This window comes from Amphibacillus cookii, assembly GCF_016908375.1.
GTDB lineage: Bacteria > Bacillota > Bacilli > Bacillales > Amphibacillaceae > Amphibacillus_C > Amphibacillus_C cookii.
The window spans coordinates 57672-115342 of record NZ_JAFBDS010000008.1 but is presented as its reverse complement, the minus strand read 5'-3'; the positions used below and the strand labels follow the sequence as shown (position 1 = coordinate 115342).

56 protein-coding genes, 1 pseudogene and 2 riboswitches (2 of these 59 cut by a window edge) are annotated in these 57671 nt (G+C 36.6%); of the genes and pseudogenes, 43 read left to right on the top strand and 14 right to left on the bottom strand.

The features are described from left to right. Together JOE23_RS18195 and JOE23_RS12505 are read left to right on the top strand one after the other, a co-directional pair. Positions 1-11: the final stretch of an FtsX-like permease family protein gene (locus JOE23_RS18195; protein WP_204438850.1), read on the top strand. 1402 nt of this gene lie to the left of the window's left edge; only the last 11 of its 1413 coding nucleotides appear in the window; its start codon lies off the left edge, out of view; its stop codon occupies positions 9-11. A 12-nt stretch (positions 12-23) separates the two neighbouring features. Beyond that, the gene (locus tag JOE23_RS12505; protein ID WP_204438849.1) at positions 24-701 is read left to right on the top strand and encodes an ABC transporter ATP-binding protein; all 678 of its coding nucleotides are present in this window, start codon (positions 24-26) and stop codon (positions 699-701) included. Positions 702-1166: 465 nt separating this feature from the next. Here JOE23_RS12505 and JOE23_RS12500 read toward each other — a convergent pair whose 3' ends face one another. After that, positions 1167-2225, bottom strand: coding sequence for a saccharopine dehydrogenase family protein (locus JOE23_RS12500; RefSeq protein WP_204438848.1), 1059 nt, complete (start codon positions 2223-2225; stop codon positions 1167-1169). Then, positions 2222-2893, bottom strand: coding sequence for a class I SAM-dependent methyltransferase (locus JOE23_RS12495; protein ID WP_204438845.1), 672 nt, complete (start codon positions 2891-2893; stop codon positions 2222-2224). The genes JOE23_RS12500 and JOE23_RS12495 overlap by 4 nt, the downstream gene beginning before the upstream one ends. Positions 2894-3311: 418 nt before the next feature. Between JOE23_RS12495 and JOE23_RS12490 the strand changes: the two genes are divergently transcribed. Continuing rightward, positions 3312-4367, top strand: coding sequence for a helix-turn-helix transcriptional regulator (locus tag JOE23_RS12490; protein WP_338021918.1), 1056 nt, complete (start codon positions 3312-3314; stop codon positions 4365-4367). Positions 4368-4605: 238 nt separating this feature from the next. On the opposite strand, the gene JOE23_RS12485 is transcribed toward JOE23_RS12490, so the two are convergent. Then, complete coding sequence (locus tag JOE23_RS12485; RefSeq protein ID WP_204438841.1) at positions 4606-5592, bottom strand: zinc-binding dehydrogenase; 987 nt, start codon at positions 5590-5592, stop codon at positions 4606-4608. Positions 5593-5771: 179 nt separating this feature from the next. Between JOE23_RS12485 and JOE23_RS12480 the strand changes: the two genes are divergently transcribed. The 8 genes from JOE23_RS12480 (at position 5772) to JOE23_RS12445 (ending at position 12447) form a co-directional block, all read left to right on the top strand. Continuing rightward, positions 5772-6611: a LysR family transcriptional regulator gene (locus tag JOE23_RS12480; protein ID WP_204438839.1), complete on the top strand. Its 840-nt coding sequence runs from the start codon at positions 5772-5774 to the stop codon at positions 6609-6611. 608 nt (positions 6612-7219) lie between these two features. Beyond that, entirely contained in the window at positions 7220-7423 is a 204-nt protein-coding gene (locus JOE23_RS12475; RefSeq protein WP_017473187.1) for a hypothetical protein, read from the top strand. 136 nt (positions 7424-7559) lie between these two features. Continuing rightward, positions 7560-8111 (top strand): hypothetical protein, encoded by a 552-nt coding sequence (locus JOE23_RS12470; protein ID WP_204438838.1) that lies wholly within the window; start codon positions 7560-7562, stop codon positions 8109-8111. A gap of 131 nt (positions 8112-8242) precedes the next feature. Beyond that, positions 8243-9601, top strand: coding sequence for a hypothetical protein (locus tag JOE23_RS12465; RefSeq protein WP_204438837.1), 1359 nt, complete (start codon positions 8243-8245; stop codon positions 9599-9601). Continuing rightward, positions 9585-10256: an ATP-binding cassette domain-containing protein gene (locus JOE23_RS12460; protein WP_204438835.1), complete on the top strand. Its 672-nt coding sequence runs from the start codon at positions 9585-9587 to the stop codon at positions 10254-10256. Before JOE23_RS12465 ends, JOE23_RS12460 begins: the two co-directional genes overlap by 17 nt. Further along, positions 10256-10768: a stage II sporulation protein M gene (locus tag JOE23_RS12455; protein WP_204438834.1), complete on the top strand. Its 513-nt coding sequence runs from the start codon at positions 10256-10258 to the stop codon at positions 10766-10768. Before JOE23_RS12460 ends, JOE23_RS12455 begins: the two co-directional genes overlap by 1 nt. 13 nt (positions 10769-10781) lie before the next feature. After that, positions 10782-11504 (top strand): ABC transporter ATP-binding protein, encoded by a 723-nt coding sequence (locus JOE23_RS12450; RefSeq protein WP_204438833.1) that lies wholly within the window; start codon positions 10782-10784, stop codon positions 11502-11504. Then, complete coding sequence (locus tag JOE23_RS12445; protein ID WP_204438832.1) at positions 11497-12447, top strand: ABC transporter permease subunit; 951 nt, start codon at positions 11497-11499, stop codon at positions 12445-12447. Before JOE23_RS12450 ends, JOE23_RS12445 begins: the two co-directional genes overlap by 8 nt. 126 nt (positions 12448-12573) lie before the next feature. On the opposite strand, the pseudogene JOE23_RS18300 reads toward JOE23_RS12445, so the two are convergent. Both JOE23_RS18300 and JOE23_RS18295 read right to left on the bottom strand, forming a co-directional pair. Next, a pseudogene (locus JOE23_RS18300) lies at positions 12574-12771 on the bottom strand (IS3 family transposase); the annotation flags it as partial. 38 nt (positions 12772-12809) lie between these two features. Next, positions 12810-13046: a DDE-type integrase/transposase/recombinase gene (locus JOE23_RS18295; protein WP_204438830.1), complete on the bottom strand. Its 237-nt coding sequence runs from the start codon at positions 13044-13046 to the stop codon at positions 12810-12812. A 306-nt stretch (positions 13047-13352) separates the two neighbouring features. Here JOE23_RS18295 and JOE23_RS12430 point away from each other — a divergent pair, with 306 nt between their 5' ends. Next, on the top strand, positions 13353-13586 hold the full coding sequence (locus tag JOE23_RS12430; RefSeq protein ID WP_204438829.1) for a hypothetical protein: 234 nt from the start codon (positions 13353-13355) through the stop codon (positions 13584-13586). A gap of 732 nt (positions 13587-14318) precedes the next feature. On the opposite strand, the gene JOE23_RS12425 is transcribed toward JOE23_RS12430, so the two are convergent. Then, entirely contained in the window at positions 14319-14864 is a 546-nt protein-coding gene (locus JOE23_RS12425) for a GNAT family N-acetyltransferase (protein ID WP_204438828.1), read from the bottom strand. A gap of 298 nt (positions 14865-15162) precedes the next feature. Between JOE23_RS12425 and JOE23_RS12420 the strand changes: the two genes are divergently transcribed. The 12 genes from JOE23_RS12420 (at position 15163) to JOE23_RS12365 (ending at position 26776) form a co-directional block, all read left to right on the top strand. After that, the gene (locus JOE23_RS12420) at positions 15163-15648 is read left to right on the top strand and encodes an Rrf2 family transcriptional regulator (RefSeq protein ID WP_204438827.1); all 486 of its coding nucleotides are present in this window, start codon (positions 15163-15165) and stop codon (positions 15646-15648) included. Between the two features lie 57 nt (positions 15649-15705). Further along, positions 15706-16623 carry an NAD(P)/FAD-dependent oxidoreductase gene (locus JOE23_RS12415; protein WP_204438825.1) on the top strand — a complete coding sequence of 306 codons (918 nt, stop codon included), beginning with the start codon at positions 15706-15708 and terminating at the stop codon, positions 16621-16623. Positions 16624-16662: 39 nt separating this feature from the next. Continuing rightward, entirely contained in the window at positions 16663-17247 is a 585-nt protein-coding gene (locus JOE23_RS12410) for a class I SAM-dependent methyltransferase (protein WP_204438824.1), read from the top strand. Positions 17248-18230: 983 nt separating this feature from the next. Next, complete coding sequence (locus tag JOE23_RS12405; RefSeq protein WP_204438823.1) at positions 18231-18929, top strand: helix-hairpin-helix domain-containing protein; 699 nt, start codon at positions 18231-18233, stop codon at positions 18927-18929. 194 nt (positions 18930-19123) lie between these two features. Next, positions 19124-19519: a hypothetical protein gene (locus JOE23_RS12400; protein WP_204438822.1), complete on the top strand. Its 396-nt coding sequence runs from the start codon at positions 19124-19126 to the stop codon at positions 19517-19519. A 4-nt stretch (positions 19520-19523) separates the two neighbouring features. After that, the gene (locus tag JOE23_RS12395) at positions 19524-19982 is read left to right on the top strand and encodes a MarR family winged helix-turn-helix transcriptional regulator (protein WP_204438821.1); all 459 of its coding nucleotides are present in this window, start codon (positions 19524-19526) and stop codon (positions 19980-19982) included. Next, complete coding sequence (locus tag JOE23_RS12390; protein WP_204438820.1) at positions 19963-21108, top strand: hypothetical protein; 1146 nt, start codon at positions 19963-19965, stop codon at positions 21106-21108. The genes JOE23_RS12395 and JOE23_RS12390 overlap by 20 nt, the downstream gene beginning before the upstream one ends. A 144-nt stretch (positions 21109-21252) precedes the next feature. Further along, the gene (locus JOE23_RS12385) at positions 21253-22098 is read left to right on the top strand and encodes a DUF6544 family protein (RefSeq protein ID WP_204438819.1); all 846 of its coding nucleotides are present in this window, start codon (positions 21253-21255) and stop codon (positions 22096-22098) included. Between the two features lie 444 nt (positions 22099-22542). Beyond that, complete coding sequence (locus JOE23_RS12380) at positions 22543-23589, top strand: alpha/beta hydrolase family protein (protein WP_204438818.1); 1047 nt, start codon at positions 22543-22545, stop codon at positions 23587-23589. A 361-nt stretch (positions 23590-23950) separates the two neighbouring features. After that, a complete protein-coding gene (locus JOE23_RS12375) occupies positions 23951-24670 on the top strand; it encodes an ABC transporter ATP-binding protein (protein WP_204438817.1) in 720 nt (239 codons plus the stop codon). Then, complete coding sequence (locus JOE23_RS12370) at positions 24663-26261, top strand: hypothetical protein (RefSeq protein WP_204438815.1); 1599 nt, start codon at positions 24663-24665, stop codon at positions 26259-26261. The genes JOE23_RS12375 and JOE23_RS12370 overlap by 8 nt, the downstream gene beginning before the upstream one ends. A gap of 62 nt (positions 26262-26323) precedes the next feature. Then, entirely contained in the window at positions 26324-26776 is a 453-nt protein-coding gene (locus tag JOE23_RS12365; protein WP_204438813.1) for a hypothetical protein, read from the top strand. A 684-nt stretch (positions 26777-27460) separates the two neighbouring features. Here the strand turns inward: JOE23_RS12365 and JOE23_RS12360 are convergent. The 8 genes from JOE23_RS12360 to JOE23_RS12325 form a co-directional block, all read right to left on the bottom strand. After that, positions 27461-28300 (bottom strand): polysaccharide deacetylase family protein, encoded by an 840-nt coding sequence (locus tag JOE23_RS12360; protein ID WP_204438811.1) that lies wholly within the window; start codon positions 28298-28300, stop codon positions 27461-27463. Beyond that, positions 28287-28970 carry an N-acetylmuramoyl-L-alanine amidase family protein gene (locus JOE23_RS12355; protein ID WP_204438809.1) on the bottom strand — a complete coding sequence of 228 codons (684 nt, stop codon included), beginning with the start codon at positions 28968-28970 and terminating at the stop codon, positions 28287-28289. The genes JOE23_RS12360 and JOE23_RS12355 overlap by 14 nt, the downstream gene beginning before the upstream one ends. A gap of 113 nt (positions 28971-29083) precedes the next feature. Next, positions 29084-30907 (bottom strand): sensor histidine kinase, encoded by a 1824-nt coding sequence (locus JOE23_RS12350; protein ID WP_204438807.1) that lies wholly within the window; start codon positions 30905-30907, stop codon positions 29084-29086. Beyond that, entirely contained in the window at positions 30904-31578 is a 675-nt protein-coding gene (locus JOE23_RS12345; RefSeq protein WP_204438806.1) for a response regulator transcription factor, read from the bottom strand. Before JOE23_RS12345 ends, JOE23_RS12350 begins: the two co-directional genes overlap by 4 nt. A 71-nt stretch (positions 31579-31649) precedes the next feature. After that, complete coding sequence (locus tag JOE23_RS12340; protein ID WP_204438805.1) at positions 31650-31811, bottom strand: PhnA domain-containing protein; 162 nt, start codon at positions 31809-31811, stop codon at positions 31650-31652. Positions 31812-32151: 340 nt separating this feature from the next. Continuing rightward, the gene (locus JOE23_RS12335; protein ID WP_204438804.1) at positions 32152-34836 is read right to left on the bottom strand and encodes an ABC transporter permease; all 2685 of its coding nucleotides are present in this window, start codon (positions 34834-34836) and stop codon (positions 32152-32154) included. Next, positions 34833-35525, bottom strand: a complete 693-nt coding sequence (locus JOE23_RS12330; protein WP_204438803.1) for an ABC transporter ATP-binding protein — start codon at positions 35523-35525, stop codon at positions 34833-34835. The genes JOE23_RS12335 and JOE23_RS12330 overlap by 4 nt, the downstream gene beginning before the upstream one ends. A 302-nt stretch (positions 35526-35827) precedes the next feature. Further along, complete coding sequence (locus JOE23_RS12325; RefSeq protein ID WP_204438802.1) at positions 35828-36190, bottom strand: hypothetical protein; 363 nt, start codon at positions 36188-36190, stop codon at positions 35828-35830. A gap of 416 nt (positions 36191-36606) precedes the next feature. Here JOE23_RS12325 and JOE23_RS12320 point away from each other — a divergent pair, with 416 nt between their 5' ends. The 19 genes from JOE23_RS12320 to JOE23_RS12230 all read left to right on the top strand — a co-directional run. Beyond that, on the top strand, positions 36607-37113 hold the full coding sequence (locus JOE23_RS12320; protein ID WP_204438800.1) for a GNAT family N-acetyltransferase: 507 nt from the start codon (positions 36607-36609) through the stop codon (positions 37111-37113). A 244-nt stretch (positions 37114-37357) separates the two neighbouring features. Further along, positions 37358-37463, top strand: a riboswitch (SAM riboswitch). 414 nt (positions 37464-37877) lie between these two features. After that, positions 37878-38798, top strand: coding sequence for a LysR family transcriptional regulator (locus JOE23_RS12315; protein ID WP_204438798.1), 921 nt, complete (start codon positions 37878-37880; stop codon positions 38796-38798). 101 nt (positions 38799-38899) lie between these two features. After that, a complete protein-coding gene (locus JOE23_RS12310) occupies positions 38900-39955 on the top strand; it encodes a homocysteine S-methyltransferase family protein (protein ID WP_204438795.1) in 1056 nt (351 codons plus the stop codon). A 339-nt stretch (positions 39956-40294) separates the two neighbouring features. Then, complete coding sequence (locus JOE23_RS12305) at positions 40295-41092, top strand: SDR family oxidoreductase (RefSeq protein ID WP_204438793.1); 798 nt, start codon at positions 40295-40297, stop codon at positions 41090-41092. 32 nt (positions 41093-41124) lie between these two features. After that, positions 41125-43041: a BglG family transcription antiterminator gene (locus JOE23_RS12300; RefSeq protein WP_204438790.1), complete on the top strand. Its 1917-nt coding sequence runs from the start codon at positions 41125-41127 to the stop codon at positions 43039-43041. A 27-nt stretch (positions 43042-43068) separates the two neighbouring features. Beyond that, positions 43069-43500 carry a transcriptional regulator GutM gene (locus tag JOE23_RS12295; RefSeq protein ID WP_204438788.1) on the top strand — a complete coding sequence of 144 codons (432 nt, stop codon included), beginning with the start codon at positions 43069-43071 and terminating at the stop codon, positions 43498-43500. A 13-nt stretch (positions 43501-43513) separates the two neighbouring features. Continuing rightward, a complete protein-coding gene (gene srlA / locus JOE23_RS12290; RefSeq protein WP_017470370.1) occupies positions 43514-44062 on the top strand; it encodes a PTS glucitol/sorbitol transporter subunit IIC in 549 nt (182 codons plus the stop codon). A 19-nt stretch (positions 44063-44081) separates the two neighbouring features. Continuing rightward, complete coding sequence (gene srlE / locus JOE23_RS12285; RefSeq protein ID WP_204438786.1) at positions 44082-45086, top strand: PTS glucitol/sorbitol transporter subunit IIB; 1005 nt, start codon at positions 44082-44084, stop codon at positions 45084-45086. 88 nt (positions 45087-45174) lie between these two features. After that, positions 45175-45540, top strand: coding sequence for a PTS glucitol/sorbitol transporter subunit IIA (locus JOE23_RS12280; protein ID WP_204438785.1), 366 nt, complete (start codon positions 45175-45177; stop codon positions 45538-45540). A gap of 53 nt (positions 45541-45593) precedes the next feature. Further along, complete coding sequence (locus JOE23_RS12275) at positions 45594-46277, top strand: fructose-6-phosphate aldolase (RefSeq protein ID WP_204438784.1); 684 nt, start codon at positions 45594-45596, stop codon at positions 46275-46277. A gap of 135 nt (positions 46278-46412) precedes the next feature. After that, a riboswitch (SAM riboswitch) is annotated at positions 46413-46518 on the top strand. A gap of 707 nt (positions 46519-47225) precedes the next feature. Then, the gene (locus JOE23_RS12270; RefSeq protein WP_204438783.1) at positions 47226-47960 is read left to right on the top strand and encodes a FadR/GntR family transcriptional regulator; all 735 of its coding nucleotides are present in this window, start codon (positions 47226-47228) and stop codon (positions 47958-47960) included. A 34-nt stretch (positions 47961-47994) separates the two neighbouring features. Further along, on the top strand, positions 47995-49230 hold the full coding sequence (locus JOE23_RS12265; RefSeq protein ID WP_204438782.1) for a M20 metallopeptidase family protein: 1236 nt from the start codon (positions 47995-47997) through the stop codon (positions 49228-49230). Further along, on the top strand, positions 49211-50776 hold the full coding sequence (locus JOE23_RS12260; RefSeq protein ID WP_420827541.1) for an ABC transporter substrate-binding protein: 1566 nt from the start codon (positions 49211-49213) through the stop codon (positions 50774-50776). The genes JOE23_RS12265 and JOE23_RS12260 overlap by 20 nt, the downstream gene beginning before the upstream one ends. A 74-nt stretch (positions 50777-50850) precedes the next feature. Further along, positions 50851-51768 carry an ABC transporter permease gene (locus tag JOE23_RS12255; RefSeq protein ID WP_204438779.1) on the top strand — a complete coding sequence of 306 codons (918 nt, stop codon included), beginning with the start codon at positions 50851-50853 and terminating at the stop codon, positions 51766-51768. A gap of 16 nt (positions 51769-51784) precedes the next feature. Next, the gene (locus JOE23_RS12250; RefSeq protein WP_204438776.1) at positions 51785-52708 is read left to right on the top strand and encodes an ABC transporter permease subunit; all 924 of its coding nucleotides are present in this window, start codon (positions 51785-51787) and stop codon (positions 52706-52708) included. Between the two features lie 34 nt (positions 52709-52742). Further along, the gene (locus JOE23_RS12245; RefSeq protein ID WP_204438774.1) at positions 52743-53717 is read left to right on the top strand and encodes an ABC transporter ATP-binding protein; all 975 of its coding nucleotides are present in this window, start codon (positions 52743-52745) and stop codon (positions 53715-53717) included. Further along, on the top strand, positions 53717-54751 hold the full coding sequence (locus JOE23_RS12240; RefSeq protein WP_204438772.1) for an oligopeptide/dipeptide ABC transporter ATP-binding protein: 1035 nt from the start codon (positions 53717-53719) through the stop codon (positions 54749-54751). Before JOE23_RS12245 ends, JOE23_RS12240 begins: the two co-directional genes overlap by 1 nt. A gap of 35 nt (positions 54752-54786) precedes the next feature. Beyond that, the gene (locus tag JOE23_RS12235; RefSeq protein WP_204438771.1) at positions 54787-56010 is read left to right on the top strand and encodes a trans-sulfuration enzyme family protein; all 1224 of its coding nucleotides are present in this window, start codon (positions 54787-54789) and stop codon (positions 56008-56010) included. Beyond that, on the top strand, positions 55982-57671 hold the 5' portion of the coding sequence (locus tag JOE23_RS12230; RefSeq protein ID WP_204438770.1) for a S9 family peptidase. The gene runs 269 nt beyond the window's last position; the window shows 1690 of its 1959 coding nt (coding positions 1-1690); its start codon is at positions 55982-55984; its stop codon lies off the right edge, out of view. The genes JOE23_RS12235 and JOE23_RS12230 overlap by 29 nt, the downstream gene beginning before the upstream one ends.

The following is a 57671-nucleotide window of genomic DNA, read 5'->3' as shown; positions in this document are numbered from 1 at the left end:
ATCGGAATTAAGGAGGATGTTTCATGAGTATATTAACATTGACTAATGTGTCCTATAAATATGAGGGGACAAAAAAGAATGTGCTGGCAGGAATCAGCGCGCAATTTGAACCCGGAAAGGCATATGCCATTGTCGGAAAATCAGGTTCCGGTAAATCTACACTGCTCTCTTTGATTGCAGGACTTGATGTGTGCGAAAAAGGCGAAATTCTACTAGGCGGTAGCGACTTGAAAAAAATAGACCGTGATGCTTATAGGGCGAAAAGTATTGGTGTTATATTTCAGAGCTTTAACCTTATTACCACCGCTACGGCAATTGAAAACATCGTTCTCTCCATGAATATCAGCGATGTAAAGGATAAAAACAAAAAGGCGATTGCGTACACACTTTTGGAAAAAGTGGGCATTGACGACGAAAAAGCAGACCGCAAGGTTTTGAAACTGTCTGGCGGCGAACAACAGCGCGTCGGTATCGCTCGAGCTTTAGCCCATAATCCAGATATCATCATTGCGGACGAACCTACGGGCAATCTTGATACAGATACAGAGAACGCTATTCTAGACATTCTTATTAAACTGGCACAGGAGGAGGACAAGTGTGTGATTATTGTAACACATTCAAAAAAAGTGTCCTCTGCGGCTGATGAAGTTTGGGGTATTCAAAAAGGAAAAATGCACTTTGTCGGTAATGGTGACAAGTAATATAGTAAGTTAAAATATCAAACGGCGGTTTTGAAAATAAAAAAATTCGAAGCCACCGTTTTCCCTAAAAAATAGGCGTTTTAATATTATGATGATAAAGTGGTACAAATCATATTAATAAGTTAAATAAAGCTTAGAGGGGGATATATACCATGGGAATATCTTTGATTATGGGAATTGTGTTTCTTCTTTCCATTATTATATTTATTGTGTTTCTTCTCTCCATAAGATTATTTTCTTATGAAACTTTCTGATGTTGTATTATTTTGACTTAAATAAGAACAGTTAATCCCCACGTCACCTTTGCTAATCAATGCTTACACCATTAGTGCAAGAAGTACAAATCACTTTTCTTGAATGTTTTATACACTAACTTTAATCTTGAACATTTCTTTAAATGAAAGACTGGATAATTCTATTATTTCGTCTAGATTCATCTCTTACAATTGAGTTGTTCAAACTTCGTTATTTGATAGCGTTGAAAACCTGGTTCTTTATATCCCCTTCGCCCATGTAGAATAGATCATCTATATGATAGATACCATAAGGCAGCGTTGAATAAATGAATTGCTTAACAACTAAAACGGTTATATAAGCTGTCATCATAGCTTCATTGTTTGCATACCATATCTGGTGAATCTCATTTATTTGATGGTCTTCTCTATTCATAGCTTCTACTTTTATTGCACATATATCTGAACTTGACGTAACATAGCGAAAGCTTTGAATCATTTTAATTAATCCATGCTTTATCCAGGAGTACTTTAGGAGTGACGTTATTCTCCAGCGATGAAAAATAGCTAGTAAACGATTAACTAACTCTACATCAAATGCAAGGTAGGTTTGTACCTCGCTACGAGGCATCTTTTGTTGCAGAACATGCTGATCCGAAAAGTTAAATAGATAGCTACTCTTTGCTCCTAATCTGTTAAAATAAGTAATCTTTCTTTCTGAAAAATTTCTGACGGTTTGTGTAACACCATTCTTTTTAATCGTGTAGGATTGATTCATTTGTTCAAGCAACCATTCAATCGCCCCAACTCCATGTTTCTCGCCTAATCCCAATAAAATAGATATATGTAATTCCTCAATAGGCTCCATGTGATCCACAAGGTGTTTAGCAAGTAAATTAGAAAGACCTGGGGCAAAGCCTACGCTCATTATAACGGTAGACTGTTGTGCCAGAGGTTCAAGCTGCTCAATTTGCTTATGAAAAGCAAAATTAGCTGTTATATCAATATAGTGAATATGGTGCTCTAAGCAATACTGAACCAAAGCTGTATTCTTCTGATCGATACACATGATAACTAAATCTGCTTGTAAGATGTTTTCATAACTTTTTGTTTTTTGTATATCTATTTCGACAGCATGAGCACTGGGACCAAGTTGCTGACAGAAAGATTTAGCTTTTGCTAAACGTCTTCCAGCAATCAAAATTCGTAAGTCCGTTGATTGTGCTAGCTGCCTTGCTATATTTCCGCCGACTTCACCATAACCACCGATAATCATCACAGAATTTATCATGTTTTTACTCCCTTTTTTGCTACATAGGCTTCAATGGCATAGCTTTTAAAATAAGGAATGATTGTTTCGTAACCATTCCTCTGTAAAATTTTTTGCAACATAGAAGTAGGTAGTGGATGTGTTGTTTTGTTAAACGATGCAGCAAAACGTTCACAATCAGCGACTGAAATGTTGTAAAACTTCATATGTTGAATCCAAAATGGAAGGGTCTTCGTTTTCTCTTCTTCCATAATTGCTGAAATAAAAAGAAGTCCTTCTGGTTTTACTTTCTTGCTTATTTGCTCTAAAAATGCCTCTTTCTCTTCTTTTAAAAAGTGGAGCACTAAATGGCAAGTTACTACATCATATTGTTTTTTGATAGAAATATTATCTAGTGTTGTTTCTTGCCAATCTACTTTTAATGAAACATAGCTTATTCTTTTTCTAGCAAGTTCTAGCATATTTTCGGAAGGATCTAAAGCTGTATAGAAAGCTTGAGGATAGCGATTTCCTAGTATAAGTAATTCCTGTCCCCCTCCAGCTCCCACAATCAATAATTCCTGAGGTGCTAAACTTGCCTCAATAATAGCTAACATTTGTTCATACATTAAATCGTATCCAGGAATTTTATTACGAATGGTTTGTTGATATTTTTGAACGGTTGGACTGTTCCAATTAGTATTTTTCATTTGTGTTTCCCATCCCATACTGTATTTTTTGACGTGTATTCTTTTGTCGAGTAAACGCACCAGCTATGGTAGCTGGATTAGCATCTAAGATAATCGATCACACGTGAGCTTAGCTATAAAGCTTCTTCTTTATCAAGTGTCACAAAGACCATTGTTGCAGAATAATTTCCAGTCATATCCTTTTGCAAATACTGCTGGTGATTCTGATGAACGCATTATTATGACTCAATTATCTCCTTTTTTGATCGGGTTGGTTCCAATTTCATTATTACTAGCTGTTAAACAAGAAATAACATGAGCGATAACATTCTCTTCACTTCTCGTCCTCCCACTGTTATAATTTATATTGATAATCATTATCAATTATAAAGTGTTATTATATAAAAACGATCCCATGAATAAGGGGGGTACTTAATTGGTGCACGGTATCGATTATTGGAAAGAGAAGTCAAATCGCATTTGGCGAAGTCATACGGATTCTTATCTATATAGAAAAAGCATGATGGTGCGTTTAAAACAGCAGATTTCTTTCGATGCGTATTGTTGTGCAGCAGTAAATCCAATGACATTAACGACAGTCGGAGCAATAACAGAATGCTCTATTGAACCTATTCATCAAAAGTTATTAACTTCTGAATATCTCAAAGATGATGTACATTTATATCGAGATTTAGTAGAATCTTCTGTTAAAGTTGCTCGATTAAGTGATACCTTTGGTAAACGGGAAAGTAAACGTTACACCGATATATTACAGCCACACCAATTCTCGGATGAAATGCGCGTCACTTTAATGGATAAGAAAAGTTGTTACGGGTTTTTAACACTGTTTAAAAAAGAGGGAAAGGGAAAGCCACATTTTACTGATAAAGAAGTGTTACTTTTAGAAGGTTTATCGTCCATAATGGGAAAAGCATTAAGAGATTACTTTTATATGGAATTAGCAAGCAGTTCAGAGTTCCTATACACTGATCCCGGCGTAATGATTATAGATCAGCATTTATCACTACAATCAATGAACGAAGCGGGGAAGCGATATATCACCTTATTGCGAGAATTTGAGTGTTCTGAACATTTAACGCGTCTTCCTAAACCCATTCAAGCTTTGTGCTTTAGACTTCTAGCTCGGAAAGAAAAAAACTTGACACTCTTTATTCCGATAGCAAATAAAATGCAATTGGTAGCATCCGTCTCCTTTTTACAAACGGATGTTTCAGAAAATGAAGCCATTGTTATCACAATAAATAGAGCTTCTGCTAAAGAAATGTTAGAACATTTACTAGAAACATATGCTTTAACGGATCGAGAGCAGCAGGTAGTGAAAACGAGCTTACAAGGTTATACTACAAAAGAAATTGCGAGTGAACTTAATATTTCCACCTACACGGTTCAAGATTATTTTAAAGCTATTTATGATAAGGTTGGTGTGAGCACTAGAAATGAATTGGCTTGGAAATTGTTTGTAAAATATCAATGAAGTTAAGGTAGCGTAAGCAAAATGCCTTTACTCCATTATATAAATAGTTATTGTAGCGTTAGTCCCAATGACGAAATGAACCATTTAAAATAATTAGATACAATGAGCCTATAAGATGAGTTCTGAATCCTATAGGCTCTGCATGTTTGTGATCAAAGTTTAATGCTTGAAATCAAGAAAGTATAGAGGAAAATCAATGATTATGGAATTCTTTCCTTTATTCTTGAGCTCAATAAAACTACAAATCAATAGTTAAGCTGATATTTCCAAATTGTAAACCATCTGACATTCGAGCAAGCGCTTTTCGATAATCAGTTAACGGATAGTTCTGATCAATAATAGGCTTGATCTTATATTTTGTAATAAATTGAATCATTTTATCAAATTCTTCTTTACTACCCATTGAAGTTCCTAAGATGTTGAATTGTGAAAAAAACAGTTCTTTTAGTGATATATTAATATTTGCTCCAGAACTTTGACCAAAGTTTACAATAGTGCCATTTGGTTTTAAAACATCAAAATATTTAGAAAAAGTCGCTGTACCAATACTATCTAAAATCACATCTACTCTATTTTCTTCTAAAGCCTGTTTCCAGTTATCATTTGTATTCAATAAACGATCTGCACCAAGTTTTTTTGCATTTTTTAATTTATTTGTATCTCTAGAAGTGACTGTAATTTCAGCTCCAATAGATTTGGCAAACATTAAAGCAAATGTTGCTACACCGCCTCCAATTCCAGGTATGAGCAAATGTTGTCCCTTCTGTAAAGCCCCTTTTGTAAATAATGCGCGATAAGCAGTTAAGGCAGATAATGATAATACACCTGCTTCTTCCCAAGTTAAAAAGCTGGGTTTTAGAGTTAAGTTTTCTTTTGGAACAATTACATATTCTGAAAACGTACCATCAGTAGGTGAACCTAGAATTTCCGGTACTACCGGTGCTCTTTCCTTGGATTTCCACCCTAAGCTTGGATTAATAATGACCTCATCGTTGCGATTAAAATCTGTTACATTTCTGCCTAAATCAACTATAATACCGGCTCCATCCGAACCAAGAACACATGGTTTAGCTGTATGAGACGCATCATTAATTATGAATAAATCACGTCGATTCAAGCCTGCAGTTTTTAGTTTGACTTTAACCTCATCTGCCTTTGGAATATCAATTGGTATCTCCTTGTAAACGAGCTCTTTATTTCCACCATCATAAACGACTGCTTTCATAGTAAACGCTCCTTTTATTCCAATTTGTTATAGATAGAAAATAAATTTTCAGTTAAATTTAAATAAAATGGATCTTGTCAATGTATCTATTATCTTTGCTTTATTCTATAATAAATGCGATCGACGTTGAAATATAAAATCGTTATTCAGTTGATAACTAAAAGTTATGGAGGTAAACGATGAATCTAGAATGGTTAAAATCTTATATGGTTATCGTTGAGGAGAAAAGTATTACTAAAGCTGCTGAAAGATTGAACATTTCACAACCAGCCCTTAGCAAACAATTGAAAGGCTTAGAGGGCGAATATAATACGCGCTTATTAAATAGAACAACGAAAGGAATAGAAGTCACAGAAGCAGGATGTTATCTCTATAATCAAGCAAAAAGTTTGATTCAGCAATCCAATTTAATTAAACGAGAAATACAAGAAATAAGTGGATCAAATAAAATGATCATAGGTAGTTTGCCTAGTGTTGCTACATCGTATTTACCTCGCTTTCAGTTAGAAAATCATTGTGTCTTTATTCAAAATTATTCTCAAGCTTTAATTCATGCATTAGAGAACAATCAAGTCAATATTAGCTTGATCGACAATTTCTTTTATAATGGTCCGCTCGTAAAAAAAGATCTTTTTTCAGAGGGGTATGTAGCACTTGTTCCTAAGAATTATAATTTGGGTCAAGTGGATGAATTGAGTTGGAAATTAATTGAGCAATACCCTCTGATTTTACACAGTTCTCCTTGTGATACTTCGATTAAAATTAAGTCGTATGCTGATGATCATAATATTCAATTAAATATTACTAAATATGTTCCCTACGGTGAATTTTTGTATGGATATGTTCTTTCAGGCGAAGGGATGACGGTAGTGCCACAATTGATTTCTCAAAATTTAAGACATTTAGATATCGATTTTATTCCTGTTGAAGACTTATCGTTAACAATTAGTGCTGTAGCGCGAACAAATAGAATCTTGAATGCTTTCTTAAGTTTAATAGAGGATAAGGTGATTAAATAATTCATCTAGGTCAAAATCGATCAAACATTGGAAATTTTCTGTGGCTGATGAAGTTTGGGGTATTCAAAAAGGAAAAATGCAATTTGTCGGTAATGGTGACAAGTAATATAGTAAGTTAAAATATCAAACGGCGGTTTTGAAAATAAAAAAATTCGAAGCCACCGTTTTTCCTGAAAAATAGGATTGTGGAAGGTGTATTACGTTTGCTTTTTTTTGGACACTGCGGTATGAAGGGGATTATCGACGTGTTCATTTATTATAGATAACCGTCTAATGGAACCTGTTTATCATTAAAAAGTCTTTTTTATACTATTTCTTTAAAAGTCTTTTTATGGTGGTTTATGTAGATTAATGTAGATATATGGCTAAAAAGAAACTTTAATGTAAAAAAATAGGGTATGGTTTTAATTGACAGGATTCAAACGGTTAATTAGTATATAATTGTAAATGTAGATATTTGGTAGTGTGTACTTAGTTATTTTTCAGGTAATTCAAGCTCGGTTCTTTATAAATTCTATTGTTTTCCTATTTTATAAAGACAGTCTCGACATAATTGTAAATATTCTTAATGTATCTGCATTTAACAATCGGATGAAAGGAGTGAGACCATGACTAAGATTGTAGGATTAATCGGTTGTAGTATGCAAGCAGCTGGTGTTATTTTAGCTGTTCTAGATGTTGCAACAGTTATTTCTGTACTAGTCTCCTTGACAGGCATAGGGGCCGCGGCTGGCGCGATCATTATAAGTTATCGTGCAGCTATTATGGCAACTGCAAAGGCAGTAGGAAAACAAGCAGCCAAAGCTATGTAGAGTAGGTAACGTAGAATTAAGTTACTAGAATCCCTTTAAAGGGGTTCTAGTAACCATTTTTCTTATTGTATCAGAATTATGAAAACTTTATTTTAAATAAACAGAAAAAATGTTTATTCTGTGAATGGAGAAGATAATGATAAGTAATAGTAGCGTGGATAAAGATAAATTAAATTTTTACATGATTTTAATGGTATTTCTTTTATTTCTCATATTAACATCTATAGTTCAAACAGATTACATTGTAGAAAGTAATATGAGTTTCTTTTTAGATGAAATAGATTTAGTTCAAGATAATATCCTTTTCATAAAATTAATTGCTGTCATTATTCAAGTTATTATGGCACTGCTAAGTGTTCTATTGGATATTGTCGTTCTTACTATACTGACATACTTAGTATTAAGAAAAAAAACGCTTTTCAGAATCTATAAAACGCCCGTATTATTTGGGAATTTTATAGCTGTAGTTATTACTCAGTTGTTAATATTTTTAGTCAATGATTTTAATTTTATTACTTTGCAAAAGCTCAGTGTTATTCCATTAGCATTGCTTGCAAAAGTTATTTTTATTTTTTGTTATCTATATAAAACAAATGATACCTTTGATAAAAAAGGTAGTATCATTATCTCAACAATTTACTTTGTTGGATCATTTCTGTTGTCTTTAATTAATGTGTTTACAATATGAATAAAACGAGGAAAAAGAAAATGACGAAGGAACAACGAAAAGTGTTGGTTACGGTTATGGTAATTGGAGTAATTACCATAGTAATTGGCATAATGAACATTGTCTACGTTTCTTTTTTTAGGTGATGATAAATGAGAGAAGATAATTCATTAAAGGTTTATGCAAAAATGAATCGTATTCAGAAGAAAAGGGAAAGAGAATATCAATTAAGAGTCACGCTAAGAAAGTTTATATCTTTTTTTCATGAAGAAGATGTTGACAAATTTATTAAATTCTTAAACATTGTTTTTGAACTATCTCGTCACATAGGATCGATAATCATAATGTTTATATATATTGTGATTAATTACAAGTTCTCATCAGTTCCGCTTGCTTTTGGGGTAGCTACATTGTTTTCTTTTCTACTTTTCTTCTATGAATATAGCCCTGAAGTTATAAAAGAAATGATCAGAGAACTAACATTCATAAATATTAATCTTAAAAAATTTAACTTAAAAAATAATAGCAAGTTATTTCTGTATAAATGGAGAGTTTTGTTCGGTAATAAAATCTTAATGGCAAATATGTTTTCTTTTATGACGCATATTTATAAGGGAACCCCTGTATGGTTGTCAGCTTTTGGGACCGCAATTATGAGCGGCATATTAGTCTTTATAACAATTGTTTTCTTATACATAAAGTTATTTAAAGCAGAAGGCCACGTACCTATAAAAGGGAAAGATCAAATTAAATCTCTTGCATATAGAATTGATGGACTTGAGTACAGGCAGTCTCCCTTTAAAAGAATTAGTAATCTCTCAGAGCTTATTCATACGAGCTTCTTTCGATCAGATTATAAAAAAACGGTTAATGTATTGGTTATTATAATTTCTTTATTAATGATCACAACATTTATTTATTCACTTCTTTCAGAGGATGCAATAAATTATATTAGTGTCGTTACTTTTTCAGTGTATCCAACTATTCTAAATCTTTTTTTGGTTAGAATACTGGCTAATGCTTTCTTATCGGATAATATAAAATACGCAAATTTTTATTTGATTAAAAAATTTAACTTACAAAAAGAATACGACAGAATCATTTTGAAAGTTCTATTAAAAAATACTTTCCCTATAGTGTCTTTATGGGTTATTTTCTTACTAGCGGTCAATCGCTGTAATTTATTTAGTGTGGTACTCTCGCTGTTAATTTGTGTTCAGTGGATAGTGATCGCTACTATATTAGTTAAACGATGTGTCAAATCTTATCAATATGATTTTGATGATCTTCAATTAAATCTAAATAGTTTAGCTATGAATAATGTTTTGGAAGATTATTTTCTTTTTGGACTCCCTATTATACTTTTAAGTTATTTAATCGTATTAGTACACAGATCACAGTCTTTGTATATGTTTACAGTGTTCATGTTTTTATACACCATTGCAGCTGTCTTATATTTATTGGCATTATACGCAATTGAAAGAAGGGGAAAATTTGTACAACATAAGTAATATTTCTAAGAAATTTGAAAGTAAAACTGTTTTTGAAACTATAAGTATAATGATTCCCGATAAGTCAATTGTTTCTCTGATCGGAAAAAATGGAGTGGGAAAAACAACATTATTGAATATCCTTGCTGGGATATCGAGGATGGATGGAGGAGATGTGAATTATAACGGGCTATCTATTGTAGATGATTATGATAAATATATGAAGCAAGTGACTTTAATTAATAATAGTAACTTTCTTTTTGAATTCTTAACGCTAGAAGAGCATTATGAAGTTGTTTGCTCCCTATGTGATGACTTGGATAAAGAAGAAACAAAAACTCTATTTCTTCATCTAATTTCCATTATGGAAATGGAACCTTATAAAGATACAATAATAAGAAATCTCTCGCTTGGTACAAGACAAAAGGTTTTAATTATCATTAGCCTAATAACGTTTCCTAAGATTATCTTATTTGATGAACCTTTTGTGAATTTAGATCATTCATCCGTAAACGCATTACTAATTTTTCTCAAAAACTATATTGAGGATAAAGCTGGTATTATTATCTTTTCTACGCATTCTAGTGATCAGAGGTTAACTAAATTCACTTCACATATTCTGGAGATAGAGGAAGGTACCAAAGTTACATTCAACATACAGGAGAAATCAAACTAATGAAAAAGATATTATTTAAAATCTACCTATGTTTGTTCATTTTAGCGAGTATTTCATTCTTGTTAGGATATATGATTAATATCCCTTTGGAATACGCTCCCAATCTACAATTGAGCTTTTCGGAGATATTTATTAACAATGTGTTTGTTAACTATCGTGCAATATTTTTAGCTGTTTTATCTCTAGGAATTTATTCTCTTATATTTATTGTAAATGAATTACTTTTTCTTGGTGTGGTTATTAAAAGCCTAGCCGTTGAACAATCTTTAGGGTATGCCTTTTCATTTATTGCTTTTCATGGAATTGTCGAAATACCAACAATCATACTTGCGGCCACTATAGGTGTGAATATTTGGATAAATATTATCATGTTAATTAAGAAGAAGATAACACTACATAAACTTCTGAAGTTTAACGGTTTTCTTTTACTTTTACTTATCGGATTTATAATTCTAGCGGCACTAATGGAGTCATATGGAACGACATATATTCTAGAAAAATTTATTTTGTAAAGAGTGGTGTAATATGATACTAGAACTAAAGAGTGTTTCTAAAGAATATGGGAATGAAATATTGGTGCACAATGTAAATATGAAAGTGAACGAAGGTGAGATTGTCGGATTAATTGGTCCTAATGGTGCCGGAAAAACGACAATAATGAAAATGATCTGTGGAGTCACGAACCCGAGTGAAGGAGTTATAGAAATAAACCAAAAAAGCATTGACTACTGGAAGTCTTTAGGCGAAATGCCTGTCAATTCTATTATTGAAACGCCCACTATGTATAACCACCTTTCTGGTTACTTAAATTTAGAAATTGAAGCGCTTATGAAAGGAATAGAAAAAACAAAAATCAGAGAAACTTGCAATCGTGTTATTGCTGATGTGGGGCTTGATGTACAGAAAAGAAAGAAAGTAAAAAAGTATTCATTAGGAATGAAACAAAGGTTAGGTATTGCAATGACAATGATTAACTCACCAAAACTTGTTATCTTAGATGAACCAATAAATGGCCTAGATCCCGAAGGAATTAACTATGTTAGAAATTATATAAGAGAATTGTCAGAACAAAAGGTGGCAGTAGTTATTTCTAGTCATATTCTAAATGAATTAGAAAAAGTTTGTGATAAGCTGTACTTTATCCAAAAAGGAGAAATAGTTAAGATGATCTATAAGCGCGATTTTAACAACAATCTAGATGAACTATATGAACAAATAATAAAATATAAAGGTACAGAAAATGAATAATATAATGAATTTACTAAAGTGTGAGTTTAGAAAATTAGTTGATCTGAAGAGATTGGTTGTTATTGGTTCTTTGACGATATTACTTATATCGCTTTATTCACTTCTGTTTTCGAGTGAACCTATTTCAGAATGGAAAGAAAGTGCTGGAGAAATAAGGGTTTTACAGAAAGATGCAATTGAATCGCTCAGCCAGCAGTCGGATGATTTAGAAGAAAATGAGATAGTTAATACACAAATAATTAGGACTATAGAAACTGAAATAGATTTAATTGATTATAGTATTGAGAATGATATCCCTTATCGGCCCTCTAATGTATGGTTTTTTATGACTAAACTTGAGATGTTAACACTTTTTATTATTATTACTAGCCTATTATTAGGAAGTAGGGTTCTGGCGGTAGAGGATGAGAATAATACATGGATAAATATTATAAAGAGTTGTAATAATCGTAGCAGTATCATAGCTGCCAAGCTAATTAGTGCCATTATAACAGTGGTTACTTATTTTCTATTATTCTATATTATTGGTTTTATTATAGGGTTAATACGATTTGGAATTAACGGAAATGATTTCGTTACAGTTGGATGGATTGACGGAAGTTTTGAAATGGAAAATATGATTGTTTCCTTTATTAAAACCATTGGATTAGGTATGACAAAGGCGATATTCTATACGGTTTTGATTAGTGCTTTAAATATTGTCATAGGAAAAAACAAAATTTGTGTTTTTATTGGCATTTGTCTAGTAGTATTTAATGAATATATAAGTGCATTTCTGGCTAACTACAAATTAAATTCTATATTTCCATTTAAATATTTGGCTTATAGCTTGGATCACTTAAACACTATACAAGAACTTGTGCCTTTTCTGCTTGTTCTCGGATCATATGCACTTGGTTTTATTCTAATAGCAACTTATTTATTTCAGAAAAAAAGTTTTTAGTGTCTAATCTTAGAAGCGAGAATTATCCATTTAACCACGCTTCTAAGTCAAAAAAGCAACAAAGGCTTATCTTTTGATAAAATACTTATAGCTTCGTAAGCGTCAAATTGGATTGTCAACACTAAATTAGACAAATTTTTTAAGGGCAGAATTTCGATAAGTTACTGGACTTAAGTACCCAAGGGTGCTGTGTGTTCGGATATTATTGTACCAATTGACATAATCAAAAAGTTCAAGAGAGAGCTGTTCAAGGGTGTCAAAGTACATGCTATTTATTAATTCAGTTTTTAGTATCTTAAAAGTTGTTTCAGACACTGCATTATCATAGGGGTTCCCTTTTTACTTAGAGAGCGATCAATGTTCTACGCATCTAATAATTCATCAATCACGACATTTTTAAATTCAGAACCGCGATCTGTATAAAATATTTTTACCGTTTCTAATGGTTGCTTTACGGTTGCGAAGGCACGTTGAACTAAATTTTCGTCCTTGTGCTTTCCGGCACTATAACCAACGATTTCCCTGTTATATAAATTTAGTAAGAAACAGACATAGTTCCAATGCTTACCTACTTTGACATATGTTAAATCACTTACCAACACAGACATCGTTTTATCGATATCAAATTCCTGTTCTAAAAGTTTTTAACCGCTTCTTCATTTGGCTGAGTTGTCATTGGTTTATAGGATGGCTGTGCATAGTAGAATTTTTCTGACGAGTTGACAAATATACGAAATATCAAGTAAATTCTATATGTAAAGTAATGACCGCACCAGTCATGATGCGGGTATATTTTACTGAAAATAAAATGCTGGGTAGAATCTATAGGATAATATCGACATGATTTTGTACGGATTTCATCAAAAGTACAAAAAGACATTATCAATACCCAAAGGAGAATCACGATGGCAAAGAGTAAAGCAAGAAAGACAAGAGAAAAGTTGGTCAGAGAAGGTTATCGAGACCCTGCTAAAAATAGGGGGATCTATGCCTTAGGAGATTTAAGAACAAGGAAGCGTAAGACAAAACATGAAAAGCAATATCAAAACAAATATGGAGAGCTGTCACCCATTGATAAAAATAAAATGGATGACAGCTTTTTTTGTTATGTTTACAGATACATCCTTAATATAAAGTAAGCACAACCTTTCTGAAGAAGGCAACTATGGATTATATTTAGTTGTAGACTCAGATGATGAAGAGGCTCAAATTACTCACGAAGTCCTTCGGGAAAATAACATTTGTAATGTAAGTAATTTCGCAGGTGCTTTTTCTTTAGAGCATTCGTCGTTACCAGAAATAGAAGAAGTACCAACTTATATAGTATTCGATACAGAAGATAAAGTTTATGAAACACACAGCAGGGAAGATTTATTTGAATTTTTGCAAGGGAATTAAAACGAGAACACGTTAAACAGGAGACAATCACAGGAAGAGTGATTGCTTCCGTTAATTTTCTTTTTTTATCTTTTGTTATATTTACATTTCATATTTAAACTTTGTAATGAATGCTTTAATAGCTGGAGAGCTGTCACCCATTGATAAAAGCCAAATGGATGACAGCGTATCCCCTTTGGACATGCTATCCCATTGTTTATCAGATTAATAATGTCTCACGTCAGTTAGTAATAAACGAGCAGACATCCTTAGACTTTAAATTTTATCAAGTCAATCAATTATCTGAGAAAATACTCGATAGTCATCGAAGTATCTTAGAGGATTTTTTGGGATGAGCACCAGCGCGTTCAAAATGAAAGATTTGCACTCACATAATGAGCGAAGGTGCTCACTCAAATCAATTAGGATCTACGCGTTACCATGCGAACCGAAAATGAGGAAATACTAGTAGCCCGGCTTAATCCGGGGCTCATTCATTGGTTACGTTGTTGTAACGCCCATTCTTTTTTTAGAATGGCATATTGATAGGTGTTTTCATATTTTGGTGTACCATCGGCATGATTAACAAACGATATAAATTCTTGAAAGCATCCTTCCTTGCGCATGCCTAAGCGCTCGCATAATTTTTGGGATGGAAAGTTGTCATCCTCGACATAAGCATAGATTCTACGTGCATCTTCTTGGTCAAATAAGTAATTAAAAAGTGCTGAGGCTGCTTCTGTCGCATAGCCTTTCCCACCGTAGGTTTCATTAAATTGCCAGCCGACTGCGTATGTATCAGGCTTTTTAAAATCTGCAAACACATGACCAATTACTTTATTTTCCTGACTTAGCTCTATCGCAAGTTGAAACTCATCCTTACTTCTTTTCTTTGTCTCTGAAATGGCTTCTTCTAATGTATTTATCTTTTCTTTTGAAAAGCAATTTACACTTGGTTTAGAAAGATAATCAAATAAATCTTCTGCATCTTTCTCTTGGAAATTTCTCAATATTAAACGTTCTGTTGTTATTTTTGCCATGATAAGTGGTAACACTCCTTTTTCAGATAGTGTTATTTAGGATAGCATTATAGTTAGAATAAATCAAAATTTAAACATTATGATTAAGCTTATACTTACGGTTATCAAATTCTTGGTGATGAGCAGCGGGAGGAGTTAAACACCCGTCTCAAAATAGATACATCCTGTAAACGCATTTAACATAATTGATTCAAATCATTATTATATGTTTGAGCGTCTTAATTGAAATATGCCTTCAAATGATTTATTATGGACATTAGATATCCATAATATATTTTGGAAAGGAGAGAGGATAACTGTGCAGTTTTCTAAAAGCACTGATTACGCTCTACATGCTTTAATTCATTTGGCTCAAGCAGAGGATCGTAATAACATTGGGGTCAAGGAGTTATCTGCAATACTTAGTGTTTCAGAAAGCTACTTATCCAAAATTATGTCTAAGTTGAGGAAAGATGGTATCGTACGTGCAGTATCCGGGGTGAAAGGGGGGTATGAGCTTGCCAAGACAGCTGAAGAGATTACTTTTCTTGAAGTGATTCAGGCCATTGAAGGAAGACAGCAGATGTTTGAATGCTCTAATTTGAATTCAAAACAGCATCAGTTATTGGCTGAACTGAGTAATACTGAGCCAAAGCCAAAGGCGACTGATCGCGATGAATGTTTGGTGAAAAAGGTGATGGATGGTGCTGAACAGCACCTACACCAATATTTACGGGAGCATACGATTCAGTTTGTCTTGGATCAAGCTACTAAGCGTTGTAACTATTCAATAAACAAGAAGTAATACACTTCTTGCATTTCAATTATAGATATTAACGATCTATGAAAGGTGAGATTAATGATGGGAAAACAAATACTTGATGTGGCAATTATTGGCGGTGGTCCAGCAGGATTAAATGCAGCTTTAGTTTTAGGGAGAGCAAGGAAGAGGGTTGTAGTAATTGATGAAGGTAGTCCGCGTAATTTGGTCACGCATGCGTCTCATGGATTTCTTACTCGAGACGGGGTAGCCCCAAGTGAATTTCGAGCGTTGGCTAAGCAAGAGATAAGCGTATATCCGTCCGTAGCCTTTATCAAAGATATTGCGATATCGATTGAAGGAAGCGACGGTCAGTTCCGAATTATAACTAAGCACGGAAGAAGCTTTAAAAGCAAAAAAATACTATTTGCTGTTGGGATGAAGGATCGTCCACTTGCTATACCGGGGTTGGACGAGGTCTATGGTAAAAGTGCCTTCGTCTGCCCATATTGTGATGGATGGGAATTGCGAGATAAACCGCTAGTCATTATTAATAAAGGGACCGAACTGATGCATTTTGCTCCACTCATATCTGGGTGGACGAACCATTTGACGATTTGCACCAATGGTCCTGATCAATTAACTGATGACGAACGAAAAGAGCTCGAACAGCATCAAGTATCATTGTTCGATTCGGTGATTAAGCATATTGACTCAAATGACGGAATCGTTAAGCAAGTTGTTCTCGAAGATGGAACGATTATTGCTTGTAGAGGGATCTTTTTTAAGCCGGACCTTGTTACAGGGTCGACGTTACCTCAAGCGTTGGGATGTGAAATTACAGAAGCAGGAATGATAATTACCGACGATTTTGGAAAAACCACTATTTCAGGTGTATATAGTGCTGGAGATGCGGCTTCAAAGCTTTACCAGACGATTGCAGCTGCTTCGACAGGGGCATTTACAGCAGCAGCTATTAACAATGCACTTAATATTGAGACGTGGAGTAGTGCTAAATAAGAATAAGATAAACAAATTTAATAAAGGTGGTTGAATAATATGAAGGAAATAAAGTATGGTTCTGATAAAAAATTTGCTAAAAAGGTTGAATTTCTTGATAATCCAGAAAAAAGAGGAGACATACCACCAGAAAAGCTATTAAACCTACTCCCAATTAACAAACAGGATAAAGTATTAGACTTGGGGGCAGGGACTGGCTATATGACCATCCCGACTGCTAAATGGGTAGAGGGACCTGTTTACGCGTTAGATATAGATCCCAAAATGTTGGCGATTATAAATGCTAAAGCAAGAGATGAAAACATTACAAATATCCAAACTTTAGAAGATAGTATAGATGCCTTTCTTCTGCGACATCATTCAATTGACTTGGTTCTGGCTTCATTAGTTTTACACGAGATTGAACCGTTGTCTCTTGCGCTTGAGCGTATTAAACAAGTATTGAAAACTAATGGTCACTTTGTATGTTTAGAATTCGAAAAGGAAGAAAACCCTAACCACAGTCATCCTAGAATTGCTGCTGCTGTTATGGAACAAGAGATCAAAGATGCCGGACTAAGTATCACGAAAAAGTTACAGCCGAAAGATGGTATTTACATCATTATTGCTAGGAAAAATAAGTAGTACTTATTAGCAGGGTGTGCATCATCATATGAGTAATCAAGCATGTCGAAATAAATAAAATGGGAGAAATTTAATCTATCTTTGAGGCGGTAATCTCGTAATTGTTATGGCATATCGAACATCATCCAGGGCATCTATTTTGTTTGATGCTAGTAAAAGGGAAACACAGTGAGGTTGGGACAAAAGTAAAAGACGTAAGATCAGTTGCGAATGATTCGTTTGTTTTGTGATTGGATTATTCGTCTTTATTATATTAAAACGAATGATACCAAATAGCAGAGGAAATATGCGACACTCTAGCGGGAACAGCACGAGCTGAAGATCCATTCAGTAAAGCGCTTTTGGCTTTACTGAATTAGCTGAAGCCGTGCCCGCAGAAAGGGAGTATATTTCCTCTGCGGGTATGTGATAAACCTACACATGCTAACATCATTCGTATTTGGAGATCATATTTTTGTTATGTCCCGGCCATGTGTATGTTGAGTATTATTCAGTAGGCATAGATGAAAAATATTTACCTCATTTGCTCTTGGTAAAAGTCAATTGATCTTTCATCATGGTTAAATGGAGTGGAATTAGATCCGAACAAAATCGATAGTTTATGTAAGAAATCTTGTCCCATTATCACATCACTTAATTTTTCAAAGTATATCACTTAAAGTAGATGCTAAGACAAGCTGAAAGATTTGGTGGTATTACTACACCTCATAATAATTCAAATTTTTAAAGGATTTTTTACACATTTATAATAAAAAGTCTTTATTTTTTAAGAAATAGGGGTTATTTTCAGTAGAAATTGTTAAAACAGCTTGTATTTTCTTTATTTATATTACAAAATGAAATTAAGTATAAAAAATTGGATATTATGGTCTATTTTTATTCCTAATTATGTTTCTGAATGGCGAAAAGATACATTTTTTTAGAAAAATTATCAAATCATTTACTTGACTTAAAAAAATAGGAAGGAAAGAAGGGAAGACACTATGGAAGATTTTACACTCTTATTGTTTATTGTTACGTTGGGTACGTTTGTTTTTGGGCTGATTAAACCACAGAAAATTAAAGCGGTTTCTAGAAAGCAAGTATTAAAATTTGGCATTCCTACTTTGCTAATAACATTTATAATGGCTGGAACTATCTCCGCAGCTAGTCCAGACTATGATCTTGAGATGATTGAGCAATTAGAATCGGAAAATGGAACGCTCATATTAAAATTGGAAGAAGCAGAAGTTGATTTAGAGTCGGCTAAAGAGAAGATTAATGAACTAGAAGAAAATCTTCTAGTCAAAGATAAAGCAATAGAAGAAAAGGAAAGTGTATTAAAAGAAAAAAGTAATGCTATTGACAACTTAGAAGATCAGGTGATTGAGTTAAGTGATGAAGTTAGTCAATTAACAGCAAACACTTCAACCCATTCTTCTTCAACCTCTGAAGAAGAGGCCTCCAGTACTGATTCATCGAATGAATCTGACGCAACGTGCCCGCCAAATGCGGTGGAAATTAACACAGCTTCTTCAAGTGAGCTACAACGTATTTATCAAATTGGCCCAGAACGAGCTGAACAAATCATTAGCTTGCGAAGTACACCATTTCGCTCGTATCGTGATATGACGCGAATAAGTGGAATAGGTGAGGCACATGCCGCAGCTATTGAATCAGAAGGCCTCATTTGTTTTGATTAAGGTCAATTATAGTAATATTTATTTTCTAACAACAATACTTTTTAGTCCTTTTAAATTTATATTTTTTTATTAAATACATAAGCCTAGCAGAAGTTAATAACATTCTTGCTAGGCTTTTTAATCGTCTTGACACCACACGATAAGTAACCTTATAATTAAAAGGTAATATATTACCTTTGAAGTGGTGATTACTAATGAAACGAATAATCAGCTTGGTGTGCTGTCTATTGTGTTTAACAAGTTGTCAGCAAGGAGGCTATCAAGCAACAAAGTTATTTATCTCACCAATTGATGACGATCATTATTTAATAACGATTGATGCTTTTAAGGGCCAATATGAAACGAAGCTTATCGTTGAAGAGGCACAAATATTTGAGATCAAGGGAGAAGTTGAATCAGGCGACGTTTTATTTGAGTTGTACAGCTTATTGAGTGAGGAGCCTATCTTTACAGGTTACATCGATTCAGAAACGATCTTAGTTGATGAAGTTTGTGGAGAAGCCTTTTCAGGAGAATATCGCTGGGTCATTCAATCGTCTCGTGCGGAAGTGGTAAAAATAGAAATGCGCTTTACAAAACAGGAGGATTAGTATTATGGATGAAGATAAGGGGAAGATATTTGCTTCATTGTTTTTAATGGCTAATCGATTACAAATGCTTGGAGATCGATTAGATCAACAATTAACAGTGAAACAATGGCTCTTAATCGCAATTATTTACAAAAGCTTACCGGATCAACTCTCAGTAAAAGAGATTGCTCGAATTGTAGGCGTGACGCATCAAAATGTGATGCAAATGGTAAAGAATTTAAAGGAGAAAGGTTTCCTTGAGGTTTATACTGATACTAAAGACCGAAGAGTAAAAAGAGTGGGTCTTACGGAGAAATGTCAACAGCATTTACTTACTCGTGAAGATAGAGAATTAGAATTTATAAATCGATTATTTGCAGACTTTCACACTGAGGAGGTACAGGAGCTTAGTAGGTTAATAGAAAAGTTAGTGGCTAACATTGCAAAAATGGAGATGGTCGACGATGAATTTAGATCTAATTGAGCAAGTGCGCGCAATAAAAGGTGATTTAATTAGTCGCTTATTACAGCAGGGGTGTCCCTCTATTCAATATCGCATTTTAACCGAGATCGATCAACAGTATCAGTATCGAGACCATCAATTTTTACCTGCATTATATAGACAAATATTGTCTGATAAGGAAGTTGAATATATTTGTGATCAACCGTTAAAGCAAATGATCGAGCGAGATGTGCATGCAGTAGATGGAATAGAGACTTATGTTCGGCTTCTAAAAGAAAAAGGTGTACGTTCTGATCATCCCAAACTTAGGGAGATGATAACCTATATTTGTGAAGACGCTCACGTATTTGAAACGGGGAGCTTAAGAAATGTCGGTCAATATTTAGATGCGCTTAATTTAGGTGGATCGAATATGATCAAAGCAACAATATTAGCATACGCAGGTTTTGAAAATGATTCAATGGTTCAGGAGCAAATTAATAAAGCTTTACAGGCTTTTCAATTTGTGACCTCTGTGCAGGAGCTAGATGAGATTTGTACGTTCGTTGATGGGAAGTGGGTATTGAACAAAGATGCCTATTGGGTAAGTGTTTATCATTTTCGGCTTCTTGCTTATACTGAATCTTGGCGGACAAATGAACAGATGGAGAAGGTAACCACTGCTATTGAAAACATGCTGCGCTTAGCACCTATTCATGATATGAAGGGAAGATGGAAACAGCAAATTATTGCTCCTGGTAACTTTGCTATTCAATCGATAGAAATGGATTTTCGACAATTGAAACGCCCGCAAGACTGGATGCAATGGTTTCACCGTATGGAGTTGTTGGCAAAGATGGGCGTCATTGATCGGAGCGATCACTTTAAGAAGCAAATTGAATTAGTGATACGTACTTTTGTTTCAGATCGTGACATTTTTTCTCGGATAAAATCACATCGATATTTTACGCATTGGTCACCATACAGCGGCTTTCGACTTGAAGAAAATTGGAACTCACGTCGTAAGAAAGAAAATGATTTCTTGTTTCGATTGGTGCTAATTATACATGATGCGTTTCCAATTAAAATAAAAAATGAAAAAGATATCCGAATGCAACCAACTCATTTATCACAGATAACCGTCAGTAAAACACCGACCTCAAATTAGAGCGTAGAGGTCAATCGATTGAGGTGAGTGATAACGGACGTTAATGTTCTGATTCACTCAACGAGCCTTCAATCAGTGTGAGAAGAACGAAAGCGCCCACTGATTGAAGGTTCGTTTTATAAAAATGAAGGGAAGGTGAGACAAATGAGCTTATCACGTATAATTATTGTGATCATGATAGTCGTAACTGTGTTAGGCATAGGTGTTATCGTTAGAGATCACCTATTTCAGAAGCAGATGAAAAAAGAAACAAAAATTTTTTTGCAAGAGATGTCTGAGCAACCATCTATGTCGATTGATCAAAATCAACTAGACCTGTTACCTCTTCCGGTAATGAAATGGCTGAATTTGACACATGCTTTAGATCATGAACCTATTTCCTCAGTGTGGATTAGTCAAAAAGGTATGTTAAGAACTAAGCCTGACGGGAAATGGATGCCGTTTGATGCCGAACAACATTCTGGAATTGATTGTCCCTCTTATATATGGACGTCAGAAATTAAAGCGATGCGAGGCGTTACCATCTATGGCAGGGATATATATCAGAATCATGAAGCTGATATGCTGATCAAGTTAATGGGGAATTTTACTGTTGGAAGCGGATCTGGTCCGGAGCTTATACAAGGATCGTTAGTCCGCTATCTAGCTGAAATCGTTTGGTATCCTCAGGTAGTGTTGTCGTCGTATATCACTTGGGAGGCGATCGATGATCATGCTGCAAAAGCTGATATCACTTACGGAGATGTTAATGCTTCAGGAATATTTTACTTTAAAGACAATGGCGAACCTGAGCGTTTTGTAGCGGAAAGATATATGGAAGATGGAGGGGAATATACTTTAGAAGAATGGTCGGTTTCTATCGATCAATACGAAGAAGTACGGGGTATCCTGATCCCTACTGAAGGAAATGTGTATTGGAATCTAAAGGAAGGTCCGTTTCATTGGCTTCAATTCGAGGTGACGGATGCAAAGTTTGAGAGACGTCAGTAGGGAAAAAAGCTATGTCATTTGATTGTAAGCCTGATTGGAAAGAGAGAATCGAGTAAAAGGATTTACCATTTATAATTAAGTTATTTTAAGAATGTATTCATTAGTATGTGGTTAAAGTTTTTATCACAGATAACCGTCCGTAAAACGCTTGCCTCAAAATAGAGAACAGAGGTCAATCGATTGAGGTGGGTGATAACGGAAGCTAATGTCCTGATTCGCTGTGGCATGCGACGTTTAGCACGTTATGTCGTTCCGAAAAGCGGAACATAGCTCACCTGCGCCTCTAAAACGAAAGGTTTATAATCAATCGAAAATCTATATTCAAAGGCAACGCTTAAATTTAATATTCGGTCTACCCTTACGCTATCTTGGCTGAACCTGGAAATTCAAATGAGAAAGTTGAGTTATATAAAATTTAAAAGTATAGGAGAGGGGGGAGTATAAATGAAGTTTAAGCCAAATTCTGAAGCTGTATTTAGTGAGGAACCTGTTACATTTGTTAATGTTTTAGATCATATAAAGTTATCAGGCACGTTAAGTATGCCAATGGAAGGAAAGAATGTTCCCTGTGTCATTCTTATAAGTGGTTCTGGGCCACAAACGAGAGATCAACATGTAGCAGGCCATAAAATATTTAAGGATATATCAGATCGACTTGCTAGTAATGGGATAGCTGTTTTAAGGTTTGATGATAGGGGAGTAGGTGATTCCGAAGGTGTTTTTGAAACAGCTGGACTATTAGATTTCAGAAATGATGTGATAGCAGCGATCGACTATTTAACTCATTATAGGCGCGACACCATTCATAGCATTGGGGTATTAGGGCATAGTTTAGGTGGACTTGTCGCACCTATGGTAGAAAATATAGCTGATGGGAGAGTAGCATTTGTGATATCTCTTGCTGGTCCGGGTATGAGAGGGAGTGAGATATACAGAGAGCAGCACTTGTTAATTGCGAAGGAGCAAGGAATGGCTGATACGGAATTAGAATTAATGGATGAAACGAATAGGAAGATATGTGAATTAGTGATCAATATTAATGAGGAGAAGGCGCTTATGCAAGCATTTAAAGACATTATGCTAAGTGAGCATCGTGACAAAACGTTTTTCAAGAGGAAATTCAGTCAATTAAGAGCGCGCTTACTGTTTATTGTTTCTAAAAAGCAGATAAATTTATATAATCATCCGTGGTTTAAAGATTGGTTGATGCTAGAACCTGAAAAATATTGGTCAAATGTAAGGTGTCCCACATTGGTGGTTAATGGGCAATTGGACGTACAATGTCCCGCTAAAAACGTTGATTTAATTAAAGCATATATTGAGAGTGGCGGCAATCGTGAGGCAAGTGTCAAGCTGTTTTCTGATCATAATCATCTATTCCAGAGGGTCAAAGATCGAGATCGAGATATGTTGAATTATAAGAAAATTAAGTCAAGTATTTCAAATGAAGCAACGGATTATATCACTTCATGGATTAGGCATTTGGTATAACTTGCTAACATAGATATGGAGAGAACGACTGTGACTTCTATAGGGGTTAACATAATCAAATGATTCCGATAGCGATTAGCGACAGATGGCATCTCCCATCAACTCTCATTACAAGAAGTCAGCATTTCCCTCCCAACCCAAAGAATATTGACAAAAACAAAAAAAAATTTTATTATTTAAGTAAATACTTAATTACTTAAATGTTAAAGTGGAGATGCCATTGAAGCATTTAAATAAGTGATATTAATTGACAGGTCTCAACACTAAATAATAAGTAGAAGATGATGAATCAATTTGTATCCAGTGGGTGTTAAGTATGGTAGTGACCCATGAATTCAAAATATACAAGGAGGTGTAGGAAATGTTAACGCTTAAGAATGCCTCGAAAACCTACGGTAATAATAAGAAAGCTGTAGATCAATTGAACCTGGAAATAGAAAAAGGGGAAATCATCGGGTTCATTGGGCCAAATGGGGCGGGTAAAACCACAACCATCAGAATGATTACAGGAATTATCGCACCAACTGAGGGAACGATTGAAATAAACGGGAAGGATATTGCAAAGCAACCCGTAGAAGCAAAGAAGAACTTTACCTTTGTCCCTGATCATCCCACTATTTTTGATGCAATAAAGGGCATTGATTACTTGAATTTTATTGCAGATATGCATGAGGTAACCATACAACAGAGGAAGGAGAGAATTGAAAAATATACCAAGGCATTTCAAATCTATGATGCCCTTCCTCAAACCATTAATTCATACTCCCATGGTATGAAGCAAAAATTGTTAATATCGGGGGCTTTGCTGCCAAATCCCAATCTATTTATTCTTGATGAACCAATGGTGGGGCTAGACCCCCATTCAGCAAAAATATTAAAGGATGTTATGCGGGAACACTGTGAAAAAGGTGGTACGGTATTTTTTTCCTCCCACGTGCTGGAAGTGGTGGAAAATCTGTGTGACAGGGTGGCGATTATTCATAGGGGAAAGCTAATTGCCTGCGATACAGCAGAAAACATTAAAAAGAACAGCAGTGCTACCCTAGAAGAAATTTTTCTGGAGATGACGAAGGATGAATAAATTTTTATCTTTGACAAAAATACTGGTTCTAGATTTTTTTAGTAAATATACCCAGCAGTTAAATGTAAAAAATAAGTATTTGACTATATTGGTTATGTTCCTACCAGCCCTATTGATTTTTCCAGCCGCTCAAATGGTGTTAGAGCTGTATAATACATTTTTAACGCTTGGTTTTCCAGAATTAACGATAACCTATATGTATATAGCCAATACGATACTGATGATTTTTGCTAGCATTCCATTTATTATCTCAGTATTTTTTTACTCGAAGGATTTACAGTTAATCGCTACATTGCCAGTAAAGGAAGCTACCATCGTATTTTCAAAGCTGGCATCAGTGTACATTTATCTTCTTATCATTTCCTGCTTTTTCTTTGGAACCTCGGTGGTACTATATAGCACCGTAGGGGGACTAAAACTCAGCAGCCTTAATGTAGGCATCATAGCTTTGATCATTTCCCCGTTGCTACCTATGATTATCTCTGCGATAATCATTCTACCTTTTATGTCTGTCATAGGTAGTGGTAAACGAAGAAACCTAATGGTTGTAGTGGGGAATATGCTCCTATTAGTGGCTATCATAGTCATGCAAATGTTGTCTTCAAGAATACAACTGAGGCCAGAGGAACTTAACACTATTTTATTACAGGAGGACGGCTTACTAATGATGGTTGGACGCCGTTTTCCCCCAAGTATTTGGTTAACCAAAATGATACAAGGTTCTATTTTTCATGGATTCCTGTTCATCGGTCTAAATGTAGTCTTGGTACTGATCTTAAAAGCTTGTGCCAAAATATTATATAGCAAGGCATTAATGAAATTTAACCAAGAAGGGGCTCCTGTTCAAGGCGGAAAGATATATTACAAGAGTAGGAATAAAGGCTTACAAATGATTAAAAGACATATTAAAATCATTGTCAGTAATCCAATATTTTTGATAAATACGGTATTAACCATTTTTCTGCCTATATTAATGTTCATTATTATATTGTTTACAGGTGAGTTTCAAGCAGAGTTATTTAAGTCTACAGCTCTAGAGCCTTATCATGTCTATATTTTCTCAGCTATCATCACAACACCTGCTATTATTGGCAGTCTCTCTTCAACAGCGATTACCCGAGAGGGGAAGACTTTCTGGGAAACGAAGGTGCTTCCTGTTAGTGACAGGGATAATATTAAATACAGAATCTATACAACGCTAATCATTCAACTGGTTGCCTCGTTGATATTGGGGATAATGACGCTATTAACTATACCTGTGAATGTACAAACGGTATTAATTGCCGCAGTATTTTGCATTACGTCAACCCTTTTCTTTTCAAACATAGATATTGTAATCAATATAGAAAAGCCATTGTTAAACTGGTCTACCCCAACGGCGGCGGTGAAAAATAATCTGAATATACTGCTGGCGCTTTTATTAAGGTTGATAGTAGGCGTATTTGGATATGGATTGTATAAGCTAATAGATCATTGGGAAGCCAACATAGTTATACTTATATTTAGCGGATTGTTTATCATGCTTTATTTCATCTCTATATGGATTGTATATGGAATATATAAGGATAAATTTATTGATATTGTACCTTAAGCGAACGACTCGATAAAGTACAAATATCATTTAATAATGAGGGAGAATAGGAGAGGATTTAGATGTCAAAAAACTTTAGTGATAGAGATAAGTTATCCAAAGTAAAGACAATTCTGTCTGTACTCGTTGTTTTGGGATTAGCCGTTGCATTGTTTTGGGTTACGAGGGAAAGTAAAATATCAATACAGGGTACGACCTTAGAAATAGGCGGGATGTATGGTATAAGCATCGATGCCGAAGAAGTTGAGGACGTATTATTAACGGATGAAATACCAAATATTCGGGGAAAAACAAATGCACTTTCTTTATTGAGCCTCAAGAAAGGTACCTTTAGAATGGATGAAATCGAAAAAGCTAGACTTTATTTGCATTCAGGCAATGGACCCTATATACAGATTATGACAAGTGAGGATGTTATCATAGTAAACTATAGAAATGCGGAAATGACTGAATCTGTTTATGAAGACATTAAGGCGTTTAGTTTAAAAACAGGTGATAGTGAGGAAAGCCAGTGAAAGTTCAGGTCGTGGGTATGCATTCAAAAAACGTACTTATTTCAGTCTGCGAAAGTTTAGTTAATTACAAATCTATCTAGTTAACTGCAAAAGAAAGTCCTATAAGATGATCAAAATGTTAATCTCTAGGGCTTTTTTATGCATTGGTAAATCCATTTGGTACGTTATTTTTATCCCAAAAGGTATATAGTTGATTAAACATTATCTATTCTAGAGATTGGAATAGCGCCCCGAACGATAGTAAAATGAGGGACTAACGTTGCTTATATTTCATATTTACTATTTAGATAGTTGTGGAACTGACTTTTAACAGAATGAGTGGATTTCATAATGGCTTGCGCTAACGCTAAACACGAATGTTAATATATAAACATATCTAAAGAGAAGTGTGTTGACGCGTTCCGTCAATCAATGGACTTGCTTTCTTGAGGCATCGCCTCGGGTCAACAGGATGTTTGATCAGTTAGACGTTGTCACACGATGTGACGTTTTTAGTCTAACATTCCTTAAAGTGGATCTTTGACTGATGCTGTCCTCAAGGCGTCTCGCTCATTGTTTCCTCCGCTTAATATAGTCGTTCTTTTCTTCAATTTAATCTTCGTACAAAAAAACGATAAATACCTATATCGTTCGTATTTGTTTGTAAATATGCGAATTATGAAATTGATTCAGACTCAATGCCTTTTATTTTATCAATTCGCTAATGGTTACAAATTGATAACCTTCTAGTGTTAAATACTTTAAAATGAGATCTAGCGCCTCCACTGTAGTATCATAAATGTCATGCATCAATACAATTTGTCCATTATTTGCATTGTTTTTCACAATCTGAAAAATAGATTCAGGATTTCTTGTATCCCAATCTCGCGTATCGATGGTCCACAAAATAGATGGCATCCCAACAAGCTGATCTACATTCGCATTGCGTTCTCCAAAAGGTGGACGAAAATGAGTGGGTTGATATCCAATAGCATCTTCAATGGCCATTACTCCAAGAGAAATTTCGTCTATTGCTTCCTTTTCTGAGAGCGTCGTTAATTTTTTATGACTCCATGTATGATTGCCAATTTCATGACCTGACGCTGCCACTTGTGCTGCGATATGAGGATATTCTTCAACTTGACTTCCTAACATGAAAAATGTCGCCTTAGCATCGTACTGATTTAGCAATTGTAGAACTTCACTAGTATGAATGGGATGTGGTCCATCATCGAACGTCAAAGCAATCTTCTTTTTTGAAGTCTCACCTTGAAATATTGGTTCAAACGCTTTCACTTCAGATTCTATTTGCTTATCTATCGGCTCTTTCGTTGCTTCAGACTCATCATTCTCTACACGATGAGATTCATTATTTTCTACCTTTACAACATCATCCGTTTGGGAGCACCCTAATAGCAAAAAACATAGGAAAAGCAAGAGGATTAACCAATTACTAATTGAACTAATTCGTCTTTGTATTATTTTTTTATTTAGAGACATTCTTTGAGCCCAGACACTTTTTCTTTTTCCTCTATCTAGCCGCATACGCTTTAATTCCTTCCACAATGGCTTGTGCGACCCTGTCTTGGAAGTCGTTATCCCACATTTCACTTTCTTCTTCCGCATTAGTTAAATAACCTACCTCGATTAGTGCTGCTGGCATCTCTGTTTCAGATAAAACAAAAAAACTTTCTTTTTTTGTTCCTCGATCTCTAAATTGCGTGGCATTCACTACATATTCTTGTATTGTTTCAGCAAATTGTCGTGAATGCGAATGATAATAATAGGTTTCTGTTCCTCTAACTGTTGGATCATCGAATGTATTTCCATGAATAGACACAAATAAATCTGCTTCTTTTTCAATAGCAAACTGTGGTCTGAATCGACTGGTTTGAGATAAAAATTCATCTTCTTCCCGAGTCATGAATACTTCTATTAAGGGTTCGGCTTCTAACAATTTTTGTACGTTTTGAGCTATCAATAAAGTAAAATCCTTCTCATATCGTCCACTTGCTCCTATTGCACCCACATCGTCTCCACCGTGCCCTGGATCAATTACCACTCTTAAGCGTGTCCCATCTTCTGGGTCGTCACGTATGTCATGCATTTGTATCTGTGAGTCGTCACTTATGTACTTCATGTGACTCATTGTGTAAAAAATTCCACCTAGTACTAAAAGTATGAATAAAAAATTGATTGTTTTTCGTTTGTTCATCTTCTATTTCTCCTTTCATTTGATTACAATGAAAGTCTAAAAGATGAATCTACAGATTTGATGCACTTCAGTTGCAGATGATGTGCAATTAAAAAGAAGTGTAGACTTAACGCCTACACTTCTTTCTCCGCTATATTCAATTTAAACCAGAAAAGAACCCCTTCTTCTGTATTACGAACACCATATGGAGCTTGATGCCACTCTAAAATTTTTTTTGATATTGCCAATCCTAAGCCCATCCCACCAGTCGAACGATCTCTAGATTGATCGCCTCTATAAAAACGATCCCAGATCTTATCAAGCTGTTCTTCAGGTATATGGACCCCTTTATTCTCAATTAAAACTTCAACTTGATTGCCATTTTCCTTTATAAGCAGTATAATTTCGTTGCGCTCGGGTGTATACCTGACAGCATTTGTTAAAAAATTCAATACTACCTGACTTATACGGTTTTTATTCCCCATTACTGTTACTTCATGAAGGCTCTTAAACACATGTAATTTTTTATTGGATAATTCTTTTTCTTGCTTACTATACACGTGCTCAATCACTTCATCCAATCTAAATGGCCGCATCTCAAGATTATAAGCATTGGCATCATATTTCGCAAGCTCCAGCATGTCTTTTACAAGGAAATTCATATTTTTCACTTCGTCTTCCATTGCCTTAAAATAATAGTCTTTTTTTTCACTATTCGGTTTATCTTTAAGAATGTAGAGGCAACTTTCAAGCACACTTAAAGGAGTCTTTAATTCATGGGAGATGCCAGATATAAACTCTTTACGTGTTGTCTCCAGTTTTTTTTCTTTTTCAATCTCTTGTTCTAATTTAAAAATATGAGATTCTAGCATAGTAGACAAATTATTGATGTTCTTACCTAAATTTCCAATCTCATCATTTGATTCGATAGGTATGCTTTCGGAAAATTTTAATTTGGCCATCTGTTGCGTCATCTTCTCCATTCGAATCAATGGAGAAGCAATTTTGCGTGATAAATAAAGAGAAGCAATAATAGCTAGTACAACTGCACCAATCGCAATATAGCCAAAATAGGTTTGCATGACATTAGTTGCTTCCCCTACTGGCTGTAAAGAGGCAAGAGAGACCACATACGCGGGCTCATTTCCTAGTTCAATTTTTTCAATCAATATAGAATGTTCTATATTATTTATGACGTAGCTTATGGGATCATTTAACCAATGCTCAACATCTCCATACAGCAAGTCTGCTTGAAACGCTTTAATTTGATTCAATAATATAGAATTAGTGTAACGAGAAAAATGCTCTTGAGAAATTTGAATATCTGTTAATGTTCCTGTCATCAATACACTCGTATTTTCCTCAAAATATTCCGTTGGACTATTAAAATGGGGAAGCATCTCATACTCTTTATGAATTAGCTGCTCATTTTCCAAGCGACTCTCGTCACGTAAACTCGAGACATCACTAGCTACTCGTTGAGGAAATAAAACACCATCCATTACAATGCCTTCAATTGCAATGTCTTTGCCTGGACTTTCTAAAAAATAGGGGAAAATAAGATTTGCAGAAACTGTTCGTTCAATATCCAGTATTGTATATAATGGAAGGGTTATCGTATCTTGACCAAGTATTTCAACTATTTCCGATTGATTGACCTGAACTTCAATAAAATAATCTTCTGTATATTTCAGATAGCCATTCTCGTCCAAAACTGCTATCCAAGCATCATTTTCTTGATAAAATTGTACTTCATTTTGAAAGGCTTGTTGTGCACTTTCAGCCTCAAGCAAACCGCGCTCTTGATACACTTGTAAAGCTCTATATATGTCATTCGTTTTTTGGTTAATGTAAAAATGCTCAAAGAAAAAATGTTGTACAGCAAAAATACTTCCAATGATTAAAAAACTTAATCCGGTAATCATTATAAACAGCTTTGAAACAATACTTTTCCTCATAGGTACTCCTCAAATTTATATCCTGAACGAATTACTGTGACAATGTGTTTAGAGTGTTCACCTAATTTCGACCGTAAATTTCTTATATGACTACTTAACGTGCGTTCTTCTCCTTCAAAATCATATCCCCATATTTTCATAATTAATTGTTCTTTTGTTAAAATTCTTCCTTTATTCTCCATAAGATACGCTAGTATTTCAAACTCTGTGTGTGTTAAACGCACTTCACTTCCAGATACAGTAATCTTTCTAGAAGAGTAATCAAGCATAAATTGCCCAGCAACTAAAGTATCTGCCGGTGGTATCTCTCTTTTTATTTCTAAAAGTCGCTTACATCGAGCTAACAAAACAGGAGGACTGCAAGGTTTTACTACATAATCATCTGCACCCAAATCAAAACCTAACAGTGTGTCATCATCATCTGACCGAGAAGTGAGCATAAGTATCGGTACATTGGATTGCTTCCGTATTCTTCGACACACTGACCATCCATCTATTTCAGGAAGCATAATATCTAACACAAGTAAATGGATCTTTTTCTCCTCAAATAACGCTAGTGCTTCTATTCCATTCTTTGCTTCCAATACTTCGTAACCCGTATCTTCTAAATACTCTTTCATGATCTCACGAAGAACTTGCTGATCTTCCACAACGAGAATCGTTTGCTTCATTGAATCATACCCCTTAAAACAAGCCGTATTAATAAAAATATAGCATATCATTTTTCAAAGAACAACGCGAATCATGGGGCGGTTCTTGTGGCCGTTTCGTCAGGGTCTGTATGATTCAATAATGATGTACTCTTAATTTTAAGGTCCTTAATAATCGAGATGCTATCACCATCACTTAACATATTTCCATCTGCTCCCTTAACGCCTACTTCTTGGCTATCTTCTGCACCCAACTATGTGCACTATCGGACACCATTCTTATAAACATATTGAGACGGGTATTCTAGACAATGAGGCAATGTATATATTTTTTTCCGTGATTTATCACAGCTAACCGTCCGTAAAACCCCCACCTCAAATTAGAGAATAGAGCAAATCGATTGAGGTGGATGATAACGGACGCTAATGTCCTGATTCACTCAACTAATCATCAGTGGGAGACGAACGAGAACGCCCACTGATGGAAGGTTCGTTTTATATATGTGCGGGGCTTATTTTACTCCGCTACTTGTTGTTCGGATTTAAATGGCTAGGAGAAACTTCAATTAATTACTGATTCTATGCAAGATCAAATCATAAAAATAATAAGAAGAGCATACATACAAATGTAATGATCAATGCAAAAATCCCAATGATTGCGAACCATTTTAGCCATTTTTCCAGCGTTGCTCTACTAGAATACCCTGAGTAGATGCCGTGGACCGGTGTTAGTCGAACGGCTCTTTCTGCAGGAATGACTGAACCGATTAACCCAACTACAAGTGGGATGAATCCAGTCCAAAATAAATGGACGATACGATCACTTGTCCATGCCTGCTCAAGCCAGGAACTGATACAAAAAGAAATAACAACTGAGATGACACTTGCAAACAGACCTGTAAAAAAGCCTTCAAGCCAAATAAGTAAACGCACTTGATTAGTCCGCCAACCCACCCCTTTTAATATCGCTAGTTCGGATTGGCGTTCACTGACATTTTGCCAAATCATTTCGACAGTCGTTAATAGTGCGATGACAAGCGCAACAATAGCTGCTGTATAATGGACTGGACCGACATCAATGGCAATATATTGCCCGAGGCTAGTCGTATACATAACGCCTTGTAGTCTCAGTGTGATATACAAGAAAATCGTTAATAGACTCGAGGGTAAAGCAATCGTCACAACAGATAAGACATAGCGTCTCCATTTTCTGAAAAAGTGATTAAGAGCCATTGTTATAACGCCGATTGTCGGTAAAACCCCTTTGCTCGATGTCATGATCTCCCCATGTTGCATCGTTTGTATCGGTGAAATCTTGCTAGCAATCATGATTGGTAAAATGGAGCCGAGTAGATAAATAATCCAACCGATTATCCCTGCTAATACAAAACGAATTAGTGAAAAACGAACGCCTTCACTCCAATAAACACAACCGAGAATCAGCCATGAGATAAGTGCGGTTAACCCACCTAACCATACAGATTCAGTTAATAGCAACTTCCCCACTTGCCTTGGGCGCCAGCCAACAGCTAAGAGGATCGCGAATTCTTTTTTTCGTGCTTGTAGATTAATTAATCCTGTTGCCCAAACGTACAAGACGGCAACAGCAATGGTCATAAGTAAAATAGTGGTATAACTAAGTGTTGCTTCCCGGAAAATCGTCATTGCCGCACCCAGCTTAATCCAAGGCTGCTGAAACCAGCCTTCTGTTGCATCAGTATCTGATTGCGGTAGATACACCAAGGTTTGTTGAGGTGATGATCCCAGCATAATGTCAGTAATCAAGCCGGTTTGCTGTTCGATTTGCTCGGCAATCTGTTCCAACTTTGCTTGACTTTGCTCCGTTAATCCTTCAACGCCTTCAACTTTAATCCTAATCGCTGAGATAATCTGATCACCAAGAATTTGTTCCGCATGATCCAGCGTCGTTAGCATGCTTGGTGGACTAGTTAAAAAGCTATAGCCTTCCCCAATCGGCTCTAACGGAATGGGTGGATTAAATGGTTGTAAGACCGGATTAAAAACGAGCTCCGCACGAATCGGGCGATAAGTTTCCATAGGTAGCTCTGTTGTTGGGTCTTGTGCAATATCTAAATCGCTCGGATCATAAAAGCCAATCCACTCGGGATTAATGAAGGGGAGTGATTGATCAAAACGCTCTTCATTCCGGTAGCCAGTAAAACGTCCTTGATCATTAATTGTAGAATCAATCGTTACGGTTTTAAGTCGATAGGCGTTCGGCCACTGCTCTGGGAATGGGCTTTCCTTTTGTTCATATGCTAGCGGTGCTACTTTCATAAATAACTGAAAATCATCTTGGAGCAGCGCACTTGCTGGATAAGCCTCACCTGTCTCTAGATCATAACGTGAAAGGCTGTTAGCGAAATAAGAAAACAGTTGATAATCATCATAGCGAAATTGTTCAACGGGCTCACCGTCTAAATGATCTAAATACGTTTGCCCTCCCAAGGATTCAAGACGTTGATAAATTTGAGAAGGGCTTTCATTGTCATCAATTTCAACTTCCAGTTTTTCATAGGTATAAACAAGCTCTGAATCGGTATAAGATCGATTACTTAATAAAATTGGCAAACGGTATGAATAGCTGTTTTCTGCAATAGGTGTTGCTTGATCCTGATCACTAAAGTACCGACCATTGCCAATATCGAGAATGGCTTGATCAAGTCCGACTAGTGCAGCCTCCTCAACCGGGTCAATTGCTGCAAGTAACTGAGATTGCATGATCAGATTAGGTGTTTCATTTAAGGGGTGGTAGTAGTCTGCCATAAAATTTGAATCTCCCGGATGATCATTAACGGATTGATACGACGTATGTCTATCCGTTAGCTGGTTAATGCCATCACCCGTAATATGCTCTGACGTAAAGCGATATAGACCAGGTTCTGTTATATTAGGTTTATCAAATTCTAGAAAAAAATAGACATGGCCAATAAAGGCGATTGGGGCTGCCATTTCAATGTCAGTCATCGCTTTAATTTGTTCATACTGAGCAGTAGAAATCCCCCCTGAAATCCCACTCAAAAAATTCGTGTCTAACAGATCATCATGCTCGGTTTCACCTCTAGTTCCAGCTGGTCTTACCACAATATGATACGATGATTGCCAGCTTTGCTGGAGCTCTTCAGTAATAGTCAGCTGATTTCGATCTGACAATCCAACTAAATAAGACAAGCCCGCTGCAATCACCACGACACCTAGCAGTAGTAAAAAAAGCCGTTCTTTTTTGCGCTTCCAATTTTTCCAAATAAAGTGGATCATAGAGGCACACCAACTTGATCTTTGATGACACATCCATCCTGCATGGTAATGATTCGCTCTGTCCGAGCAGCTAAGTTTGATTCATGCGTAACAAAAATAACACCACAGCCATCATCTTGATGTAATTGCTTTAATAGGTTGAAAATACGCTCACTCGCAATACTATCTAAATTGCCTGTTGGCTCATCTACAAGTAACCAACTCGGCTTATGGATAATCGCTCGGGCAATCGCCACCCGCTGTTGCTGCCCACCAGATAATTGTGACGGCAATGCAGTCGTCTTATCTTGCAAATCCACGTAATCTAACACTTCTTTTGCACGCATGTGTTTATGATAGGAGACCTTGCGTCCAAATAAAGGAGTTAATACATTTTCCAAAACATTTAATGTAGGTAACAGGTGAAATTGTTGAAAGACAAAGCCAACCTGTTCAAAGCGAAAGTCAGCCAAGCGCCGATGACTTTTCGCACCGATTTCTTCTCCATCATACAAAATTTTCCCCTTAGTTGGGCGATCTAAAGTCCCTAAAAGACTCAGTAATGTTGATTTTCCTGAGCCAGATCGACCGATGACCGAGGTGAATTCGTTTCTTTTAAAACAGAGATTAAGCTTGTGGACAGCTGTGGTTTCAACACCATCACCCTGGTATGACTTTGTTAGATCGACGCATTCGATTTTTGAAACCATATTAAACCTCCATATTCTTTAATCGTTTCATTTTTCATAGATAGTCGTCTGTAAAACACCCACCTGAAAATGAGAACAGAGGTCAATCGGTAGAGGTGTGTGCTAACGGACGTCAATGTCCTGATTCATTGAATTAACAATCAGTGGAAGCAGAACAACCCCACTGTATTGAAGGGGCGTTTTATGTATCGGGGAAAAAGGAGGGATCTGTTCATATTCCCCTGTTGTATAATCCCCCCTCTATAAAATAAGCTATTCTAAAAATGATGCCGATTGTCTCTGTTTTTCTCCTTTTACAACTGTTACACTTCATCCAACAAATGAGGGGATGAAAGGACACATGTGCCGTGACAACTAACGGTACCGCTATAATGCACAATATAAACCGGTTGTCCCCCAGGATCTCGTTCTATGCTTTGTCGACGTAATGTACCTGACCAACCCCGTTGATTATAATTAATCGTTGCTGGTATCGTTTCTGTCAGCCGGTATAGTCTATAAACAGAAATTGTTCGACTCCTAGTAGACGTCAAAGTGTGGTCGTTGTCATTTGTAGCTGAATGGTGGTGTTCTTCTGAAGCGGAGATGGAATAATCTGAAAATTCACCAGATATCAAAAATACTAGACTTAGCATACTAAACACTGTCAAAAGCTTCTTTAGCACTTGCTCACCTCCTTCCAATATTTCATAATTAAATAATAACATTATCTACTATATAACTTTAATAAAATAACAAATATTGTTCCAATATTTTTTTAAAAATACGGGTTAGATTGATTTTGGTTTAACGTGTATTCAATGTAATTGAAATCATGAAGTTTATCACAGGTAACCGGTCGTAAAATCCCACCTTAAAAAAAGAGAACAGAGGTCAATCTATTAAGGTGGGTGATAACGGATGTTAATGTCTCAACGCATCTGCCATCAATGGACGAAGAACGAAAATGCCCAATGATTGAAGGTTCGTTTTATGATAAAATGAACTTAACTAAATTTGTGATGTAACATAATATCTTATGCTACTAATAGGGTAGATTAGTGCAAGAATAGGGAAAAAAGTATTGGGAGTAGAGGTGGTTATGAAGAAAGTAATCGAAACAGAGAGACTGTATCTTAGGGAACTGATTAAGGAAGATATCCAAGAGTTAGCTAAAGTTCTTTCAGATCCAGAATCAATGCAATACTATCCTAACCCGTTTAATCAGACGGGAGTGGAAAAATGGATCCAATGGAATATTGATAATTATAAAAAATATAATCATGGTTTATGGGCAGTTATTCTGAAAGGTGGGGAAACATTTATTGGGGACTGTGGCATTACAATGCAAGCAATAGAGAATGAAATAGTACCAGAGATTGGTTTTCATATTATAAAGAAGTATTGGAATCAAGGGTATGCAACAGAAGCCGCAACTGCCTGTAGAGATTATGCGTTTAATGTTTTAAACTACTCCAAGATATTCTCATATACCACACTCGAAAATAGATCATCACAGAAGGTTGCAGAAAAATTAGGCATGCAGACGTATAAGATTTTTGAGAAAAATGGTGAAAAGCAAATTGCCCAAGTGATATTTAATAAATAAGGGATAAGCTATTTTCTTTAGCGTTTATCACAGATAACCATCCGTGAAACGCCCACTGATTAAAGGTTCGTTTTATGCTTAGAGGTTGTGAAGGCATATCCTCCAACTATAGGGGAGTTTTAGGTAAGATTTTAATAAAAATCATATCACCATTAAACTTTAACAAAGCCTTTTGAAAAAATGCGCATTGACAAGGTTAGCGAAATGTAGTAAATTATACGCTAACATATCTATATATTAAGTGATCTTATCTAGAGAGGTGGAGGGACTGGCCCTTTGAAGCCTCGGCAACAGACTTGTTATAGAGTACTGTGCCAATTCCAGCAAGCTTATAGCTTGAAAGATAAGAAGAGTCGTCATAATTGATATCCATTAACCTCTTCTATCTTTGTTTAGAAGGGGTTTTTTGCGTTTGGAAAATATTAAAACACCTAATGATTAGAAAAGTGAACAGATGCCTTACAAGGCGAGCGAGTGTTTTTTTAGGTGTACGAGCACGAAACGAATTCAGCCTTTGCTAAACCTTGAGGAAAGAAAGTGCGCTATGTAGATGAATGATGGCAAAAATATAAAGTGAGGTGGATTAAAATGAGTGATGTTCTACATGCGATTCAATTATCTATTTTTGCGATTGCACCAAAGTTTGAAAAAGCGTCTGGATTTCCAGTTCGCGCATTTGCTATTTTACCGTAAGTTATAGGATGCTCCATCTGTTATGAAGCATCTTGAACTGTAGCTCCATCAGAATAGAAAGGGGGACTTCAATGACATTACTTCAATTAAAATATGCGATCGAAGTGGCAAAGCATCAATCGATTAGCAAGGCTGCCCAGAATTTATATATTAGTCAACCTAGTCTATCAAATGCAATAAGAGAGTTAGAGACTGAACTAGGCATCGAGATCTTTTTACGGACGAGTAAAGGGATAGTTGAAACGATAGAAGGTTCAGAGTTTTTAGGGTATGCAAGACAAGTGATTGAACAAACAGAATTACTTGAGAATCGCTACCTTAATCAAACGCAAGAACCCCAGCACCATTTCTCTGTCACTGCTCAACATTATGCATTTGCGATTAGTGCGTTTGTTAACTTATTAAAAAATGAAGCCCTCGATGAATACGATTTTGTATTAAGGGAGACGAGAACGGTTGAGATTATTGAAGATGTCAAAGCATTACGAAGTGAACTTGGGATTTTGTATTTGAATGACTTTAATCGGAAAGTGATCCATAAGTTTTTAACGGAAGGTCATTTGATTTTTCAAACATTGTTTAACGCAAAACCGCACGTATTTATTAGCTCAATCCATCCGCTTGCCGAGCAACGCTATGTCACGTTAGACAATTTAACACCATATCCCTATTTGTCATTTGAACAAGGCGATCACAATTCTTTTTATTTTTCTGAGGAAATTCTTAATACGATCACAAGACCAAAAAATATTCGAGTGAGTGATCGTGCGACATTATTTAACTTATTAATTGGCCTGAATGGGTATACCATTTCAACAGGAATCATCAGCTATGACATTAATAATGATGATGTGATAGCCATCCCATTACAAGTCGACGAATCGATTGAAGTAGGTTTTATTAAGCGTAAAGATGTGATTATGAGTCCGCTAGCTACGCGTTATATTGACTATTTAAGAGACATAATTAGTGAAGAATTAGGAGCGGTATAGTTTTAAACTATATTAAACAATAGGTTTTTAGTGTTAGGCTATCACCGTATTCTAGTGCTACACTACCTTTACATTGAAATATGGAGAGGAGCAATAACATGATGACAAAGAAAAGATCTTTAGAACAAAGGTTAAAGGATGGCCCAGTTATTGTAGGTGAAGGGTATTTATTTGAAATGGAACGTAGAGGTTACTTACAAGCTGGATCGTTTGTGCCAGAAGTGGCACTAGAGCATCCAGACGTTTTAAAGCAAACATATCGTGATTACATGAATGCGGGTTCTGACGTGGTACTTGCCTTTACTTATAATGCGCATCGTGAAAAAATGCGTATCATCGGAAAGGAAGACTTACTAGAGCCGTTAAATCGATCCGCGATTCGTTTAGCGAAAGAAGTCGCAAAAGAACATCCGACCGAAGAGGCATTAGTTGCTGGTAATATTTCGAATACAAACATTTTTGATCCGGACGACCGAGAATCTAAAGACAAAGTCAGACACATGTTTCGAGAGATGCTTGAGTGGTGCAAAGAAGAGGCGGTCGATTTCATTAATGCGGAAACATTTTATTATCATGAAGAAGCGGTGATTGCATTAGAAGAGATTCAAAAGCAGGATTTACCTGCGGTTGTGACATTAGGTTTAATGGGTGAGAATATGATGCGAGATGGTTACACGGTGGAAGAATCTTGCGCGGTACTTTCGAAAAAAGGGGCACTCGTGGTCGGAATGAACTGTTTCCGTGGCCCTGAAACGATGCAACCTTATTTAAAACGGATTCGTGAAGAAGTAGATGGTTATGTCGGTGGATTACCGATCCCGTACCGGACGACAAATGAACACCCTACCTTTTTCAACTTACCTGATGGTGGGTGCAGCTGTCATTTACCAACAGAGACGACATTTCCAACATCGTTAGACCCACTTTATCATAATAGATATGAATTAGCAGACTGGGCAAAAGAAGCCCACCAGATCGGGATTAATTATATCGGCCTTTGTTGTGGAGCGTCTCCTGCTATGCTTAGAGCAGTTGCAGAAGCGGTTGGTATCGAAACGATCAATTCAACATATTCTCCTGATATGGAGAAGCATTTTCTATTTGGCAAAGACAAAACGTTAAAAGCACATAATTCAAGTTACCGTCATAAAGCATAAAACAAAAACGCTTCTTCAACCATTGCTTGAAATGGGATGAAGGAGCGTTTTTGTATAAGATAAGATCTTTTCTTAAATAACTACTTATTTATAATATTGACAAACGGATAAGAAAAAAGTATTAGATGGCATTGCCCACTGGATGATGAATTAAGATAATAGAAAATTGTAATGATGTTAGTTAGCTTATGAATGCTTGCTAGCGTTTTTTGTTAGATTTTTCATTGTAGCAAACGTTTTCAAAAAAGTGTGAAAATGTCGGTATTAATCGAGTAGTCTTCTCGCCTTATAATGAAAGCGTCATCAAGTGACGAGAAAGTAAAGGGAGGATGTATGGTTATGACAGATTGGTTAGACGTGAAAGATAAAGTTGTCATTATCACAGGTGGAGCGTCGGGCATCGGTTCAGCGATTGTCGACGGCTTCCAATCAGCAGGTGCAAAAGTTGTTATTGCTGATTTAAAAAGTGAAGAAGATGAACGAGAAGACGGTGTTTATTTTTTACCGTGCGATGTATCAAAGAAAGACCAAGTCGACGGGGTGGTAAAAAAGACCATTGATAAGTTTGGGACAATTGATATACTCGTCAATAATGCAGGTGTGAACATTCCGCAATTATTAGTAGATGATCGCGGCCAAAAACCTGAATATGAACTTGACGAAGAAACATTTGACTTGATGGTTAATGTTAATCAAAAAGGTCCATTTTTATTCGCTCAAGCATGTGCAAAAATCATGTTAGAGAATCAATCCGGTGTAATTGTAAATGTCGCTTCAGAGGCTGGGCAAGAAGGGTCAGCAGGTCAAAGTTGTTATTCGGCAACAAAAGGGGCGGTCATTTCATTTACGCGCGCATGGGCCAAGGAATTAGGTAAATTTAATATTCGTGTTGTCGGCTTAGCACCGGGTGTTTTAGAAGAGACTGGTTTAAGAACAGAGGCTTATAATGAAGCACTTGCTTATACGCGAGGTGCGAGTGTCGACGGTTTAAATACGGATTATAGCAAATCGATTCCAGTAGGTCGTGAAGGTAAATTGACAGAAGTTAGTGATCTTGTCCTTTATTTATCCTCGAAAAGAGCAAGCTATATTACAGGAACCACCTATAATATTTCGGGTGGGAAGTCGCGCGGGTAACAAATGCTCTTTTAAAAGGGGGGGTGAAAGAAATGAGTGATGAATTCATCGGTGAAAAGACAATTGAGCTTATTCGTCATATTAGTAAAAGAGAATATGTAAGCTTGGATATCTTGGCTGATTTAATGAACGTTAGTACACGATCAATCCGTAATTATATTAAAGAAGCGAATAAAGCATTAGAATCAAATGCAGAAATTATCAATAAACGTGGACAAGGCTTTCATTTACTTGTCTATGACCAAGCTAACTTTGATGAATTTATGGCATCAGTTGAACAGACGGTTGATCCCGATTCGAAAGTGAATCGTTTAGGTAGCCTGATCGAATATATGATACAAAATGATGAGCAAATCACTATTGATGAGATCGCCTTTAATATGAACCTGGGAAGAACAACACTGATTAACGAGATTTCAAAAGCAAACTCATTACTTTCATCTTACCGATTAAAGATCGAGGGAAAGCCTAATCAAGGCATTTATTTAAAGGGTGAGGAGTTAGACTTACGCTTTTTTATTCTTGATAATGCATTTGATTGGATGTATGGATACTATCCATTAGATCAAGATATCGTGGATATGACGCGTAGGTTATGTACCGTGCATGACTTTGAAACAGTAACTGAAAATCGAATGATTCAATTTATTATCATTCTTCTTGATCGTGTGTTGAATGGTTATGAAATTGAAACCTTAGATGAAAAATTCAAACCGCTTTTTTCATCTCCTGACTTTGACATTGCGTTAGAGTTTGCCTTAGGCATAGAAGAGCGATTACCGATTAAAATTTCAGAAAAAGAGATTCTATTTTTAACGATTCCAATTTCAGGTCGGCGTACACCAACAAGTAATCGTTCACTTGCAAAAGTAGAAATTCCTGAACAAGTTGATGACATTGTAAAAGAGATCGTTAAAGAGATCGGTTTCACACAAGATGTATTAACCAAAAATCACAGTTTCTTTTTAGATTTTAAATATCATCTGACATTCTTATTAAATCGACTAACCTTTGGGATTAAAGTGAATAACCCGCTTCTACCGGATATTAAACGTAAATACCCTGCGGCCTTTCAGATGGCTAAAGTTGCTGGTGATGTCATTCATGACTATTATGATTTTGTTGTTTCAGATCATGAGTTAGGGTACTTATCATTTTATTTTGAAATATTCATTTCACATAGTGAGTCGGAAGTGGTTAAGATTAAAAAGTCTGCCATTGTTTGTGGAACAGGTCGAGGAACAGCAAGGTTATTGTCTATTCAATTACAAAAAGTATTCAGTACGGAAATAGCCTTTGATTTATACTCTGAAAAAGAAATAACGGAGAAAAAACTAAATCAATACGATATTGTTTTTTCAACTATAGAATTACCCTACACGCTGTATGTTCCATCGGTAACAATTAGTGAAATATTTGATTCAGAAACAGTACAAAAAGAAGTCGAAAAGCTTCAATATATCCATCGTTATGGCTTGCAAAATAGGACTAAAGATCATTATATCTTGTCCAGTTTATTAAAGGAAGACCTGTTTTTTAAACTTAATGTTGATCAATCGTATGATGAAAATGTTGATCAAATGGTAGGGAATCTTATGCAAAATGGCTATCTAGATGAAGGGTTTCTTGATAGGCTAAGAGATCGAACAAGCAAAGGGTCTATGGTGATTGGTTGTGACATTGCATTTCCTCATACATTTAATAGAGATACTAATAAACTCATGTTAGCGATAGGTGTTGGTAATGTGCCTGTACCATCAGATGATCAGTCTATTAAGCTTATCTTACTATTGGGTATACCAGAAGCCGAAAATACGGAAATGGAAAATCTACTTGTTAAAATTTACGATGAAATTATTAAAATTGCAAACCAACCTGATCTAATCAAACGTCTTGCTCAATCAGAAGATGTAAACGACTTTAATCAAAGGTTAAGGCGATCTATATAATAAAAATTTAGTAAGAGGAGGACGATCATGCTTTGGCCACTTCTTGTATTAATTGGTGCTAGTTGGCTTTTACAAAGTCTTTTGGGTTTCATGCAAATCAGACATTTTAATAGAAAATACAGTCAGTTAAGGTCTTTAGGACGCGTCGTCATTGGAAAGAATACGGGTTTATTTAAAGCTGGAACCGTTGTTATGTTTGCGATCGATGATCAAAACACAATTTTGAAAGCGAGCAAAATGCAGGGGACCACGATTTTCTCTAGAGTCAAAGCTATGAAAGGGTATAGTGGGAAATCATTTTTAAACTTAAAAAATGAATCAATAGATGAAGAACACAAATTAACACGGTTAGCGATTCATGATGCAATCAGTAATTTTGATATTATTCGTCGTGGTGGAGAACTACAAGTTAAGAAAACTTGGATAGATCATTTGTTTTCAAAAAAATGGAAAGTATGAAAGGATGAGCATAATGGATGTGATTATTAATGGTGCTGAAAAATTCATGGACTTGTTTCGTCATGGTGGAGAAGTTTTTGTGGGAATGGTAACAGATATTGTACCTCTTTTAATAATGTTATTAGTCGCGATGAATGCCATTATTAAATTAGTTGGAGAAGAGCGTGTTGAAAAGTTAGCCAAAAAATCATCGAAGAATGTCTTTACACGCTATTTTGTCCTACCAATCATCGGTACGTTCGTGTTAGCAAATCCGATGACGCTATCTCTAGGTAAATTCTTACCGGAACGTTATAAACCAAGTTATTATGCAGCGGCATCATTTTCTTGTCATACGCATAACGGATTATTTCCACATGTGAACCCAGGAGAGTTATTTGTCTTTCTAGGGATCTCAGCAGGTATTACAACGTTAGGTTACAGCATAACAGAACTTGCTCTACGTTATTTCTTAGTCGGTATCTTCACAAACTTCCTAAGAGGTTGGATAACGGATTTGACAACAAATTATGTGTCTAAACAGCAAGGTGTTAAATTATCTAAATCTGTCGAACTAAAATAATAAATGGGTGGTGACGAAGATGAAACAGTATCAAGCAGTAAAGGTTACAAAGGGCGCGAGCGGTTTTGGTGGTCCCCTAATTATTGAGCCTACAGAGCAGAAAAATAAAATTGTATATATTACAGGTGGTGAAAAGCCTGAGTTAGCTGATCACTTAGCTGAACAAACAGGGGCAGAACTCGTCAACGGCTTTAAAACGAGTGTGCCAGAAGATGAGACAGCATGTGTGATTATTGACTGTGGCGGGACGCTAAGATGCGGGTTGTATCCTAAAAAGCGTATGCCTACGATTAACTTAATGTCAACAGGTCAAAGTGGTCCATTAGCGAAGCACATTACAGAAGATATCTATGTATCAGGTGTAAAAAAAGATAATGTGACATTAGTTGATGGTGACGAGCAAGCACAAATGCAGGATACAATAGTTGATGATCAGAGCGATACAAAGGATACCAAATATACAAGTGACAAGAAAATTAGTGAGCAAGCGAACCCTAAAGGATTAATGGCTAAAATCGGAATGGGAATGGGTTCAATTGTAAGTATGTTCTATCAAGCGGGACGTGATACCATTGATACGGTAGTCAAAACAATTTTACCATTTATGGCATTTGTATCCTTGTTAATTGGTGTTATTATTGAATCAGGTATTGGTGATTTATTCGCTGAATTTTTATCACCTTATGCTGGATCTATCTGGGGCTTGATTTTAATATCATTAGTTGTATCTTTCCCGCTATTGTCACCATTTCTCGGCCCTGGAGCTGTTATTGCTCAAGTTATAGGTACCTTGATTGGTGTTGAAATTGGTAAGGGTAATATCCCTGTCAATCTAGCATTACCAGCATTATTTGCGATCAACTCACAAGCAGCAGCTGACTTTGTTCCCGTTGGTTTGGGTCTAGCAGAAGCAGAGTCTGAAACGGTTGAGGTTGGTGTACCGTCAGTATTATATGGACGTTTCTTAACGGGTGCGCCTACTGTATTTATTGCCTATCTTGCAAGTTTTGGTATGTATGAATAACGCGTTTCATCACTAAAAAAAGATAAAGAATGGAGGGTATCAGCATAGAATGGTTTGGTACCCTCTACAAAATAGGGAGTGACAATTTATGATAACAAAATACAAAACAACGATTAATCAAATAGGAGAGATGGTTGAAGATATTAAATCAGAAAACATGCTCATTTTATTTGGTGATGATGCACCAGATGAATTAAGAGATTTTTCTTTATCTATTAATGTCAATACAATTTATCAGTCGTTTGTAGTTGGAGATCGTTTAATATTGGGAGACGCCTCTTATGAAATCACGGCGATTGGTGATGCTGTCGAAACCAACTTATCAGCACTAGGGCACATCACATTGAACTTTAATGGCGCAACAGAGGCTGAATTACCTGGAACACTTTACTTAGAAAATAAACCGATTGTTAATGTTGAACCAGGTTATCATGTAAAGATTGTCAACCGTTAAAACAGTCAAACCATTGAGTTGATAATAAGTCATAAATAAACGGAGGTGAGTCGATGGAACTCATGTTAGATACTGTTAATTTGGAAGCGATAACACGATGGGTAGGTAAAGTAGAAGTTTCAGGCGTCACATCAAATCCAACGATCATAAAAAAAGAGGGAAAGGTTAATTTCTTTAAACATATGAATACGATACGCGATATGATTGGAAATGAACGATCTTTACATGTTCAAGTAGTCGCTGACGATTTCCAAGGTATGATAAAAGATGCTGAGATGATTGTTGATAGAATTGACGACAATGTTTATGTAAAGGTTCCGATTAACGAAGAAGGAATCAAGGCTATTCGAGAATTAAAGCGTCGACACTTCAATGTAACAGCTACAGCAGTATATACGACCTTTCAAGCTTATCTAGCCATTGAAGCAGCTGTTGACTACATTGCTCCTTATTACAATAGAATGGAAAACTTCAACATTAATCCACAAGATGTGATCAGTAAGGCTTCTTTAGACATAGCTAATCATAATAGTCAGACAAAGATCTTGGCTGCTAGTTTTAAAAACATAGCACAAATTAACGCAGCAGTTGAAAATGGAGCCCATAGTGTGACCGTTGGTTCAGACGTTTTAGATCAAGCTTTTTCATTTCCAGCAATAAGCAAAGCGGTGGCTGATTTTAAAGAAGATTGGCGATCATGTTACGGTATAGACAACATACACGCAATAGAAGGATGATCGATTAAAGTAGAGGTTTGCACTGTCCTGGAACCTCTAACATCATGTATCCATTATGATCTTTTAGAAAATGTGCATTGACAAGGTTAGCAAAATGTAGTAAATTATACGCTAACATTATCTATATATTAAGCGATCTTATCCAGAGAGGTGGAGGGACTGGCCCTTTGAAGCCTCGGCAACAGACTTGTTATAGAGTACTGTGCCAATTCCAGCAAGCTTATAGCTTGAAAGATAAGAAGAGTCATCACAATAGATGTCCTATTAACCTCTTCTATCTTTGTTTAGAAGGGGTTTTTTGCGTTTGGAAAGTGAACAAATTCCTTACAACGAAATTAATCCAGCCTTTGCTAAAGGTTAAAGAAAGCGTGATATGTAGATAAATGTTTCAAAAAATATCAGATGAGGTGGGTTGAAATGAGTGATGTTCTACATGCGATTCAATTATATATTTTTGCGATTGCACCAAAGTTTGAAAAAGCGTCTGGATTTCCAGTTCGCGCATTTGCTATTTTACCGTAAGTTATTAGTACGACTTATTTCATCACAGATAACCGTCCGTAAAACGTTCACCTCAAAATAGATATTAGAGATCAATCTATTTAGGTGGGAACTAACGACTTGATTCGCTCCACGAACCTTCAATCAGTGGGCAAAGAACGAAAATGTCCACTGATTGAAGATTTGTTTTATATTGTTATGAAATATCAAAGTATTCTCCCTTGATTCTGAAATTTTGATGTTAGATTATTTAACAGACTTTATCAGAATTTTCTGAATATTGTATTGACTTCAGTCGAAAGGTGTCTTATATTGTTATTTAATAAAGGTTTAAGGTTTAAACCATAAACATTTTTCATGTTAAAGTGATATGGATAAGAAACCTAGCACCTTTACTCAGAAGAATGAGCAAAGGCAAGGTTTCCTAATGGAAGAAAGGAGATTTGGATGCGAACAGATTCGAGTTTTCAGTTTGAAGCCGTCAGCTCTAAAAAAGTCAGTGATTTTATTCTAAAACAATTAGAAGAAGCCATTATCTTAAAAGAGCTTATCGCAGGTGAACAACTTCCAACAGAGCGAGAACTATCTTCTATATTTAATGCAAGTCGGTTAACGATTCGTGAGGCATTGGCAGAATTAGAACGAAGGGGATTAATCGAAAGGCGATTAGGAGCAAAAGGAGGAACGTTTGTCTTACCTTTAACGGATAATTCCCACAAACGAAATAGACTAGAAATTCGTCAAGCATGGGATTGTTTAACAAAAATATTTGAATACCGCAACATTATCGAGCCTGAAACAGCTTTTTTAGCCGCAAGACGGATGAACAAAGACGCGCTAATTCAGTTGCGAGATTACTTGGAAAAAAGCATGACTGAGGATTGTACGCGAGAGTGGTTTAGATCTTTGGATGTTCGCTTTCATTTGACGATTGCTAAAGCTTCAGCGAATCATTATTTTGAAAATGCAGTAAGAGAAATAAGAACAAAGATTAATCCTGCCTTAGATTTAATGCCCTATAATCAAAGGGTTAAGGAAAAGAATATTGAGGGTCACACCGATCTTCTTCAGGCACTTGAAAAAGGAGATGGAGAAAGAGCTAGAGAGATCATGACTTTACATATTATCGATGCGAAAGATGCGATTTACAAGCGTGTCTTTGAAACAGAGATTGATAGATAAGAAGTATGTCAAGCGATGTATGGGAGGGGATATTATGTTAGCAGAGAATCTATTAATGAGATCAGAACATTTAGAAGATCAATTAACGATGTGGCGAAGAGACTTTCACATGCACCCTGAATTAGGATACAAGGAAAAACGAACCTCCACAATTGTAGCGGAACATTTACAAAGTTTAGGTTTGAAAGTAACGACAGGTATTGGTGGGACAGGTGTGGTTGGCATGTTAGCTGGAAGAGCACCGGGTCCAACGATTGCCTTAAGAGCAGACATGGATGCACTACCGATTCAAGATGAAAAACAGGTCAGCTATCGTTCTCAAACACTAAATCAGGCGCATTTATGTGGCCATGATGCACATACGAGTATCTTGATGGGGGCAGCTCAAATATTGACCGAAATCGAGAAACCAGCATACGGCAATATCAAGTTTATTTTTCAACCGGCTGAAGAATTGTTAGCAGGTGCAGATGCGATGATCAAGGATGGTGTATTAGACCGTGATAAGGTTGACGCTATCATTGGTTTGCATGTTTATCCAAGCTTACCAGTTGGTCACATTGGTGGGACTCGAGGTATTGCTTTTGCTTCAGTAGATGATCTTGAAATAGATATTATTGGGAGAGGGGGGCACGGTGCTCGTCCTCACGAAGGTATAGATGCCATTGCGATTGCCGCTCAAGTGATTAACGCCCTACAAAACATCTCAAGCAGAATGACCGATCCACTAGAGCCTGTTGTTATATCGATAGGGCAGATTCAGGGCGGTACAATAGGGACTGCGATTGCGTCTCGAGTCAGAATGGTGGGAACAGTGAGAGTATTGTCTGATTCAATAAGAAAACAACTCCCTCATCTTATCGAGCAAACGATCAAAGGCGTTGTATCTGCGTTTGGGGCTGATTATATCCTAACCTACAAAAAAAATTACCCAACACTAAGAAATCACGACGATTTACTAGATTTAGTGATTGAAAGTGGTAAAGATGTTTTGGGTGATGATCATTGGCATCACATGCGGCCATCAACTGGAGGTGAAGATTTTGGCTTCTATGCTAAAAAAATCCCAGCAGCTTTTTTTCGATTAGGGGTTGGAAATGGACAAGAACAAACCGCATACCCACTCCATCATCCTAAGTTTAATTTGGATGAGCGGGCTCTACCTTTAGGTGCGGCGATGTTGTCAACCATTGCATTAAATTATTTAAACGATCAGCAACACAAAAACAATAAAAAAAGGGGATATGAAAGTGAAAAATTATTTAACTAAACCACTATTATTTGGCTTGCTAGTCACTGTGTTACTCATTGTAGCTGCTTGTGGTTCGAATGAAGACACCGGGAATGGAGAAGACGTCGATCAGGGTACAAGTGAAGTAGAGCAAGATGAAAAAGTATTAACGATTGCAAACGCTACTGATATTGAAAGTTTTGATATTCATAATAACAACAACACGATTAGTGAAGCGGTGCTCATCAATATGTTTGATTATTTAATTAAAAATGATCCCGATGGTAATAAAATTCCTGGTCTAGCAACTGATTGGGAGAATATTGATGAAACGTCTTGGCGTTTAACATTACGCGATGATGTGGTCTTCCACAATGGTGATGCTTTTACTGCAAAAGATGTGAAATTCACTTTAGAAAGAGTAGCTCAAGATAGCGCGCTTAGCCAGTATTATTTATATCAAGAAATTGATGAAGTCATTATTGAAGATGATTATACCGTAACCATTGTAACAAAAAACCCGGATCCAATTTTTATTAATAGATTGTCGAGAATGGGTTCAGGGATGTTACCTGCAGACTATATCGAAGAAAATGGATTTGATCACTTTTTAGAAGAGCCAATTGGAACAGGGCCTTATCAATTCAGTAGTTGGACGAGAGATGATCGGGTTGAACTGGTGAAAAATGAAGATTATTACGAGGGTGAAGTGGAATGGGATGCCGTCGTGTTTAGAACGATACCGGAAGCGTCTACGCGTGTGTCTGAGTTACTTGTCGGTGGTGTTGATATTATTGCAAATGTCCCTGTTGCTGACATGGATAGAGTGGCAGGAGAAGAGGGGCGTTCAATTATTACAGCTCCAACAAGACGTGTGCTTCAAACGATTTTACGGCATACAGACGGCTATGTAACATCTGATCCAATCGTACGAGAAGCCATTGATTTAGCCATTGATAAACAAGCGATTGTCGATAGTATTGCGGGTGGTGCTGGTGTTTTAACGCGAACATCCGTCACGCCGGGTAATTTCGGTGCTGATCCAAGTTTGTATCAACAGTCATTATATGATCCGGAAGAAGCCAAACGTTTGTTAGAAGAAGCTGGTTATACGAGTGAAGACTTAGAAATCAGTTTCTCATCTGCTGCGCAATATGGTGAGTATGCAGAAGTCATTGCCGCTATGCTAACCGAGGTGGGCTTTACTGTTAATCTTGATATTTTAGAAGCTACCGCCTTTTATGAGCAATTTAATGCAAAGAACTTTGATGAGATGTTTATGATTGGAATTGGCAACTCCTTAAATGACGCAGCCAATAACTATGGTCGTTATCTAGCTGAGCAAGCAGAAGATGAAACAGATTATGATAATCCTGAAGTAGAAGAACTATTACAAAGCGCGCTTGTTAATATGGATCCTGAAGATAGAGAAAGTCAGTATCAGCAGGTTCAACAGATCTTCGCAGAGGAACGTCCATCTATCTATCTGTTCCAAATGGAAGGGATATATGGTGTGAATGATCGACTTGACTATAGCCCGCGTGAAGATGAAATGTTTATTGTTGAAGAAATCTCTCTTGATTAGTGCACTTTAACGATGGCTAAAGGGAGGCGTTTTCTACCTTTAGCCTAACCAAATGATAAGAGGGAGGTGCTTTTTTGACTAGATATCTACTTAAATCTATTTTACAGATTGTCCCTGTTTTATTTATTATTTCAATGCTTGTGTTTGTACTTGTGCGTGCAACGGGTGATCCCGTCGCGTTAATGTTACCAGAGTCAGCAACAGAACAAGATCGGATTGAAATGACTGAGGCGCTTGGATTAAATGAACCCCTCTATGTTCAATATGGCATTTTTATATCAAATGCAATTAGAGGTGATTTCGGTATTTCGTATCATTATGGACAACAAGCGCTTCCGTTGGTTCTTGAACGACTCCCAGCAAGCATTGAACTAGCTGTTGTTTCGATGGTTATATCGACCCTTATTGCGATTCCACTAGGCATTCTCTCTGCTTTGAAGCGAAACTCCTATTTAGATTTAATTATTTCAGGTATCTCGGTACTTGGGAAAGCAATGCCGAATTTTTGGGTCGGTATTATGTTGATTTTATTTTTCTCCGTTATGTTAGGGATGTTCCCAGTATCGGGGAGAGGTGGCTTAGAAAATATGGTGCTTCCTGCGTTCACATTAGGCGTGGGCTTAGCTGCACAAATGACACGGATGATTCGTTCGACCATGCTTGAAATATTAAATCAAGACTATATTCGGACAGCAAGAAGTAAGGGTATTATTGAAGCCATTGTGGTTGGTAAGCATGCATTTAGAAATGGTCTGATTTCTGTAGTGACAATTATGAGCCTTCAATTTACGAGTCTGATCAGTGGTACGCTTATTACAGAAACTGTTTTTGCATGGCCTGGTCTTGGACAGTTGTTAGTGGCGGCCGTAAACAATAAAGATATGGCGATTATACAAGCGGCTGTGCTTATTATTGCTCTACTTGTTATTGTCATCAATATTTTAACAGATGTGGTCTATAGACTGTTAGATCCTCGTATTAAGTATAACTAAGGAGGTGACGCGTGTCGTGTTAGCTAAGACCTTTGAAGAAAAGCAAGTAAGCACACGATCAGCTTCAAATAGAAAAAGCAAATTAAGTAAAACGATTAAATTACTATTTAACAGTAAAACAGGAACGGTTGGTTTATTTCTTATTATACTCGTCACGTGTCTCGCTGTTTTTGCCCCGTGGCTTACTTCATTTGATCCGGCTCAAGTTAATCCCCTTGCCAGATTACAGCCACCGATGTGGATGGAAGGTGGGTCAGCTGAGCATATTCTTGGCACCGATAATTTGGGTAGAGATATTTGGAGCCGAATCGTCTATGGTTCAAGAATATCCTTAATTATTGGAATTGGTGCGGTTCTTTTTTCTGGATTTATTGGCGCGACTCTTGGTTTACTGGCAGGTTTTTATGGCGGTTGGATAAATGCTATTATTATGCGGATTGCCGATGCCTTTTTAGCGGTTCCAACTATTTTACTGATGCTTGTCTTTTTAGCAGTGGTAGGACCTGGACTTCGTACGCTAATCGTGGTGATTGGAATAACAAGTTGGGTCCCTTATGCTCGGGTTGTGAGGGGCGAAGTATTGAGTATAAAGGAAAGAGAGTTTGTTAAAGCGGCGCAAGCAATCGGTGCAAAAAAGAAACGGATTATTTTCAAGCATATTCTTCCTAACGTTCTTTCCTCATTCATCATTATTTCTGGAATGAATGTTGCAACGACGATTGTGTTAGAAGCTTCATTAAGCTTTCTAGGATTAGGCGTTAAAGCACCTGCCGTGTCCTGGGGTGGCATGTTAAGTGATGGTAGACAGTATGTGGCAACAAGTTGGTGGGTTGCCACCTTTCCAGGGATTGCAATTACAATTACCGTTTTAGGTGTTATCTTTCTCGGTGATTGGTTGAGGGATATCCTAGATCCTCGGATGAAGATGAAAAACGGCTAATAAGATGAGGATGGTTAATCAAGGAGGCGAGAGGATGACATCCAGCTTACTAGAGGTCAAACAGTTAAAAACAATTTTTAGTAGTGAAAACGGTGATGTTCCAGCTGTTAATGACATCAGTTTTACTGTTAATCCAGGGGAAACAGTCGCGATTGTTGGTGAATCAGGCTGTGGGAAAAGTGCGACCTCGCTCTCTATAATGGGCTTAATTACTGACCCAGGTAAAGTCATAGCAGGTGAAGTTTTATTTGAAGGTAGTGATTTATTATCGCTATCAAAGAAAAAACTTAATCGTTATCGTGGCAATAAAATGTCGATGATCTTCCAAGAGCCCATGACTTCACTTAATCCTGTTTTTACGATTGGAAATCAAATAAGTGAAGTTATTCGTAAACATCAGCGAGTAGATAAGGAAACAGCAATTAAAAAAAGTATTGAAATGCTAGAGCGCGTCGGGATTTCCAATGCAAGTAAAGTGATTAAACAGTTTCCACATCAACTATCTGGTGGCATGAGGCAACGTGTTATGATCGCAATTGCATTAGCTTGTATGCCGAAGTTGTTAATCGCCGATGAACCAACAACAGCATTAGACGTCACGATTCAAGCTCAAATACTCGACTTAATCAAACATTTAAGTGAGCAACAGAATACAGGTGTACTCCTGATTACCCATGATTTAGGTGTTGTTGCGGAAATGGCTGATCGTGTAATCGTCATGTATGCAGGTGAAATTGTGGAAGAAACGACGGTTGCTGAATTATTTGATAACCCTAAACATCCTTACACGATGGGATTATTAGGCTCAACGCCAAGATTAGAAGTTGAACAAGAGATGCTCGAGGCCATTCCTGGAGTGGTTCCCGATTTGACGGAAATGCCTTCGGGGTGCCCATTTCATCCCCGGTGTAAATACGCCATTGAGGCTTGTAAATTAGAAAAACCAGCATTAATCGAGGATTTCCCTGATCATTTTGCAAGGTGTATTCGGGCGAAGGAGGGATTATAGTGAGTGAAGATCATCAAGATGGGGTGCCTTTATTAAAAGTATCGGCATTAAAAAAGCATTTCCCGATAAAAAAAGGTTTCTTAAAAAAGAATGATCAATTCTTTAAAGCCGTTGATGGCGTTAGTTTTGAAGTGAAAGCTGGCGAGACCTTCGGTGTGGTAGGGGAATCGGGTTGTGGCAAGACGACAACAGGACTTATGATTGCTGAGCTTCTGGAGCAGACTTCTGGTGATATATGGTTTGACGGTCGTGATCTTAGTCGTTTGAATGAGCATGAACGAAGATTAGTGCGCAAAGATTTGCAGATTATTTTTCAAGATCCATTCTCCTCGCTTAATCCAAGAATGAAGGTTTTTGATATCGTTGCCGAGCCTCTGATTGTTCATGGCATGGCTTCAGGTAAGAAGTTAAAAGAGGACGTGCTAAATTTATTAGAAGAGGTTGGACTAGGAAAGCAACATTTAGATCGATTTCCCCATGAATTCAGTGGTGGGCAACGGCAGCGGATTGGCATTGCAAGAGCGTTAGCGTTAAAGCCAAAGCTTATTGTATGTGATGAGCCTGTATCGGCATTAGATGTTTCTGTTCAGGCTCAAATTTTAAATTTGTTAAAAACATTACAAAAAAAATATAATTTGACCTATATTTTTATTGCCCATGGATTACCTACGGTTAAGCACATTAGCGATCGAATTGCTGTCATGTACATGGGTGAAATTGTTGAGATCGCAACAAAAGATGCATTGTTTGATAATATGAAACACCCTTATACAGAAGCATTACTTTCAGCGATTCCTGTTATGAACCCGCATCAAAAGGCAGATCGAATTATTTTGGAAGGGGAGTTACCGAACCCAGCCAACCAGCCAAGTGGTTGCAAATTTCATACGCGTTGTCCATATGCCCAATCGGTTTGCAAGCAGGATGTACCTAAACTTCAGAATGATGGAGAAGGGCACGATGTCGCCTGTCATTTTCCGTTAAATAAAAATATAAGTCAAGCATTAAATCAAGAACAACCTGCCCAACGATAATCGTGAGCGCTTTAAAATCAGAAAGGAAGATAATCATGAACCAGACATGGCAGTTTGATACAATCGCAATTCATGACGAAAATCATAGTCATCAAACTAAACCGATAGCTCAGCCAATCATCCCAGCGGTTGCTTACGCTTTTTCAACAAGTGAAATGGCAGCGTTAGTCGTTTCTGGTGAAGTAGAAGGAACGTTCTATGGTCGTTACGGTAACCCAACAACAAGCAAGCTAGAGGAAAAAATAACTCAATTAGAAGCAGGTGAAGCAAGCATTGGATTAAGCAGTGGGATGGCTGCGATCTCTTCAGCTATTCTAGCACTCGTCCAAACTGGCGAGCACCTTTTAGTAACAAAAGATATTTATGGGGGAACCTATAATTTCTTAACCCACCTCGCACCGCGTTTTGGTATTGATTTTGATTTTGTTGATTGTACTGATGGCGAAGCTGTTCAGTCGGCAATCAAAGATAATACCAAAGCCCTGTATGTAGAGACACCTTCTAATCCGCTACTAACGATTGTTGACCTTCGTAAATTATCGGCAATTGCTAAAGAAGCTAGTATCCCGTTAATCGTTGACAATACATTTATGTCACCTTATTTACAAAACCCACTCTGTTTAGGGGCGGATGTTGTGGTTCACAGCGCAACAAAATACATTAATGGACACGGTGATGTATTGGCAGGTTTTGTTGTCGGCTCGAAACGAATAATAGAATTTATTCGAAAAAGAATTGCGGGCGATCTCGGCCAACATTTAAATGCTTGGGATGCGTTTTTAATTTTGAGAGGTTTAAAAACGATGGGAATACGCATGAAAGCACATTGTCAACATGCCAAGCAAATCGCCGAATATTTAATGGACCACCCTTTAGTTGAGCATGTTTTTTATCCGGGCTTAGCCAACCATCCACAACATCAGTTAGCTAAACAACAGATGAATGATATGGGTGGCATTGTTTCATTTGAATTAAAAGGTGGGTTAAAGCAAGCCAATGATTTTATGAATCAATTGAAGCTGATTATTATATCCTTTAGTTTGGGTGATCCGGAGACGTTAATTCAGCATCCAGCTTCAATGACGCACTTCTCTATTCCAAAGGAGGAACGGCTGACATTTGGCATTTCAGACGGATTACTTCGTTTATCTGTTGGTCTGGAGGACCCTAGCGATATTATAAATGATTTAGAGCAAGCGTTAAATGGTGTGATGGAAGAGGGAGTGGGCGATGAAGAGAAGAAAATGTTTAGCAAGTGACTTAATGCTTTATAAGCAAATAAGCGATCCGATTGTCAGTAGCAATGATCAATTAGTCTATGTCGAACGATCTGTAGCTGAAGAAAGTGATCAATATGTGAACCGGATTTGTACAACGGGTAACAAGCAACTAACGAAAGGGAATCAGGACACAGCTCCAGCATGGTCGCCTGATGGAAGCCAGCTTGCCTTTTTAAGGAAGTCGAAAGAAGGGAAGCAACTCTGGCTGTTGGCGTTAAATACTCGCCAAGAAGATCAGCTTACAACATTTCCATATGGTGTCACATGTTTTAGTTGGTCACCGACTGGTCGATATTTGGCTATCGTTGTACGTGATTATCCATTAGGTGATAACGATCTGAAAGCAGGGAAGGCATTTGAGCAGTTAGATTATAAAAATGAGGGGAGTGGTTATGTTGATGGGCATATCCAAGATGTGTACCTTTACGATCTCGCGTCTGAGACTATGACTCAGCTCACTTCTACTATAAATATAACAGGTCCCTTGAAGTGGTCACCTGATGAAAAGGAGTTATCTTTCCTCGTAAAGATTAAGCGCGATGTTGGGGATATCGATAAAATAACGAATCATGCGCTTTATTCGCTTGACCTCAGTAGTCAAGCGATTAGAACAAGAACGGACACGACTTTATCTATTGCTGAGTATAGCTATGGGGCTAATCGTGAGACGGTTTGGCTTCTAGCGAACGATCAAGCGGATGGTAGTGCTTCGCAAAATCAAGTTTTTCAATTATCGTCAGCACATGATACACCTGTTTGTATAACAGCGGCGATTGATATGCAGTTGGGGAATTTTGCATTAGGCGATACAAAAGTAAAAGGAGATTGTTCAACCTTTATTTATCAAGATTCAGATCAATCCATCTATTTGCTAGGAACAAAGGAGGGTTATGTACACGTTTATCAACTGAATGAGCACGGAGAGATCAGAGCAATAACAACTGGCGCAAAGGATGTTTATCATTTTGCGTTTTCAGAGAATGATAACCTTTTATATATTGCTGCTGTTACCGATACCAGTCCATCAGACTTATTTGTCATTGATTTAAGTACAGGAGAAACAACAAATGTAACGAATAATCACCAATCATTACAGGCAACTCGATATCAAAGTGAAACGACCCCTTTTTGGTTTGAAAGTGATAATCAGTACAACATCCAGGGATGGTTAAAGAAACCCAAGCAACAAGCAAGTCATGAAAAATTACCGCTTATTTTATATATTCATGGTGGTCCACATGCAATGTATGCAAATGTATTTAATCATGAACTCGAAACGATAGTCGGTCAAGGCTATGCGGTGATGTTTATTAATCCTAGAGGAAGCTTTGGTTACGGTCAATCTTTTGCAAAGGGTTGTCGAGGACAGGTGGGGGAAGGTGATTATCATGATCTAATGAAAGGGGTGGATCATGTTTTAGCACATTTTTCAGGCCTCGATCATAACCGTTTAGGTATTGCCGGTGGTAGTTATGGTGGACTTATGACGAATTGGATCATCGGTCATTCTAAACGCTTTAAGGCTGCGGTTACCCAACGCTGTATATCGAACTGGTTATCTTTTTATGGAGTGAGTGATATTGGGATCAGGTATACGAGAGCTATGATTGGTGGTGATCCATGGCAGGATACACAACACC

Excerpts from the sequence above, each read along its gene's own strand:
- JOE23_RS12295 (WP_204438788.1), top strand. The coding sequence starts at position 43,069 with ATGCTTTGGCCACTTCTTGTATTAATTGGTGCTAGTTGGCTTTTACAA.
- JOE23_RS12380 (WP_204438818.1), top strand. The coding sequence starts at position 22,543 with ATGAAGTTTAAGCCAAATTCTGAAGCTGTATTTAGTGAGGAACCTGTT.
- JOE23_RS12310 (WP_204438795.1), top strand. The coding sequence starts at position 38,900 with ATGACAAAGAAAAGATCTTTAGAACAAAGGTTAAAGGATGGCCCAGTT.
- JOE23_RS12400 (WP_204438822.1), top strand. The coding sequence starts at position 19,124 with ATGAAACGAATAATCAGCTTGGTGTGCTGTCTATTGTGTTTAACAAGT.
- JOE23_RS12410 (WP_204438824.1), top strand. The coding sequence starts at position 16,663 with ATGAAGGAAATAAAGTATGGTTCTGATAAAAAATTTGCTAAAAAGGTT.
- JOE23_RS12495 (WP_204438845.1), bottom strand. The coding sequence starts at position 2,893 with ATGAAAAATACTAATTGGAACAGTCCAACCGTTCAAAAATATCAACAA.
- JOE23_RS12280 (WP_204438785.1), top strand. The coding sequence starts at position 45,175 with ATGATAACAAAATACAAAACAACGATTAATCAAATAGGAGAGATGGTT.
- JOE23_RS12485 (WP_204438841.1), bottom strand. The coding sequence starts at position 5,592 with ATGAAAGCAGTCGTTTATGATGGTGGAAATAAAGAGCTCGTTTACAAG.
- JOE23_RS12320 (WP_204438800.1), top strand. The coding sequence starts at position 36,607 with ATGAAGAAAGTAATCGAAACAGAGAGACTGTATCTTAGGGAACTGATT.
- JOE23_RS12415 (WP_204438825.1), top strand. The coding sequence starts at position 15,706 with ATGGGAAAACAAATACTTGATGTGGCAATTATTGGCGGTGGTCCAGCA.
- JOE23_RS12335 (WP_204438804.1), bottom strand. The coding sequence starts at position 34,836 with ATGATCCACTTTATTTGGAAAAATTGGAAGCGCAAAAAAGAACGGCTT.
- JOE23_RS12305 (WP_204438793.1), top strand. The coding sequence starts at position 40,295 with ATGACAGATTGGTTAGACGTGAAAGATAAAGTTGTCATTATCACAGGT.
- srlE (WP_204438786.1), top strand. The coding sequence starts at position 44,082 with ATGAAACAGTATCAAGCAGTAAAGGTTACAAAGGGCGCGAGCGGTTTT.
- JOE23_RS12385 (WP_204438819.1), top strand. The coding sequence starts at position 21,253 with ATGAGCTTATCACGTATAATTATTGTGATCATGATAGTCGTAACTGTG.
- JOE23_RS12465 (WP_204438837.1), top strand. The coding sequence starts at position 8,243 with ATGAGAGAAGATAATTCATTAAAGGTTTATGCAAAAATGAATCGTATT.
- JOE23_RS12360 (WP_204438811.1), bottom strand. The coding sequence starts at position 28,300 with ATGCGGCTAGATAGAGGAAAAAGAAAAAGTGTCTGGGCTCAAAGAATG.
- JOE23_RS12455 (WP_204438834.1), top strand. The coding sequence starts at position 10,256 with ATGAAAAAGATATTATTTAAAATCTACCTATGTTTGTTCATTTTAGCG.
- JOE23_RS12505 (WP_204438849.1), top strand. The coding sequence starts at position 24 with ATGAGTATATTAACATTGACTAATGTGTCCTATAAATATGAGGGGACA.
- JOE23_RS12365 (WP_204438813.1), top strand. The coding sequence starts at position 26,324 with ATGTCAAAAAACTTTAGTGATAGAGATAAGTTATCCAAAGTAAAGACA.
- JOE23_RS12500 (WP_204438848.1), bottom strand. The coding sequence starts at position 2,225 with ATGATAAATTCTGTGATGATTATCGGTGGTTATGGTGAAGTCGGCGGA.
- JOE23_RS12275 (WP_204438784.1), top strand. The coding sequence starts at position 45,594 with ATGGAACTCATGTTAGATACTGTTAATTTGGAAGCGATAACACGATGG.
- JOE23_RS12315 (WP_204438798.1), top strand. The coding sequence starts at position 37,878 with ATGACATTACTTCAATTAAAATATGCGATCGAAGTGGCAAAGCATCAA.
- JOE23_RS12450 (WP_204438833.1), top strand. The coding sequence starts at position 10,782 with ATGATACTAGAACTAAAGAGTGTTTCTAAAGAATATGGGAATGAAATA.
- JOE23_RS12330 (WP_204438803.1), bottom strand. The coding sequence starts at position 35,525 with ATGGTTTCAAAAATCGAATGCGTCGATCTAACAAAGTCATACCAGGGT.
- JOE23_RS12475 (WP_017473187.1), top strand. The coding sequence starts at position 7,220 with ATGACTAAGATTGTAGGATTAATCGGTTGTAGTATGCAAGCAGCTGGT.
- JOE23_RS12480 (WP_204438839.1), top strand. The coding sequence starts at position 5,772 with ATGAATCTAGAATGGTTAAAATCTTATATGGTTATCGTTGAGGAGAAA.
- JOE23_RS12390 (WP_204438820.1), top strand. The coding sequence starts at position 19,963 with ATGAATTTAGATCTAATTGAGCAAGTGCGCGCAATAAAAGGTGATTTA.
- JOE23_RS12470 (WP_204438838.1), top strand. The coding sequence starts at position 7,560 with ATGATAAGTAATAGTAGCGTGGATAAAGATAAATTAAATTTTTACATG.
- JOE23_RS12405 (WP_204438823.1), top strand. The coding sequence starts at position 18,231 with ATGGAAGATTTTACACTCTTATTGTTTATTGTTACGTTGGGTACGTTT.
- JOE23_RS12355 (WP_204438809.1), bottom strand. The coding sequence starts at position 28,970 with ATGAACAAACGAAAAACAATCAATTTTTTATTCATACTTTTAGTACTA.
- JOE23_RS12395 (WP_204438821.1), top strand. The coding sequence starts at position 19,524 with ATGGATGAAGATAAGGGGAAGATATTTGCTTCATTGTTTTTAATGGCT.
- JOE23_RS12300 (WP_204438790.1), top strand. The coding sequence starts at position 41,125 with ATGAGTGATGAATTCATCGGTGAAAAGACAATTGAGCTTATTCGTCAT.
- JOE23_RS12350 (WP_204438807.1), bottom strand. The coding sequence starts at position 30,907 with ATGAGGAAAAGTATTGTTTCAAAGCTGTTTATAATGATTACCGGATTA.
- JOE23_RS12270 (WP_204438783.1), top strand. The coding sequence starts at position 47,226 with ATGCGAACAGATTCGAGTTTTCAGTTTGAAGCCGTCAGCTCTAAAAAA.
- srlA (WP_017470370.1), top strand. The coding sequence starts at position 43,514 with ATGGATGTGATTATTAATGGTGCTGAAAAATTCATGGACTTGTTTCGT.
- JOE23_RS12345 (WP_204438806.1), bottom strand. The coding sequence starts at position 31,578 with ATGAAGCAAACGATTCTCGTTGTGGAAGATCAGCAAGTTCTTCGTGAG.
- JOE23_RS12430 (WP_204438829.1), top strand. The coding sequence starts at position 13,353 with ATGGCAAAGAGTAAAGCAAGAAAGACAAGAGAAAAGTTGGTCAGAGAA.
- JOE23_RS12445 (WP_204438832.1), top strand. The coding sequence starts at position 11,497 with ATGAATAATATAATGAATTTACTAAAGTGTGAGTTTAGAAAATTAGTT.
- JOE23_RS12245 (WP_204438774.1), top strand. The coding sequence starts at position 52,743 with ATGACATCCAGCTTACTAGAGGTCAAACAGTTAAAAACAATTTTTAGT.
- JOE23_RS12425 (WP_204438828.1), bottom strand. The coding sequence starts at position 14,864 with ATGGCAAAAATAACAACAGAACGTTTAATATTGAGAAATTTCCAAGAG.
- JOE23_RS12235 (WP_204438771.1), top strand. The coding sequence starts at position 54,787 with ATGAACCAGACATGGCAGTTTGATACAATCGCAATTCATGACGAAAAT.
- JOE23_RS12265 (WP_204438782.1), top strand. The coding sequence starts at position 47,995 with ATGTTAGCAGAGAATCTATTAATGAGATCAGAACATTTAGAAGATCAA.
- JOE23_RS12375 (WP_204438817.1), top strand. The coding sequence starts at position 23,951 with ATGTTAACGCTTAAGAATGCCTCGAAAACCTACGGTAATAATAAGAAA.
- JOE23_RS12370 (WP_204438815.1), top strand. The coding sequence starts at position 24,663 with ATGAATAAATTTTTATCTTTGACAAAAATACTGGTTCTAGATTTTTTT.